General features: G+C 71.6%; 37 protein-coding genes, 6 tRNA genes and 1 riboswitch (1 of these 44 running past the window's edge). Of the genes, 24 read left to right on the top strand and 19 right to left on the bottom strand.

Translation table 11 applies throughout. The features are described 5' to 3' along the window. Both purF and purM read left to right on the top strand, forming a co-directional pair. Positions 1 to 729, top strand: partial view of an amidophosphoribosyltransferase gene (gene purF / locus ACWD0A_RS23055; protein WP_177153798.1) — the end only. It extends 789 nt beyond the left edge of the window; 729 of the gene's 1,518 nt are visible here — the last part of the coding sequence; its start codon lies off the left edge, out of view; it ends in the stop codon at positions 727 to 729. A gap of 42 nt (positions 730 to 771) precedes the next feature. Next, positions 772 to 1,839, top strand: a complete 1,068-nt coding sequence (purM, locus tag ACWD0A_RS23060; protein WP_451300877.1) for a phosphoribosylformylglycinamidine cyclo-ligase — start codon at positions 772 to 774, stop codon at positions 1,837 to 1,839. 54 nt (positions 1,840 to 1,893) lie between these two features. On the opposite strand, the gene ACWD0A_RS23065 is transcribed toward purM, so the two are convergent. Together ACWD0A_RS23065 and ACWD0A_RS23070 are read right to left on the bottom strand one after the other, a co-directional pair. Beyond that, the gene (locus tag ACWD0A_RS23065; protein ID WP_177153145.1) at positions 1,894 to 2,157 is read right to left on the bottom strand and encodes a DUF3073 domain-containing protein; all 264 of its coding nucleotides are present in this window, start codon (positions 2,155 to 2,157) and stop codon (positions 1,894 to 1,896) included. Between the two features lie 282 nt (positions 2,158 to 2,439). Then, positions 2,440 to 3,531: a Leu/Phe/Val dehydrogenase gene (locus ACWD0A_RS23070; protein WP_451300879.1), complete on the bottom strand. Its 1,092-nt coding sequence runs from the start codon at positions 3,529 to 3,531 to the stop codon at positions 2,440 to 2,442. A 155-nt stretch (positions 3,532 to 3,686) separates the two neighbouring features. Between ACWD0A_RS23070 and ACWD0A_RS23075 the strand changes: the two genes are divergently transcribed. Both ACWD0A_RS23075 and bldC read left to right on the top strand, forming a co-directional pair. Further along, positions 3,687 to 4,517, top strand: coding sequence for a hypothetical protein (locus ACWD0A_RS23075; RefSeq protein WP_451300881.1), 831 nt, complete (start codon positions 3,687 to 3,689; stop codon positions 4,515 to 4,517). Between the two features lie 477 nt (positions 4,518 to 4,994). Continuing rightward, positions 4,995 to 5,201, top strand: a complete 207-nt coding sequence (gene bldC / locus ACWD0A_RS23080) for a developmental transcriptional regulator BldC (protein WP_003949541.1) — start codon at positions 4,995 to 4,997, stop codon at positions 5,199 to 5,201. Between the two features lie 357 nt (positions 5,202 to 5,558). On the opposite strand, the gene ACWD0A_RS23085 is transcribed toward bldC, so the two are convergent. The 3 genes from ACWD0A_RS23085 to hrpA form a co-directional block, all read right to left on the bottom strand. Next, entirely contained in the window at positions 5,559 to 5,753 is a 195-nt protein-coding gene (locus ACWD0A_RS23085) for a DUF6274 family protein (protein WP_451300883.1), read from the bottom strand. Positions 5,754 to 6,005: 252 nt separating this feature from the next. Next, positions 6,006 to 6,080: transfer RNA gene (locus ACWD0A_RS23090), tRNA-Asp, on the bottom strand. A 90-nt stretch (positions 6,081 to 6,170) separates the two neighbouring features. Next, positions 6,171 to 10,130 carry an ATP-dependent RNA helicase HrpA gene (hrpA, locus tag ACWD0A_RS23095; protein ID WP_451300885.1) on the bottom strand — a complete coding sequence of 1,320 codons (3,960 nt, stop codon included), beginning with the start codon at positions 10,128 to 10,130 and terminating at the stop codon, positions 6,171 to 6,173. Positions 10,131 to 10,248: 118 nt separating this feature from the next. Here hrpA and ACWD0A_RS23100 point away from each other — a divergent pair, with 118 nt between their 5' ends. The 3 genes from ACWD0A_RS23100 to ACWD0A_RS23110 are packed head-to-tail and all read left to right on the top strand — an operon-like array spanning position 10,249 to position 12,374. Further along, positions 10,249 to 10,722 carry a hypothetical protein gene (locus tag ACWD0A_RS23100; RefSeq protein ID WP_451300887.1) on the top strand — a complete coding sequence of 158 codons (474 nt, stop codon included), beginning with the start codon at positions 10,249 to 10,251 and terminating at the stop codon, positions 10,720 to 10,722. 60 nt (positions 10,723 to 10,782) lie between these two features. After that, a complete protein-coding gene (locus ACWD0A_RS23105; protein ID WP_451300889.1) occupies positions 10,783 to 11,547 on the top strand; it encodes a DsbA family protein in 765 nt (254 codons plus the stop codon). Beyond that, positions 11,544 to 12,374, top strand: coding sequence for a cytochrome c biogenesis CcdA family protein (locus tag ACWD0A_RS23110; protein WP_451300891.1), 831 nt, complete (start codon positions 11,544 to 11,546; stop codon positions 12,372 to 12,374). Before ACWD0A_RS23105 ends, ACWD0A_RS23110 begins: the two co-directional genes overlap by 4 nt. A 104-nt stretch (positions 12,375 to 12,478) precedes the next feature. Here the strand turns inward: ACWD0A_RS23110 and ACWD0A_RS23115 are convergent. The 4 genes from ACWD0A_RS23115 to ACWD0A_RS23130 form a co-directional block, all read right to left on the bottom strand. Further along, positions 12,479 to 12,555: transfer RNA gene (locus ACWD0A_RS23115), tRNA-Phe, on the bottom strand. Positions 12,556 to 12,577: 22 nt separating this feature from the next. Continuing rightward, a tRNA-Asp gene (locus ACWD0A_RS23120) sits at positions 12,578 to 12,652 on the bottom strand. 39 nt (positions 12,653 to 12,691) lie between these two features. Next, a tRNA-Glu gene (locus ACWD0A_RS23125) sits at positions 12,692 to 12,764 on the bottom strand. Between the two features lie 80 nt (positions 12,765 to 12,844). Further along, positions 12,845 to 14,398 (bottom strand): metallophosphoesterase family protein, encoded by a 1,554-nt coding sequence (locus ACWD0A_RS23130; protein WP_451300893.1) that lies wholly within the window; start codon positions 14,396 to 14,398, stop codon positions 12,845 to 12,847. Positions 14,399 to 14,474: 76 nt separating this feature from the next. On the opposite strand from ACWD0A_RS23130, the gene ACWD0A_RS23135 reads away from it, so the two are divergent. From ACWD0A_RS23135 to ACWD0A_RS23165, 7 genes are all read left to right on the top strand, one after another. Continuing rightward, positions 14,475 to 14,825 carry a metallopeptidase family protein gene (locus ACWD0A_RS23135; RefSeq protein ID WP_307714680.1) on the top strand — a complete coding sequence of 117 codons (351 nt, stop codon included), beginning with the start codon at positions 14,475 to 14,477 and terminating at the stop codon, positions 14,823 to 14,825. Beyond that, the gene (crcB, locus tag ACWD0A_RS23140; protein WP_451300895.1) at positions 14,822 to 15,301 is read left to right on the top strand and encodes a fluoride efflux transporter CrcB; all 480 of its coding nucleotides are present in this window, start codon (positions 14,822 to 14,824) and stop codon (positions 15,299 to 15,301) included. The genes ACWD0A_RS23135 and crcB overlap by 4 nt, the downstream gene beginning before the upstream one ends. Beyond that, positions 15,298 to 15,660, top strand: coding sequence for a fluoride efflux transporter FluC (locus ACWD0A_RS23145; protein ID WP_451300897.1), 363 nt, complete (start codon positions 15,298 to 15,300; stop codon positions 15,658 to 15,660). The genes crcB and ACWD0A_RS23145 overlap by 4 nt, the downstream gene beginning before the upstream one ends. An 81-nt stretch (positions 15,661 to 15,741) precedes the next feature. Then, positions 15,742 to 16,338 (top strand): hypothetical protein, encoded by a 597-nt coding sequence (locus tag ACWD0A_RS23150; protein WP_451300899.1) that lies wholly within the window; start codon positions 15,742 to 15,744, stop codon positions 16,336 to 16,338. Between the two features lie 272 nt (positions 16,339 to 16,610). Further along, positions 16,611 to 18,776, top strand: a complete 2,166-nt coding sequence (locus ACWD0A_RS23155; protein WP_451300901.1) for a DEAD/DEAH box helicase — start codon at positions 16,611 to 16,613, stop codon at positions 18,774 to 18,776. A gap of 238 nt (positions 18,777 to 19,014) precedes the next feature. Further along, on the top strand, positions 19,015 to 22,110 hold the full coding sequence (locus ACWD0A_RS23160; protein ID WP_451300903.1) for an FG-GAP-like repeat-containing protein: 3,096 nt from the start codon (positions 19,015 to 19,017) through the stop codon (positions 22,108 to 22,110). Between the two features lie 112 nt (positions 22,111 to 22,222). After that, positions 22,223 to 22,298, top strand: a tRNA-Lys gene (locus ACWD0A_RS23165). Between the two features lie 164 nt (positions 22,299 to 22,462). On the opposite strand, the gene ACWD0A_RS23170 is transcribed toward ACWD0A_RS23165, so the two are convergent. Beyond that, positions 22,463 to 23,353 carry a methyltransferase domain-containing protein gene (locus tag ACWD0A_RS23170; RefSeq protein ID WP_451300905.1) on the bottom strand — a complete coding sequence of 297 codons (891 nt, stop codon included), beginning with the start codon at positions 23,351 to 23,353 and terminating at the stop codon, positions 22,463 to 22,465. A gap of 559 nt (positions 23,354 to 23,912) precedes the next feature. Between ACWD0A_RS23170 and ACWD0A_RS23175 the strand changes: the two genes are divergently transcribed. From ACWD0A_RS23175 to ACWD0A_RS23185, 3 genes are all read left to right on the top strand, one after another. Continuing rightward, a complete protein-coding gene (locus tag ACWD0A_RS23175; protein WP_451300907.1) occupies positions 23,913 to 24,899 on the top strand; it encodes a hypothetical protein in 987 nt (328 codons plus the stop codon). A gap of 10 nt (positions 24,900 to 24,909) precedes the next feature. Then, complete coding sequence (locus tag ACWD0A_RS23180) at positions 24,910 to 25,638, top strand: type 1 glutamine amidotransferase (RefSeq protein WP_451300909.1); 729 nt, start codon at positions 24,910 to 24,912, stop codon at positions 25,636 to 25,638. Positions 25,639 to 25,739: 101 nt separating this feature from the next. Continuing rightward, positions 25,740 to 25,865: a hypothetical protein gene (locus ACWD0A_RS23185; protein WP_451300911.1), complete on the top strand. Its 126-nt coding sequence runs from the start codon at positions 25,740 to 25,742 to the stop codon at positions 25,863 to 25,865. A 127-nt stretch (positions 25,866 to 25,992) separates the two neighbouring features. Here ACWD0A_RS23185 and ACWD0A_RS23190 read toward each other — a convergent pair whose 3' ends face one another. Together ACWD0A_RS23190 and sigJ are read right to left on the bottom strand one after the other, a co-directional pair. Then, on the bottom strand, positions 25,993 to 26,991 hold the full coding sequence (locus tag ACWD0A_RS23190; protein WP_451300913.1) for an N-acetylmuramoyl-L-alanine amidase: 999 nt from the start codon (positions 26,989 to 26,991) through the stop codon (positions 25,993 to 25,995). A gap of 117 nt (positions 26,992 to 27,108) precedes the next feature. Next, complete coding sequence (gene sigJ, locus ACWD0A_RS23195) at positions 27,109 to 27,987, bottom strand: RNA polymerase sigma factor SigJ (protein WP_451300915.1); 879 nt, start codon at positions 27,985 to 27,987, stop codon at positions 27,109 to 27,111. A gap of 229 nt (positions 27,988 to 28,216) precedes the next feature. Between sigJ and ACWD0A_RS23200 the strand changes: the two genes are divergently transcribed. From ACWD0A_RS23200 to ACWD0A_RS23210, 3 genes are all read left to right on the top strand, one after another. After that, positions 28,217 to 28,290, top strand: a tRNA-Met gene (locus tag ACWD0A_RS23200). A gap of 182 nt (positions 28,291 to 28,472) precedes the next feature. After that, the gene (locus ACWD0A_RS23205; RefSeq protein WP_451300917.1) at positions 28,473 to 29,711 is read left to right on the top strand and encodes a PP2C family protein-serine/threonine phosphatase; all 1,239 of its coding nucleotides are present in this window, start codon (positions 28,473 to 28,475) and stop codon (positions 29,709 to 29,711) included. A 296-nt stretch (positions 29,712 to 30,007) separates the two neighbouring features. Continuing rightward, positions 30,008 to 30,164, top strand: a riboswitch (cyclic di-AMP (ydaO/yuaA leader). A gap of 11 nt (positions 30,165 to 30,175) precedes the next feature. Next, positions 30,176 to 31,207, top strand: a complete 1,032-nt coding sequence (locus ACWD0A_RS23210) for a M23 family metallopeptidase (protein ID WP_451300919.1) — start codon at positions 30,176 to 30,178, stop codon at positions 31,205 to 31,207. Between the two features lie 123 nt (positions 31,208 to 31,330). Here ACWD0A_RS23210 and ACWD0A_RS23215 read toward each other — a convergent pair whose 3' ends face one another. The 4 genes from ACWD0A_RS23215 to ACWD0A_RS23230 form a co-directional block, all read right to left on the bottom strand. Continuing rightward, positions 31,331 to 32,683, bottom strand: a complete 1,353-nt coding sequence (locus tag ACWD0A_RS23215) for a PrsW family intramembrane metalloprotease (protein WP_451300921.1) — start codon at positions 32,681 to 32,683, stop codon at positions 31,331 to 31,333. Positions 32,684 to 32,796: 113 nt separating this feature from the next. Next, positions 32,797 to 33,588 carry a tRNA (guanosine(46)-N7)-methyltransferase TrmB gene (gene trmB / locus ACWD0A_RS23220; protein WP_451300923.1) on the bottom strand — a complete coding sequence of 264 codons (792 nt, stop codon included), beginning with the start codon at positions 33,586 to 33,588 and terminating at the stop codon, positions 32,797 to 32,799. 144 nt (positions 33,589 to 33,732) lie between these two features. Beyond that, positions 33,733 to 34,986, bottom strand: a complete 1,254-nt coding sequence (gene lhgO, locus ACWD0A_RS23225) for an L-2-hydroxyglutarate oxidase (protein WP_451300925.1) — start codon at positions 34,984 to 34,986, stop codon at positions 33,733 to 33,735. Between the two features lie 160 nt (positions 34,987 to 35,146). After that, entirely contained in the window at positions 35,147 to 36,631 is a 1,485-nt protein-coding gene (locus ACWD0A_RS23230; RefSeq protein WP_177153113.1) for an MFS transporter, read from the bottom strand. A gap of 670 nt (positions 36,632 to 37,301) precedes the next feature. Between ACWD0A_RS23230 and ACWD0A_RS23235 the strand changes: the two genes are divergently transcribed. Then, a complete protein-coding gene (locus ACWD0A_RS23235; protein ID WP_451300927.1) occupies positions 37,302 to 39,476 on the top strand; it encodes an asparagine synthase-related protein in 2,175 nt (724 codons plus the stop codon). Between the two features lie 83 nt (positions 39,477 to 39,559). On the opposite strand, the gene ACWD0A_RS23240 is transcribed toward ACWD0A_RS23235, so the two are convergent. Together ACWD0A_RS23240 and ACWD0A_RS23245 are read right to left on the bottom strand one after the other, a co-directional pair. After that, entirely contained in the window at positions 39,560 to 41,533 is a 1,974-nt protein-coding gene (locus tag ACWD0A_RS23240) for a sigma-70 family RNA polymerase sigma factor (protein ID WP_451300929.1), read from the bottom strand. A gap of 230 nt (positions 41,534 to 41,763) precedes the next feature. Then, on the bottom strand, positions 41,764 to 42,549 hold the full coding sequence (locus ACWD0A_RS23245) for a TetR/AcrR family transcriptional regulator (RefSeq protein WP_451300943.1): 786 nt from the start codon (positions 42,547 to 42,549) through the stop codon (positions 41,764 to 41,766). Positions 42,550 to 42,875: 326 nt separating this feature from the next. Here ACWD0A_RS23245 and ACWD0A_RS23250 point away from each other — a divergent pair, with 326 nt between their 5' ends. Together ACWD0A_RS23250 and ACWD0A_RS23255 are read left to right on the top strand one after the other, a co-directional pair. Further along, the gene (locus ACWD0A_RS23250) at positions 42,876 to 44,339 is read left to right on the top strand and encodes an NAD(P)/FAD-dependent oxidoreductase (protein WP_451300931.1); all 1,464 of its coding nucleotides are present in this window, start codon (positions 42,876 to 42,878) and stop codon (positions 44,337 to 44,339) included. A gap of 129 nt (positions 44,340 to 44,468) precedes the next feature. Then, positions 44,469 to 46,124, top strand: coding sequence for an ATP-binding SpoIIE family protein phosphatase (locus ACWD0A_RS23255; RefSeq protein ID WP_451300933.1), 1,656 nt, complete (start codon positions 44,469 to 44,471; stop codon positions 46,122 to 46,124). A 2-nt stretch (positions 46,125 to 46,126) separates the two neighbouring features. Here ACWD0A_RS23255 and ACWD0A_RS23260 read toward each other — a convergent pair whose 3' ends face one another. Continuing rightward, positions 46,127 to 47,401, bottom strand: coding sequence for an MFS transporter (locus ACWD0A_RS23260; protein ID WP_451300935.1), 1,275 nt, complete (start codon positions 47,399 to 47,401; stop codon positions 46,127 to 46,129). 158 nt (positions 47,402 to 47,559) lie between these two features. Between ACWD0A_RS23260 and ACWD0A_RS23265 the strand changes: the two genes are divergently transcribed. Further along, complete coding sequence (locus tag ACWD0A_RS23265) at positions 47,560 to 48,126, top strand: MarR family winged helix-turn-helix transcriptional regulator (RefSeq protein WP_451300937.1); 567 nt, start codon at positions 47,560 to 47,562, stop codon at positions 48,124 to 48,126. The last annotated feature ends 476 nt before the right edge of the window (positions 48,127 to 48,602 follow it).

Here is a 48,602-nt window from a genome sequence, read left to right on the forward strand (position 1 = left end):
AAGCCCAAGGGCTGTGTCTTCGAGTACGTCTACCTGGCGCGTCCCGACACCGACATCGCCGGCCGGAACGTCTACCTCTCCCGGGTCGAAATGGGCCGGAAACTGGCCAAGGAAGCCCCCGTCGAGGCCGACCTCGTCATAGCGACGCCGGAGTCCGGTACGCCCGCCGCGATCGGCTACGCCGAGGCCAGCGGCATCCCGTACGGCTCCGGCCTGGTGAAGAACGCCTACGTCGGCCGCACCTTCATCCAGCCCTCGCAGACGATCCGCCAGCTGGGCATCCGCCTGAAGCTGAATCCGCTGAAGGAAGTCATCCGCGGCAAGCGGCTGGTCGTCGTGGACGACTCGATCGTCCGCGGCAACACCCAGCGGGCCCTGGTCAAGATGCTCCGCGAGGCCGGCGCCGCCGAGGTCCACATCCGGATCTCGTCCCCGCCGGTGAAGTGGCCCTGCTTCTTCGGCATCGACTTCGCCACCCGCGCCGAGCTCATCGCCAACGGCATGTCGATCGAGGAGATCGGCAAGTCGCTGGGCGCCGACTCCCTCGCGTACATCTCCATCGACGGCATGATCGAGGCGACCACCATCGCCAAGCCGAACCTCTGCCGCGCCTGCTTCGACGGCGAGTACCCGATGGAGCTGCCCGATCCCGAGCTGCTCGGCAAGCAGCTCCTGGAGACCGAGCTTGCGGGTGGCGCCGACGCCGCCGACGCGCTCCGTCGCCCGTAATCCCCGCTCCAACGCAGTCACGACACGAAAGCTCTCAACCTCATGAGTGAGACCACCGGTGCCAGCTACGCAGCCGCGGGCGTCGACATCGATGCGGGTGACCGCGCTGTCGAGCTGATGAAGGAGTGGGTGAAGAAGACGCAGCGCCCGGAGGTTCTGGGCGGTCTGGGTGGCTTCGCCGGCCTCTTCGACGCCTCGGCCCTGAAGCGTTACGAGCGTCCGCTGCTGGCGTCCGCGACGGACGGTGTGGGCACGAAGGTCGACATCGCCCGGCGGATGGGCGTGTACGACACGATCGGGCACGACCTGGTCGCGATGGTCATGGACGACATCGTGGTGTGCGGCGCGGAGCCGCTGTTCATGACGGACTACATCTGTGTGGGCAAGGTGCACCCGGAGCGGGTGGCCGGGATCGTCAAGGGCATCGCCGAGGGCTGTGTGCTGGCCGGTACGGCGCTGGTCGGCGGTGAGACGGCCGAGCACCCGGGTCTGCTGGGGCCGGACGACTTCGACGTGGCCGGTGCGGGCACGGGTGTGGTGGAGGCGGACCGGCTGCTGGGTGCGGATCGTATCCGGACGGGTGACGTGGTCGTGGCGATGGCGTCGTCGGGGCTTCACTCCAACGGGTACTCGCTGGTGCGGCATGTGCTGTTCGACCGGGCGGGGATGTCGCTGGAGCAGCAGGTCGAGGAGTTCGGCCGGACGCTGGGCGAGGAGCTGCTGGAGCCGACGAAGATCTACTCGCTGGACTGTCTGGCGCTGACCCGGACGACCGAGGTGCACGCGTTCAGCCACATCACCGGCGGCGGGCTCGCGGCGAACCTGGCGCGGGTGATCCCGGACGGTCTGCACGCGGTGGTGGACCGCTCGACGTGGGCCCCGGGCGCGGTGTTCGACCTCGTCGGCCGGGCCGGCGACGTGGAGCGGCTGGAGCTGGAGAAGACCCTGAACATGGGCGTCGGCATGATGGCCGTCGTCCCGGCGGAGTCCGTCGAGGTCGCGCTGACCACCCTCGCCGACCGCGGCGTGGACGCCTGGGTCGCGGGCGAGATCATCGAACGCGGTGACCGTGCCACGGGTGCCGAGCTGACCGGCGAGTACGCAAGCTGAACAGCACAGAACCCGGTCCGGGGCAGGCCCCGGACCGGGTCGGTGAGTACAGCGTCAAGCGCCGCGGCGCTGTGACGACGGGCCGGACTCGTCGTCCTCGTCCTCGTCGTCGTTGTACATGTCCGCGTACCGCGCGTACGGGTCGTCTTCCTCGTCGTCGTCCTCGAACGGCTCGCCGTTCGGCGGCTGGCTCGAAATCGGACTCGAAGTCGATGCGCCCAGCTCGTTGGCCAGACGCGACAGGTCAGTCCCGCCGCTGTTGTACTTCAGCTGGCGGGCGACCTTTGTCTGCTTGGCCTTGGCCCGGCCGCGCCCCATGGCTCGACCCCCTCGGTGACGGGGCTCGACGGCCCCAGAGTCTTGACACGCGTTCATGAGTCGGAACGGGCTCTCCGTGAAGAGCTCGGTCCGTAGGGCTTCAACGGTACCTGCTTCCGCGGCCATACGGTACGCCGCCCGCATGAGGTGCCGCTTCACACGACCCGCGAGGCGCCCCGTCCTCGCTGGTCAACTGCGATTTTAACCTCTTCCTGGCGCCCGACCCGCCGACCGGGGTGAGTCTTGTCTCCCCCGGACGGGCGGGCCGGGCGGGTGCCCGGGTCAGCGACGGCGGGCGTCGGCCATGCGCTGCTCGGCGATCCGGTCGGCCGCGGCGGCCGGCGGAATGCCGTCTTCCTTCGCACGTGCGAATATCGCCAGCGTGGTATCGAAGATCTTCGACGCCTTCGCCTTGCACCGGTCGAAGTCGAAGCCGTGCAGCTCGTCGGCGACCTGGATGACGCCGCCGGCGTTCACCACGTAGTCGGGGGCGTAGAGGATCCCGCGGTCGGCGATGTCCTTCTCCACGCCCGGGTGCGCGAGCTGGTTGTTCGCCGCGCCACAGACGATCTTGGCGGTCAGCGCCGCCACGCTGCCGTCGTTCAGGGCGCCGCCGAGAGCGCAGGGCGCGTAGACGTCCAGGCCCTCGGTGCGGATCAGGGTGTCGGTGTCGGCGACCGCGGTGACCCCGGGGTGCTTGTCGAGAATGCGGCGCACGGACTCCTCGCGCACATCGGTGATCACGACCTCGGCACCGTCGGAGAGCAGGTGCTCGACCAGGTGGTGGCCGACCTTGCCCACGCCGGCGACGCCGACCTTGCGGCCGCGCAGCGTCGGGTCGCCCCACAGGTGCTGGGCCGAGGCGCGCATGCCCTGGAAGACGCCGTACGCGGTGAGCACGGACGAGTCGCCCGCGCCGCCGTTCTCGGGGGAGCGGCCGGTGACCCAGCGGCTCTCGCGCGCGACGACGTCCATGTCGGCCACGTAGGTGCCGACGTCGCAGGCGGTCACGTAACGGCCGCCGAGGGAGTCGACGAACCGGCCGTAGGCCAGCAGCAGCTCCTCGGACTTGATCTGCTCCGGGTCGCCGATGATCACGGCCTTGCCGCCGCCGTGGTCCAGGCCGGCCATGGCGTTCTTGTACGACATGCCCCGGGAGAGGTTCAGCGCGTCGGCGACGGCCTCCTCGTCGGAGGCGTACGGGTAGAAGCGGGTGCCGCCGAGGGCCGGGCCCAGGGCGGTGGAGTGGATGGCGATGACGGCCTTCAGGCCGGAGGCGCGGTCCTGGCACAGCACGACCTGCTCGTGCCCTCCCTGCTCCGATCGGAACAGAGTGTTCAGTACATCGACCGGAGCGCCGGTTACATCGGTCACGGTGGTGACTCCCAAGTACGAAGCGGCGGATGCGGACCCTCCTGCGGGTGGGGAAAGTCCGGTTGGGCAAGAGAGTAAGTCCTCACCCAGCGTAGATCCGACCCGGTGCCGAGGATCACCCTCCGTCGGAGTACGCACATGGAAGGATCTGCGGCATGCCGGCGCTGTCATCGGTCCTTGTCCCGTACGCGGCCTACCTGCGGATCTACGAGCCGCTGGCGGCCTTCCCCGAGCCGGAGCGCAGCCACTGGGCGCGCTACGCGCGCAGGGAGGACACCCCGACCGTCCAGGACGAACTCCGCCGCTCCCTGGCCGACTTGCTGCCGACCCCGCCCGTCGCGGTCCGCGTCCACGAGAGCGCGGACGCCTTCGTGACCGATGTCGACGGCGTGGTGTGCGTCTGCCCGTGGCGCACTCGCCTGCGCGGCTGGCTGGCCCTGGAGGAGCTGCCCGCGCAGCTGCCCGGCGCGCTCCTGGACGCGGCGCTGCCGCCGGTCGTGCGCGAGCAGGCCGCCGCCGACTTCGCACAGTGGCGCGAGGAGAACCCGGACGCCCGCCCGTGGATCAGGACGGCCGTGTGGGGGGTGCCCGTGGGCTGGTTCGTGCTCTTCGCCGACGAGGAGCGCGAGTACACGGCCACCGCGCCCTCGCTGCGCTACCGGACGCCCATGGTCCAGGCCCGTCGGCGGCTGGCCCGCGGGCTGCGGACGCTGCGGGAGGAGATCGACGAGGGGGCGCTGACCGAGAGCCTGGTGGACGTGGGGCGGTGGCTGGAGGAGTTCCACCCGCGATCACTGGTCGAGCTGGACTACGGCGGTCTGGTGCACGCGCTGCCCGGCGAGCTCCTGGCGGCGGACCGGTCGGCGGCGGACGCGGCGGAGGGGATCGCGGCGCTGCGGGCCGGGGACGGCGAGGGCGCGGCCGAGGCGTACGGGCGTCTGACGGAGCGTTGGAGAGCCGTGAGGGATCGTCAATTCGCGAACTGACGGAGGCGGGCAGCGACGGCGGCGGCCGGGAGGGGACGTAGGTCCCGATCCGGGCTATTGCCTCAAGCGTGATGGATTGCACTAACCGCCCCCTTGCGTCCATCGCCCACCCTCGTGTCAAAATAGGACAAGGAGTCCGGGGAGGGTTCCTTCCGTCCAAGTAAGGGCGGATTGCTCAGCATTGCACGCTATGGGGGGTCTGAGGACTCCTGATCGCTCTGTGACTGATCGTCACTGTGACGTGACTGTCCGTTATGGCATGGTCCATCGGCCTTCCGCCGCTGATGGACACCTGAGAGGGCAATTCCATCGGTTTGGCCGACGTGGCTGGACAGATGGTGTAGTTGTAGTGCCGAGGACAAGCCGTTCGTCCTATAACCGACTCGGCCCGCGTCCGCCATTTCGGGCAACGCGGGTCAAGGTGCAGAATTTAGAGGAAAGAACCGAGAAGGTTCGGTTCTCCCGAGGAGGCCGCTCATGACCGCTCGCACCCCTGATGCCGAGCCGCTGCTGACCCCGGCTGAGGTCGCCACGATGTTCCGCGTGGACCCGAAGACGGTCACCCGCTGGGCTAAGGCGGGCAAGCTCACGTCCATCCGCACGCTCGGTGGACACCGCCGTTACCGCGAGGCAGAGGTCCGCGCACTGCTTGCGGGTATCCCGCAGCAGCGCAGCGAGGCCTGAACACCCCGCTTGACCGGGCATTTCCTGGGCCCCCACCCTGGATGAGCCCACCACTGGCTCCACAGACGCGCGTCTGCCCCAACAGGCCTTCGTCTTCGATCGCGCTGGACTCCGCCGGGTCCAGCGCGATCTTTTTTGTGCGCCGGGGCCGGCTGTTGCCGGGGTGACGCATGACATCGGTGTCGACGCCTGGGACCCCTGGGGGAGTGGTGCAATGGCACATATTAAATCGGCCCCTTGTAGGAAGGGGCTAAATACTGCGGTTCAGGAAATCCGTTCGGTGACACCCGTCACAGTGCGCGACTCTTGCCAAAACCCGGAACGCCACCCAATCGGCCGCGCTGTGGCGGGCGTTGGTCACTCCTCGGTGGCTTCCGGAGCGGGGTCGGATGCGGCCGGCCCGGGCTCCGGATCGGGGCGCTCCATGGCCAGGCGCAGGAGCCGATGGCAGACGGGGCAGCTCCTTGTGAGGTGGCGGTAACTCGTGGCGGCCGCCAGATGGGCGCGCAGGAGCGCGCGTGTCTCGTGCCGCCTTGCCGCAGACGCCGCCATGTACGCCACCCCCTGGACCCTGGGTACCGGCGGCGGATGACGCCGTCAAGACGGCACGGGCGTGCGGACGGCAAAGAGGCCCGCGTCGACGCGACGCGGGCCTTCACGCGAACAGGCGCGGTCCCGAGGGGATTCGCCGTGTCCGGCTGCGGCTTCTCCCCTGCCTTCGGCGGGGACACAGTGGAGCGGGCTCCGGCGTCCGGGCATGACGAAGGCCCGCATCGAGGTGATGCGGGCCTTCGGTCAATCGCGCGGTCCTGACGGGATTTGAACCCGCGGCCTCCACCTTGACAGGGTGGCGAGCACTCCAAACTGCTCCACAGGACCAGGTTTCGCGGCCGGACACTCCTTGGCCGCGAGAGAGACTGTACAGCAGGTTCGCTGGTCAGGTCGAACTCACCCAGGGCGAGCGGGCCGTCACGGTGCGGCCGCGTCGATCGCCTTCACGATCCGCTTGTCCGAGACGGGATACGCCGTGCCCAGCGCGTGCGCGAAGTAGCTCACCCGCAGCTCCTCGATCATCCAGCGGATGTCCAGAACCTCCTGGGGCACCGGCCGGCCCTGGGGCAGCTGCTCCAGCAGCCAGGCGTACTCGTCCTGCATCTCGTGGACCTTCTCCATGCGCGTGGTGTCGCGCTGGACGGCCGTCGGCATCTGCTGGAGCCGGCGGTCCACGGCGATCAGGTAGCGCATCAGGTCGGGGAGCCTGCGCAGGCCCGTGCGTGTCACGAAGCCGGCCGGTACGAGGGCCGCCAGCTGCTGGCGCACGTCCTGGACGTTGTTGATCAGGGTCAGGCTGTTCGTGGCCTTCAGGCGCCGCTCACAAGCCTGCCAGGCAGCAAGGATCTGCTGCACCTGGTCGATCGTGCGGACGGTCAGGTCCACGAGGTCGGCGCGGACCTTGTCGAACAGCTTCCGGAACGATTCCTCGTCCCAGGCCGGTCCGCCGTGGTCGGCGATGAGCCGGTCCGCCGCCGCCATGGCGCAGTCGTCGAACAGCGCCTGGATCGAACCGTGCGGATTGCGGGACAGCGCCAGCTTCTGTTGGTTGGTCAGCCTGTCGGAGGCGAACTTCGCCGGGTTCACGGGGATGTTCAGCATGATCAGGCGGCGGGTGCCCTGCCACATCGCCTGCGTCTGCTCGGCCTCGGTGTCGAAGAGCCGTACGGAGACGCTGTCGCCCGAGTCGACGAGCGCCGGGTACGCCTTGACCGGCTGGCCGGCCCGGCGTGTCTCGAACACCTTCGTCAGCGTGCCGATCGTCCAGTCCTTCAGGCCGGTGCGCTCCAGCGACTCGCCCGACGGGCCGGACGAGGCGGCGGCCTTGGACAGGGCCTGGCGGGCCTTGGGCCGCAGCGCCAGCCGCAGCGCCTCCAGGTCCTTGTCCTCGGCGAGCTTCTTGCGGCGCTCGTCGACGATCCGGAACGTGATCTTGAGGTGGTCGGGGATCCGGGAGAGATCGAAGTCGTCCGCCTTGACGGGAACGCCGACCATCCGCTGGAGCTCACGCGCCAGAGTGCCGGGCAGCGGCTCCTGCAGGGGGACGGCCCTCTCCAGGAACGCCTTCGCGTAGTTCGGCGCCGGCACGTAGTGGCGGCGGACCGGCTTGGGCAGAGAGCGGATCAGCTCGGTGACGACCTCTTCGCGCAGGCCAGGGATCTGCCAGTCGAAGCCCTCGTCGGTGACCTGGTTCAGCACCTGGAGCGGGATGTGCACGGTGACGCCGTCGGCGTCCGCGCCCGGCTCGAACTGGTACGTCACACGGAACTTCAGCCGGCCCTGCCGCCACGAGTCCGGGTAGTCGTCCTTGGTGACCGCGCCGGCCTTCTCGTTGATGAGCATCTCGCGCTCGAAGTCGAGCAGGTCCGGCTGCTCGCGGCGCTTGTGCTTCCACCAGGAGTCGAAGTGGGCACCGGACACGACGTGTTCGGGGACCCGCTGGTCGTAGAAGTCGAAGAGCGTCTCGTCGTCCACGAGGATGTCGCGGCGGCGGGCGCGGTGCTCCAACTCCTCGACCTCGGTCAGGAGTTTGCGGTTGTCCGCGAAGAACTTGTGGTGCGTGCGCCAGTCGCCCTCGACGAGAGCGTTGCGGATGAACAGGTCGCGGGAGGTCTCCGGATCGATGCGCCCGTAGTTCACCTTGCGCTGGGCGACGATCGGCACGCCGTAGAGCGTCACCTTCTCGTACGCCATGACGGCCGCTGCGTCCTTCTCCCAGTGCGGCTCGCTGTACGTGCGCTTCAGCAGATGGTGGGCGAGCGGCTCGATCCACTCCGGCTCGATCTTCGCGTTGACACGGGCCCACAGGCGCGAGGTCTCCACGAGCTCGGCGGACATGACGAAACGCGGCGGCTTCCTGAAGAGCGCGGAGCCCGGGAAGATCGCGAACTTGGCGTTCCGCGCACCCAGGTACTCGTTCCTCGCTGCGCTCTTCCCGCCCTCCGCCCCGGCGGTCTTGACGTCCTTCATGCCGACGTGCGAGAGCAGGCCCGAGAGCAGGGACACGTGGACGGACTGCTCCGGGGCGTCCTCCTCGTTGACGTGGATGCCCATCTGCCTGGCGACCGTGCGCAGCTGCGAGTAGATGTCCTGCCACTCGCGGATGCGCAGGAAGTTCAGGTACTCCTGCTTGCACATGCGGCGGAAACTGGAGGAGCCGCGTTCCTTCTGCTGCTCGCGGACGTAGCGCCACAGGTTGAGGAAGGCGAGGAAGTCGCTCGTCTCGTCCTTGAAGCGCGCGTGCTGCTGGTCGGCCTGCGCCTGCTTGTCGGCCGGGCGCTCGCGGGGGTCCTGGATCGACAGCGCGGCCGCGATTACCATGACCTCGCGCACACAGCCGTTCTTGTCGGCCTCGATGACCATCCGGGCGAGCCGGGGGTCGACCGGGAGCTGGGACAGCTTGCGGCCGAGCGGGGTGAGCTTCTTGCGGGGGTCCTTCTCCGCGGGGTCGAAGGCCCCGAGCTCCTGGAGCAGCTGCACGCCGTCGCGGATGTTGCGGTGGTCCGGCGGGTCGATGAACGGGAACTTCTCGATGTCGCCGAGCCCGGCCGCGGTCATCTGGAGGATGACGGACGCGAGGTTGGTGCGCAGGATCTCCGCGTCCGTGAACTCGGGGCGTGAGAGGAAGTCGTCCTCGGAGTACAGGCGGATGCAGATGCCGTCGGAGGTACGGCCGCAGCGGCCCTTGCGCTGGTTGGCGCTGGCCTGGCTGACCGGCTCGATCGGCAGCCGCTGGACCTTCGTGCGGTGGCTGTAGCGCGAGATCCGGGCGGTGCCCGGGTCGATCACGTACTTGATGCCGGGGACCGTCAGCGAGGTCTCGGCCACGTTCGTGGCCAGGACGATGCGGCGGCCGGTGTGCGGCTGGAATACGCGGTGCTGCTCGGCGTGCGAGAGCCGGGCGTACAGCGGCAGGACCTCCGTGAAGCGGTACTGCTTCTTGTTGAGCGCGTCCGCGGTGTCGCGGATCTCGCGCTCGCCGGAGAGGAAGACGAGGATGTCGCCCTTGCCCTCGCCCAACAGCTCCTCGACGGCGTCCGTGATCGCGGTGATCTGGTCGCGGTCGGAGTCGTCCGCTTCCTCGAGGCCGTCCTCCAGGAGGGGGCGGTAGCGGACCTCGACCGGGTACGTCCGGCCGCTGACCTCGACGATCGGGGCGTCGCCGAAGTGGCGGGAGAAGCGCTCCGGGTCGATCGTCGCGGAGGTGATCACGACCTTGAGGTCGGGACGCCTGGGGAGCAGCTGCGCGAGGTAGCCGAGGAGGAAGTCGATGTTCAGCGACCGCTCGTGGGCCTCGTCGATGATGATCGTGTCGTAGGCGCGCAGCTCGCGGTCCGTCTGGATCTCGGCCAGCAGGATGCCGTCCGTCATCAGCTTCACGAAGGTCGAGTCCTGGTTCACCTGGTCGGTGAAGCGGACCTTCCAGCCCACGGCCTCGCCGAGCGGGGTGCGCAGCTCCTCCGCGACACGCTCGGCCACCGTACGGGCGGCGATCCGGCGGGGCTGCGTATGGCCGATCATGCCGCGCACGCCGCGGCCGAGCTCCAGACAGATCTTGGGGATCTGGGTCGTCTTTCCGGACCCGGTCTCGCCCGCGACGATCACGACCTGGTGGTCCCGTATCGCCTGGAGGATCTCGTCCTTCTTCTGGCTGACCGGGAGCTGCTCGGGGTACGTGACCTCGGGCACGCGCTCGGCCCGCCCCGCGGTGCGGGCCGCGGACTTCTCGGCCTCGGCGGCGATCTCGTCCAGCACGGCCTGCCGCGCCTCGGGCTTACGGATGCGGCGGGCGCCCTCGAGACGACGGCCGAGCCGGTGGGCGTCGCGCAGGGACGCCCCGGCCAGCAGGGTCTGGAGGTCTGCGAAGGAAGTAGACATACGGGGTCCAGGATCGCACTCTCCGGAAAGCGCTGGCGAACTCATTTCGTCAGCAAGCTGGTGCAGTATGGAGCGAAACGTTCATCCCTCCCGAGCGTCCCGAAGGGAAAGCGCGCCCATGCTGATCGGCCGCGACCGCCGACGCCGCGTCGCGGTGACCGCGAGCCTGCTGCTCGGTCTGCTCGGCACGCTGCTGGGATGCGTGGCGGCCCTGTCGGCGGAGGGGGAGGCGGCGGCCTCGCATGCGGGCTCGAACCGCGGTGCCGTGACTGCCGGGCCGGACGTCGCCCGCGGTGGTGCAGTCGGCGTGCGGACGGGTGCGGGATCCGCGCCGGGCGAGGCGGTCGTCGCCGGGGCCGCGCAGCCGCCCGGATGCGGGGAGCGCACCGGGGCCGGGGACAGCGGGGCCCACCCGGGTGTGCCTCCGCGCGGCGGCTCCGCGTACGAACTGCTGCCCGCCCTGCCCCAGACACATGGCAGCGGCGGCGTCGCGCTCGTCTGCGACCAGACCGCGCTGGACGTCTCGCCTCTGCGCGGCCCGCCACCGCTCGCGCCGCCCTCCGCGGTCGACCTCTCCGTCCTGCGCGTATAGGCCCGCCGGTCCCTTCACCGGCATCCGTTTCCGTCAGGCCTTTCGTTCAGGAGCTCCACCATGCCTTCCGCGTATTCCGCCACGTCCACCTCCTCACGCAAGCCGCTCGCGATCGGCGCGGGCGTGCTCGTCGCCGCGCTGCTGCTCGGCTTCGCCTCCTACACCGCCACCCGGCCGGAGGCCGCGCCGTCCGGCGGGTCCTCGTCCGTCGGATCCTCCGTCGCCGACGGTTCCACCGAGCCGCAGGCCGGCACACACCCCGAGCTGGAGAAGCTCGCCCGCCGCGACGCGAAGGACCCTCTTGCGGCGGGCCGCGCGGACGCGCCCGTCGTGATGGTCGAGTACGCGGACTTCCAGTGCGGCTACTGCGGAAAGTTCGCCCGCGACACCGAGCCGCAGCTCGTGAAGAAGTACGTCGACGCCGGTGTCCTGCGGATCGAGTGGCGCAACTTCCCGATCTTCGGCGAGGCGTCCGAGGCCGCCGCGCGCGCCGCGTGGGCGGCGGGGCAGCAGGGCCTCTTCTGGCAGTTCCACGCCGCCGCGTACGCGGAGGGCGCCAAGGAGAAGGGCTTCGGCCCGGACCGCCTCACGGCGCTGGCCCGCGAGGCGGGGGTGCGCGACCTCGACCGCTTCACGCGTGACCTGGACAGCGACGCCGCGCGCCGGGCGGTCACGAAGGATCAGGAGGAGGGCTACGGTCTGGGCGCCACGTCCACGCCGTCTTTCCTGGTCAACGGCCGGCCCATCGCGGGAGCGCAGCCGATGGAGACGTTCACCGAGGCGATCGAGGCGGCGGAGCGGACCGCGAAGCAGGGGCCGCGATGAACGACATCGGCTATCTGGCCGCGTTCCTCGGCGGTCTCCTCGCTCTGATCAGCCCGTGCAGCGCCCTGCTGCTGCCCGCGTTCTTCGCGTACTCGGTCGACTCCACGGGCCGGTTGCTGGCACGCACCGGCATCTTCTTCGCGGGCCTCGCGACGACGCTGGTCCCGCTCGGCGCGGCCGGGTCCTTCGCGGGCCGGCTCTTCTACGGCCACCGCGACCTGCTGGTCTCGGTCGGCGGCTGGCTGATCGTCGCGCTCGGGGCCGCGCAGATCCTCGGGATGGGCTTCGCCTCGCGCCGCATCGCCGAGGTGTCGGGCCGGATCCGTCCGACGACGGCCTTGTCCGTCTACGCCCTGGGTCTGGTCTACGGGTTGGCGGGCTTCTGCGCGGGCCCCATTCTCGGGAGCGTGCTGACGGTCGCGGCGCTGAGCGGGAGCCCGGTCTACGGCGGCCTGCTGCTCGCGGTCTACGCCCTGGGCATGGCGGTCCCGCTGTTCCTGCTCGCGCTGCTCTGGGACCGCTTCGACCTGGGCGGCCGCCGGTGGCTTCGCGGCCGGGAACTTCGCGCGGGCCGGTTCCGGCTGCACACGACGTCGCTGGCGTCGGGCCTTTTCTTCGTGCTGCTGGGCACGGTGTTCCTGGCCTTCGACGGCACGACGGCCCTGCCGGGCCTGCTCTCGGTCGACGACTCGTTCGCGGTGGAGGAGTGGGCGTCGGGCATCGGCAGAGCGGTGCCGGACTGGGCGCTGCTGGTGCTGGTGGTCGCGGTGGCGGCGCTGGTCCTGGGCGTGCGCGGCTGGCGCCGCGGCGAGCGGGAGAAGGCGTAGCGCGCCCTGGGCCGGGGGCTCTCGAACCCCCGGCCCAGGGCCCCACGACGTCAGGAGTCCGCGGAAACGGCGAAGGCCCCGATCCGGGGATCGGGGCCTTCGGCTGGTGGCTGGGGCCGGGGTCGAACCGGCGACCTATCGCTTTTCAGGCGATCGCTCGTACCAACTGAGCTACCCAGCCACGAAGCTCTTTCGAGCTCCAGCGGTCCTGACGGGATTTGAACCCGCGGCCTCCACCTTGACAGGGTGGCGAGCACTCCAAACTGCTCCACAGGACCAAACATTGTGCGAGAACAAGTCTCGCACACGGTGATGCGTGCCCCCAACGGGATTCGAACCCGTGCTACCGCCTTGAAAGGGCGGCGTCCTGGGCCACTAGACGATGAGGGCTAAGGGCCCGCCTGGGCGCTTCTCAGCGCGTCGGGGACGTGAGAAGCATATGGGATGCGGGGACCTATCGCCAAAACGGTTTACGGGGAGGGCGACGGGGAGTTCCCCGACGGGCTCGGAGAAGGCTCCTGCGGCTCCGCGACATGGCGGCTGACCTCTGCTGTCGTCAGGCCCAGGCCGCCCAGCGTGATCTCGTCCCACGCCTGCAGCCGCCGGCTCGTCCGGTCGAGGTAGAGCACCGAGGCGCGCACCTTCTCCGGCTGCTTGTCCTCCACCGCGCGCAACCCGCCACCGCCGGTCGATCCCTCGATCCTCAGGCGCGTGCCGTTCGGGAGGATCTCGGTGTGGCGCTTGTGGATGTGCCCCGCCAGGACCAGCGGCACCGTGCCGTCGGTCTCGCGGGCCGCGACCGGGTTGTGGGCGACTGCGATGTCGACGGGGGTGCCCGCGCGCTCCTGGTCGCGCAGGGCGGACGCGAGGCGGATGCCGGTCATGCGTTCCGCCGGGTCGCCCAGGGCCTCGACCGACCGGTCAGGGGTGAACTGCGGGTCGCCGCTGCCCGCGATGCGCAGTCCCCCGACGCTCACGGCCCGCCCCTCGTCGAGGACGTGGACGTTCTTCATCCGGGACAGGTACTCCTGCGTCGTGCGGGAGTCGTGGTTGCCGCGGACCCACACGTAGGGCGCGCCCAGATCGGGGATGGGGTCGAGGAAGCCGTTCTCGGCGGAGGACCCGTGGTCCATCGTGTCGCCGGAGTCGATGATCACGTCGATGCCGTACTGCTCCACGAGGGAGCCGATGATGTGCCAGGCGGCGGGGTTGAGGTGGATGTCGGAGACGTGGAGCACCCGCATCGTGCCCGGGTCCGGCGAGTAGGTCGGGAGCGTCGACGTCGCGTCGTACAGCTTGGTCACGTTGGTGACCAGGCGTGCCAACTCCTTCTGATAGACGTCGAATTCGGTCACGATCGAGCGCGCGTTGCCGACGACGGAAGGTGCGGACGACAGCAGTCCGGAGAACTTCGGCTCCAGGACGGACTTCGGGTTCCAGGTCGCGGCCGCCGAGACGCCGGACGCGGCGAGGAGCGCGAGCGCGAGGCCGCCGGCGGCGAGGGCGCGGCGGGGGCGGCGGTAGACGGCGAGGCCCAGCGCGGTCGCCCCGGAGACGACGGCGACGCAGGAGCGCAGGGCGAGCTCGGTGGTCCCGTCCCGGACGTCGGCGGAGATCTCCTCCTGCAGGCCGGACAGCCGCTCGGGGTGTTCCACCAGGGCCTGGGAGCGGACGGGGTCGAGGCGGTCCACGTCCACGTCGAGGCGGACGGGGGCGACGTGGGAGTCGAGTTCGAGGGCGCCGAGCGGGGAGACGTTGATCTTCGTGCCGCCGCTCAGGGAGGGGCGCAACGTCATGGTGGCGTCCATCGGGCCGACCGGCGTACGGACGTTGCCGACGATCAGCAGGCCGAGCCAGGCGCCGATGAGGACGACGGCCGTCAGTCCGAGGGCGCGGACCCAGGGCCGCTGGACCGTGGCGAGTGCGGTGGTCTGCGAGGACGTGCTGCCGCGGGGGCGCGGCGCGGTACGGAACGGGCGGGTCGGGCGGGTCGGCTGGTTCGGTTCCGGGGCTTCGCGGGCCATTGGTCCCGTATGCCCCACACGACCGGCGACCATGCCGGGGCGGCGCGGTCCGCGTGCCGTGCGTGACAATGGCCGGGTGCTGGAGATGACGCGCGAGGAGTTCGAGGAACTGGTCGCCGAGGCCCTGGACAGGATCCCGCCCGAACTGACGCGGCTGATGGACAACGTCGCCGTGTTCGTCGAGGACGAACCCACCCCGGACGACCCCGAGCTGCTCGGGCTCTACGAGGGGACTCCGCTGACGGACCGCGGCGAGTGGTACGCGGGTGTGCTGCCGGACCGGATCACCATCTACCGGGGCCCGACCCTGCGGATGTGCGAGACCCGTGAGGACGTCGTCGCGGAGACCGAGATCACCGTGGTGCACGAGATCGCCCACCACTTCGGTATCGACGACGAGCGGCTGCACGCTCTGGGGTACGGGTGAGTTCCGGCCCCGGGGGCGCAAGAGAGGCCATCGACCCGGACGTCGATCTGCACGTCCCGGCGCAGCGCGCGGAGCTGGCCGGCTCCCACAAGTGGGCGGTGCTCGCGGCGATCTCGGCCGGTGGCGCGGTGGGCGCGTCGGCGCGGTACGGGGCGACGCGGCTGTGGCCCACTGCGGAGGGGGCGTTCCCCTGGGCCGTCTTCTGGGTGAACGTGCTGGGCTGCGCCCTGATCGGCGTGCTGATGGTCCTCGTGAGTGAAGGCGGCCGGTCCGCGCATCCGCTGGTGCGGCCGTTCCTCGGCGTGGGTGTGCTGGGGGGCTTCACGACGTTCTCGACGTACGCGCTCGACTTCACCGAGCTGCTGGAGCGCGAGGAGGCGGGCACGGCACTGGCGTACGCGGGCGGCACGGTCGCCGGTGCGCTGGCCGCCGTGTGGGCGGCGGCCTCGGTGACGCGGTGGGCGGTCCGGCGGTGAACTGGCTCCTCGTGATCCTGGGCGCGGCGGCCGGCGCCCCCCTGCGCTACCTGACGGACCGCGCGGTGCAGGCGCGGCACGACTCGGTGTTCCCGTGGGGCACGTTCACGGTGAACGCCGCGGGAAGCCTCGTCCTCGGCGCCCTGGCCGGGGCGTCGGTGTCGTCGGGGACGTACGCGCTGCTCGGCACGGGGCTGTGCGGTGCGCTCACGACGTACTCCACGTTCTCCTACGAGACGCTGCGGCTCGCCGAGCGCGGCTGGAGTTTCCTGGCCGTGGCGAATGTGGCCGCTTCGCTGCTGGTGGGGCTCGGATCGGTGTTCCTCGGCGTGGAGTTGGCGCGCGGCATCGCGGGCTGAGGGGGCCGGGAGGCGTGTCCCCCACGGGGTGAGCGGAGTTGGGCAGGGCGACCCGCGATCCCCTGTCCCGGAGGTGCTCCCGTGCGCCAGTTGTCAGCCCCCGGCCGGACGGCCGTCTGGATCGCCGCCTCCTTGGCGGCCATGGCCTCGGCAGGCTGTATGAGCGTGGGCGAGGACGAGGGGCGCAAACCCGCGCCCAGCACCTCGTCGGAGCGGCGCGGGGCGGCGGCGGAGCCGGACGGCGGCCACGGAGCGCCGGGCGGCGCGCAGCGCCCGGTCGGGCACGGCGAGGAGGGCCGGGACGGGAAGGACGCGACGGCGGACGGCGAGGCCGGGAAGGGGCAGGACGCCGAGGGATCGCCGAGCCCGAGCGGTGCGGCGAGCGGTGGGGCGGAGCCGACGCCGGGCGGGAAGAAGCCTGCGAAGCCGGGGACGAAGCCGACGCCGCCGCACGGCGGCGGGACCCCGCCCCCGACCCAGCAGTCCCCGACCCTCCCTCCGCCCCAGTCGCCCACGCCCCCGGCGAGCCCGACGCCGCAGCCGAGCGAGCCGACGGACCCGCCGCCGGCGTCGTCGGCGCCCGAGGTGCACGCGGGGGCGACGCGGTCGGTCGAACACCCGGGCAGCCGCCGGGGCGGCGACGAGCCCACGGCGTCGCCGCAGGACAGACCGGCGTAGATCCCCGGGGGAGGCGGGACTCGGCCCCGCCCCGTCCGGTCGGCGGGTGTCCCCGGCAGCGGGTGTAAGGCGGGTCACTCGCGGGCGGTTTGCCTTTACCGGGGGAGGGTGCGTATGGTGGTAGATCGTTTGATCCCATTGCCCGGCGCCGAAACGGAAGCGCGCCGTGTGGCGCGTATTTCCCTAGCCGTGGCTGACCGCATCGAGGCGGTCGAATTGCGAATCACGGGGTTTGGGCGCGTGCCGAGACTCCGGAAGGTTTCGCATTTCGCATGTCCACTTTCAGTACTGATCACGCCGTCATGCCCGAGAACGACACGCTCGACGAGACGGTCTCCGAGGCCGCCGAGACGGCCGCCGAAGAGCCCCAGGAGCCCCAGATCACGTTCGCGGATCTCGGCCTGCCCGAGGGCGTCGTCCGCAAGCTCGCCCAGAACGGCGTGACCACCCCCTTCCCGATCCAGGCCGCGACCATCCCGGACGCCCTGGCCGGCAAGGACATCCTCGGCCGCGGCCGCACCGGCTCCGGCAAGACCCTCTCCTTCGGTCTGCCGACCCTGGCCACGCTGGCCGGCGGCCACACCGAGAAGAAGAAGCCCCGCGCGATCATCCTCACCCCGACCCGTGAGCTCGCGATGCAGGTCGCGGACGCCCTGCAGCCCTACGGCGACGTGCTCGGCCTCAAGATGAAGGTCGTCTGCGGCGGTACCTCCATGGGCAACCAGATCTACGCCCTCGAGCGCGGTGTCGACGTCCTCGTCGCCACGCCGGGCCGCCTGCGCGACATCATCAACCGCGGCGCCTGCTCCCTGGAGAACGTCCAGGTCGCCGTCCTCGACGAGGCCGACCAGATGTCCGACCTGGGCTTCCTGCCCGAGGTCACCGAGCTGCTCGACCAGATCCCGGCCGGCGGTCAGCGCATGCTCTTCTCCGCCACCATGGAGAACGAGATCAGCACGCTGGTCAAGCGCTACCTGACCGACCCGGTCACGCACGAGGTCGACAGCGCCCAGGGCAACGTCACGACCATGAGCCACCACGTGCTCGTCGTGAAGCCCAAGGACAAGGCGCCGGTCACCGCCGCCATCGCCGCCCGCAAGGGCCGCACGATCATCTTCGTCCGCACCCAGCTGGGCGCCGACCGCATCGCGGAGCAGCTGCGCGACTCCGGTGTGAAGGCCGACGCGCTGCACGGCGGCATGACGCAGGGCGCCCGTACGCGCACGCTGGCCGACTTCAAGGACGGCTACGTCAACGCGCTCGTCGCGACCGACGTCGCCGCCCGCGGCATCCACGTCGACGGCATCGACCTCGTCCTGAACGTGGACCCGGCCGGCGACCACAAGGACTACCTGCACCGCTCCGGCCGCACGGCCCGTGCCGGGAGGTCCGGCGTCGTCGTCTCGCTGTCGCTGCCGCACCAGCGCCGCCAGATCTTCCGCCTCATGGAGGACGCGGGCGTCGAGGCGTCGCGTCACATCGTGGGCGGCGCGGGCGCGTTCGACCCGGAGGTCGCCGAGATCACCGGTGCGCGTTCGCTCACCGAGGTCCAGGCCGACTCCGCGAACAACGCCGCCAAGCAGGCGGAGCGCGAGGTCGTCGAGCTGACCCGCCAGCTGGAGCGCGTGCAGCGCCGCGCGGCCGAGCTCCGCGAGGAGGCCGACCGCCTGGTGGCGCGCGCCGCCCGCGAGCGCGGCGAGGACCCGGAGGCCGCGGTCGCCGAGGTGACCGAGGCCGCCGAGGCCGAGATCGCGGCCGCGCCCGAGGCGCAGCCGGAGCGCGAGTCCCGCGACGAGCGCCGGGACGACCGGGGCAACTTCGAGCGCCGCGGCAACGACCGTGGCGACCGTGGCGACCGTGGCGGCTTCCGCCGTGACGACCGCCGTGACGGTGACCGTGGCGACCGTGGTGGTTTCCGCCGTGACGACCGTCCGTCGGGCGGCTTCCGCTCCGGCGGCAGCGACCGTCCGTTCAACCGTGACCGCCGTGACGACCGTCCGTCGGGCGGCTTCCGCCGGGACAACGACCGTGGCGGGTTCAACCGTGACCGTGACGACCGTGGTGGCCGTTCCTTCGAGCGTCGTGACAACGACCGTGGTGGCTTCCGCCGTGACGACCGTCCGTCGGGCGGCTTCCGCCGGGACAACGACCGTGGCGGGTTCAACCGTGACCGTGACGACCGTGGTGGCCGTTCCTTCGAGCGTCGTGACAACGACCGTGGTGGCTTCCGCCGCGACGACCGTCCGGCCGCCCACCGCGGCAGCGACCGCCCGAACGGCCGCCGCGACGACCGCCCCTCGGGCGGCTTCCGCGCCGGTGGCGAGCGCCACGACCGTCCGTACGGCCGCCGCGACGACCACCGCGGCGCCGGTTCGAACTCCGGCTCGTTCGGTGGCGGCCGCCGTGACGACAAGCCGCGCTGGAAGCGCAACGGCTGACGCTGTGTGACCTGCTGAGACAGGGCCCGTACGACACTTCGGTGGCGTACGGGCCCTGTTGTGTTGAACGGGTTCGAAAGTGCCTTCCGCTGCTGGTGGGGCTGCTGTTACAGTCCTCTCACTTGCATGGGGTGCGGTGTGGCTGGGGGGCCTCTCACACTTCTGTCCGGCGCTCTGGCCGGGCGCAGGGCACCGCTTGAATCCCCGTGCCTCTCTTATGCCTCAGGGGAGGACCCGAGTGCCTCGCAGCGCTCTTGTACGCCATTCCATCGGGGCCGTCGCCGCGGTGACCCTTGCCGCCGGCATCGGTCCGCTCGGGCACACGGCAACAGCCGCCGACGGCGGCTCGGTCGTTTTCCCGGCGGCCACCGCGGCACAGCCGCGCACCGTGGTCCCGCTCTCCGCAGGACCGGGCGGCTACCTGCGCTACGAGCAGGGTCAGGGACAGTTCTGGACCACGTGGGACGGGGAGACGATCCCGGTCCGCAACGACGCGGAGGGCCCGGAGACGGGCGGCGTCTACGGCGCCGGCTCCGACATCGTCGCGGCCCTCGACTTCGACGGGCCCAGCATTTACGGCGATGTCCGGCTGTGGGACGTCACCGCGGGGACGAACCGCTACCTCACCATCCCGGACAGACACCGGTACATCGGTACCTTCGGCGACAAGGTGGTCACGTACACCCGCAGCAGCACGGACGCGTCCAACGAGTGGCACGTGCTCCGACTGGTGAACGGTTCGGTGCAGGACACCTTGGTGACCGGCTGGCCGGAGGGCTCGACCCGGGCAGCCAGGGCGGCGGCGGGCGATGCCGACGGCGCGCTCACCCGGTACACACTGAACGGCGTTTCCCGCCCGGTCTGGATCGACCTGTCCTCGGCCCGGGCGCGGACCGTGCCCACGGATGTGACCGCCAACGGCGTCGGCTTCGTCCACACCCCGACCGACGTCGTGGAGTGGACGGACGACGGCAAGATCCGGTTCTACGCGAAGGGCGCGGCCGGCTCGTCCGGTCCGCTGCCCCTGACCTCCACCACCGACCTCCCCTACGACGACGGTGACGTCCTGCTCGGCGTCGTCGGCACGCGGCTGATCGTCGGGCGGGCCACCGGCCAGGGCGGCTCGGCCCCGTACCGCGTCGTCTCCGTGCCCAGGGCGGGAGGGGAGGAGACCACCCTCTTCGCGTACGGCCGCAATACGGCCTTGGCGGCACCGGACGGCGGTCTGCTGATCGTCGCCGGGTCGTCCGCCGGTGACCTGGGGCTCCAGCGCATCCGCCCGGACGGGGTGGGGACGACGGGTGCCGAGCTTGTGGACGTCACCCCGCTCACCTCCAAGCCCAGGCATTTGAGCTTCAGCCACGGGCAGCTCGAATCGCTGGAGCGCATGCCGGACGAGAGCAACGCCTTCCGCTCGCGGACGGTGTCGGTCACGGGCGCGCTGAGCGCCGGCGCGACGAAGGAACGCGGCGACCTCGGCGTCCCTCTCGCTGGGTGCACGGACGAGTCAGCCTGTCCTAGGCCCTTCGCCACCGGTGACGGACGGACGGTGATCAACCCCGACCCCGGCCCCGGCATGGGCAAAGTGCCGGTGGTGGTCGAGGCAGGGGCGACCACAGGACGGCCGCTGACCACCGAACTCGCTTCGTTCCAGACGACCGACGTCTCCGGCCGCTATGCGGTGGGACTCGCTGCGATCGAGGAGTATGGATCCCCCACCACAACCTCCGTGGACCTCGACACGGGCAAGCGGCTCGCTGATTTCGACGCCTTCGGAGGGCCATGGAACGTCGACCTCTACGGCGACACCCTGTGGGCGGCGGGCAAGGTGAACGGTACGGTCGTCGGCTACGACGTCCGCACCGGCGCAGTCAAGCGCACCGTGGACCTGAAGAGCGGCTGCCGGGCAGAGTCCCTCAAGGTGACGGCGCACTGGCTGAGTTGGAACTGTGCGGGGCTGCCGGTCAAGGGCGGCGTCTTCGACCTCGACACGAACACCAACCGGACGTACACCCAGCCGTTCTCCGAGCTCGGCGACGGATATGTGGTGCACGGCGACGGGTCCGAGGTGACGGTCACGGACATCCGTGGCACCGAGCCCGTGGTCAAGGGGACCCACCGGCTCAGCGAGTTCAACGACGAGACAGGGCCGTACGCCGTCGACACCGCCACCGGCCGTCTCGCCTACCAGGACAACGCCGCCGGTGACGTCCGCGTCGTCGACCTCGGTGTCCCGGCGTCGCCGCCGGCCCGCATCGACGCCGACGTACCGGCCGCGCAGGCGGTGAACGGCGGCGCTGTCTCCTGGAAGCCGCGCTGGTGGCTGTCGAAGCCGGCCGCGTCCTGGACGCTGACGCTGCGGAACAAGACGACCGGTGCCGTCGCACGCACGCTCTCCGGGGACGAGGCGCGCGGTGTGCTGCAGGGCTCCTGGGACGGCAAGGACGCGGCCGGAAAGCTCGTCGCGAACGGTACGTACACCTGGGCGCTGACCGCGAAGCCGGCCGACGGCCAGGGCGCGGACCTGAGCCTGACGGGCTCGGTCGCGATCAGCGGGGCCGCGCCGGTGTTCCGGGACCTCGTCGGGAACGACGGGTTCGGCGAGCTGCTGGTGAAGGACTCGACGGGCCTGGTGTCGCTGTACAAGGGCACGGGCACGGGCGGGGTCTCCTCGCGTGTGGCGGGCAGCGGGAAGTTCGCGGTCGACGCGCATCTCGTCCCCTTCGGAGACGTGAACGGCGACCGCTGCAACGACGTGCTGGTCCGGCAGGCGTCCGAGCTGCGGGTGTACCGGCCGGGCTGCGGCAAGGTGGTCTCCCCGTCGTCGCCCTACACGGTGATCGGATCCGGCTGGAGCCAGTACGATGTGCTGACCTCGCCCGGTGACATCAACGGCGACGGGTACCAGGATGTGATCGCGCGTCAGACGACGACGGGTGACATGTACTTCTACGCGGGGACGGCGGATCACCGGTTCAAGGGCCGGGTGAAGATCGGCACGAACTGGAAGACGTACGCGAAGATCACCGGCGCGGGTGACCTGAACGGCGACGGCCGTGGTGATCTGCTGGGTGTCGACAAGGCGGGGGTCCTCTGGCGGTACTACGGCACGGCGACCGGCGGTGTCACCACCCGCGTGAAGCTGGCGAGCGGCTGGGGGGCGTACACCTCCGTCGTCGGCATCGGGGACGTCACGGGCGACGGGAAGCCGGACGTCGTGGCCCGTACGAGCGACGGGAAGCTGTTCCGCTTCAGCGGCACCGGGAACGGCACGCTCGCGGCCCGGGTGCAGATCGGCAACAGCGGCTGGGCGGCCTTCAAGGGCCTGTACTGACGTGCTCCCGTCGGGGCCCGGTGAGCACCGGGCCCCGACGGGCCGGGACCGCGACGGGATACCCGATCGGTTCCGGGGATCTCTTTGGTTATGCTCAGGGGTGTTGCGCCGAGGGCCGTTAGCTCAATTGGCAGAGCAGCGGACTTTTAATCCGTTGGTTGTGGGTTCGAGTCCCACACGGCCTACCACTCAGCCCCAGGTCAGGAGCCTTCCTACCTGGGGCTGTGGTCGTTCCTGCGGACATTCCGGGCACGTGCTCAGCCAACGCTCAGCCGAAGCGTCAATGATCAAGACACGAAGAAGCCCCGGCCGGCTGCGACGGGGGAACGCAGGCCGGCCGGGGCGGTCAGGGTCAGGCGCGGGCGCGTCCCATCAAGGTGCCGATCTTCCGTGGGCCGGGCGGGGCCGGCAGGACGCTCGCCGCGGGTGACTCGAATCCGTGCTCGCGGAGGATCTCCTCCCAGCGCTCGGGCTCGTGGTCCCAGCGCTTCACGACGAGCGGGTCTTCGTCCTCGGACCGGTTGATGTACGAGGCCTGGCAGCCGTAGCAGCCGTCGACGGCTGGCCGCTGGGAGAACGCGAGCACGCCGCCGGGCTTGAGTCGCTTCCGGATGACGGGCAGCAGCTGCTCGGGGTCGGTGAACCAGACCGCGCCGTACACGGAGTAGATGGCGTCGAAGTGCTCGCCGGTCTCCTCTAGGAACCGGACAGCGTCCGTGCGGTGCAGCACCAGACCGGCGTCGGACCAGCGCGCCTCGGCGGCTTTCAGCTGGGCGAGTGAGACGTCGACTCCCACGGCGCGGGCGCCGAGCGCGGCCACGTGTGCGAGGTTGCCGCCCTTGCCGCAGCCGAGGTCCAGGACGGCGGCTCCGGGCGTGATGCCGAGGAGATCCGCGCCGGGTCCGTGGTCGGGGTAGTGGGTCCAGTTGAACCAGGTGGTCGCTGGGACGGGGTGCACCAGCGCGGACGGGAGTCTGAGGGCCGAAGGGCCTTCGGGCGGGGGCGCGTTGTCGCGCCTGCACACGAGGGCGTCGGGGTCGTTCTTCGCCGGCTGCAGGCTGTACCCATCAGGGCACGTCTGGCCGTCCTTGCCGTCCCGTCCGACTCCGCCGAGCAGAGGCGAGTACGTGTCGGACGTGATCGCGATTCCCGAGTGCCCGAGCCGCTTCGGCACGATGGCCATCGCGACGCCGGCCGCGAGCATGAGCGACGCCTGTCCGTGGCGCAGGTCGTGAAGCAGCACGCGGCGTAGGCGGCGGGGCGTTCGGCGTCCGGCAGGTGTGCGTCGTCCTCGAACCGCACCTCGCCGGCCAAGGCGCAGAACAGCTTGGTCTCCCTGCTCGTGGACCCCCTGGCCCGCGACGGACACGAGACGCCGGGGCAGCCGCCACCGCTCGACGCGAGCGCATCCGCAGGGGGCCGTCGCAGGGTTCGTGGGACCGCTGTGCCTGGTTGTGGGCGAGCTCGGCCGTCCGTACTCGTACTGCGCCTGCGGGGGCACGTGCCAGGAGGGCAGCTTGGCGGCGAGGCTTCAGCCGCCGCCCCGCTCCATGCGGCGGCCACACGCAGCTTCGGCCAGGGCCCTGTGATCACCTTCAGTTGACGCCATCGGGCAGTATGGGCGCATGGCCGTCCCAACTTCCCCGGAAAACCGCCCAGTTGTCTTGTCGGGAGACGCCTGCATCACCTTCACGGCGCCTTTCTACGCGGAAGGAAACCCGCTGGAGCCGAAGGAGGCCTGCACCCTCCCGCCCGGCGACGACCTCGACGGGGCCGGCTTTCTCCTGCGAAGGCCGGTTTCGTTGAGCCCCTTGCTCCAGGGGTCGCTCACCTACGGGCAGCCGACCGTGGACCTGCTCACCACCTTCGTCGGCAGTGACGAGTGGAAGGGCGAACTCCAGCGCCGCCTCAAGGACCTGCTCGCCGCCCGGGCCGGCCAGTCGCTGCTGGACACGGTCGATGTCACAGGCATGGTCTTCCCCGACGGGTACGGCTCCATCGCCGTGACGCTCCACCTTCCCGGGGGGTGGGAACCGCGGCACCGGGAGTCGACACTCGCCGGTCTCGGTCGCGAGGGACGCGAGCCCCTCGCAGCCGAGTTGAGGTCCATGCTGCTGCCGCCCGCACAGCGGCTACTGCGCCGCTGCGGGGCCGGTGAAACGGTCGCCATCCCGTACTTCAACCTCACCTACGCGGGGAGCACCGACCACCCCGAGCCCGGCAGGTCCCGCCTCGCCGACGGCATGCGGACGCTGATCTATCCCGACTCACCCATGCCGCTCGCCTCCCACTCGCCCTGGCGCGACGAATTCCTCTTCGCGGGTTACGCCTACAACCTGCTGGCGACGCCCGACACGAAGGCCGCAGCCGAGAAGTTCACGCTGTTGCTCCTCATCCTGGACGTGTCCTACATCCGGCTGGCCCGCACCGCCACGGCGGCCGACGACGTGTTGCGCAACCCGAGACACAGCGCCGACACACGCTGGCTCTCACAGCTTGAACACCGGCTGCGTTCGGAGTACCAGGCGCTGGTCACACCGACGTTCAGCTACGACCATCATGCGCTGAGGACGCGCGATGCTGTGTTGAGGGCCTGGGAGGCGGGCAACCTCCAGAGTCGGGCCGCAGATCTTCTTTCGACGGTCCGGCAGACGGTTGACTTACGGTTGGCCGAGGACCAGGCGCGCCGGATCCGCAGGGTGAACCTCGTGGTGGCGGTCCTGACCGTCCTGTCAGGGGTGGCGACCGCCCAAGCCGCGGTGTCGCTCTACGACCGCTTCTTCGGGTGAAAGGGCAGTGATGACCGAGGCCGATGCAGTGGTATGGGTGGCCGACGGCCTGGCGGCCGAGGGACTGGACTACGGTGACCGGCTCGTGGAGCGGCTGACCGGGCAGGGCCTGCGCGTCGTGCGCCGTGATCTGACCACCGCCACCACCAACGATGTGCCCAGCGGGCGCCTGCATGTTCTCTCCGGCGGTTCGACGTCTGTGAACGACCGTTCGGGATGGATGCCCGGCGGGCTGGCCGTCACCCGTTCCCTGATCGAAGCCGCACAGCGCGAAGAGCATGCGGTGGTAGGTGTCTGTCTTGGTTCCCAGATGATCGCCGAAGCACTCTGGCCGGAGCGCGGATCAGTCCGGTCCGCCAGGCGGATCGAGGTCGGCCTCACCGAGATCCGCTGGCGGGAGGACGAGCGGAGCAATGACGGCGAACAACTGGTCGTCCCGGCGTTCCATTACGAGGAACTCGACCCCGTACCGCTGCTGGAGGGCAACGCCCAGGTGATCGCGGACAACGGCCACTCACCCGTCCAGGGCTACCGGTACGGCCCCCGTATCCTGGGACTTCAGTTCCATCCCGAGTTCGGGCCCGCCGATGTGCGCCGTATCGTCCTGCACCACCGCCGCACCATCGAGACCTACCACGGCGACTTCCGGGCAGCCCTGGACTCCGTGGACCGTTACGAATCCTCGTGGAGCACCGCTGTGTTCAACCGGCTCGTGCACCGCGTTCTCCAGCACGGCTGACAGCAGTCACGGGCGGTGCCTCACCGCGGCTCCGGCGGGGTGCTGCCTGTTTCCACGTCCACGACGACACCCTGGCCTCCGTCGGGCTCCTCTCGGCCCAGGTGAACATCACGCAGCTGTCCGAGATCACCCTGTACCTGAAGGCTTTCCAGGAGGTGCGAGCGATGGCTGTCTACGGCGCGCAGGCTCGAGCGCCGATCGTGAAAGCCATCGATGCGCTCGCCTGATGGTCGAAACACCGTTCGCTCTCTGGCCTGCGCGCTGTGCTCCTCAGCCATGCAGACCGGTCCCCGGCCGGGAGCCATGCCGTGATTCCAACGTGAGCAGGACCCCCGGCGCGGCGACGGAGACGTGTCACGTCCAGGACAGGCCGCGCACCCAGGTGGACGTGATCGAGGCGGACGCGGAGTCCGTCGCCGAGGCCGGGAAGTAGACGGCCTCGAAGCGGACCTTCTCGTCCGCGGCGACGGAGCCGGCGTGGGGGAAGTCCAGGAAGCTCGAGCCCGCGGTGGTCAGGCGCTCGATGACCGGGCCGGTCCAGCGCGAGCCGCCGGGGCGCAGGTGGTAGAAGCGGCCCTGGACCGTCCCGCCCGCGGGCGCCGTCAGGGTCAGGTGCATGGAGCCGGTGTAGCGCACGGCGGACGTGAGCAGGTCCGCCGATCCCACCGGGACGGTCGTCCAGTCGCCTGGGGGCAGCGTCGTGTCGGTGGCGGAGGCGAGATTCCAGTTGTCGGGCATGTCGTCCTCCTCGGACGGCGGGGCGGATGCGAGACGGTCGGCGATGCGCTCGCGCAGGGACGCCATCATGAACCCGCGCGGATCGACCTTCCCCGGCTGCCACTCGAGGTGGCCGATCACACTGCGGTGGTTCCAGCCGTGGGCGCGGCAGACCGCGGCGGCCGCCTTCTCGATCGCTTCGAGCTGGGCGGCGGGCCACGGGTCCTTGCCGTCACCGAGGTTGATGCACTCGAAGCCGTAGAAGTGGCGGTTGCCATCGGTGTTCGCCTCGTCGTCGGGAGGCAGCGCCCTCTCCTCGATCACGGCGCGCAGGACGTCGTCGTCGCCCAGACCCGCGTGGTTCGCGCGGCCGTTGCCGACCAGGTAGACCGCGCCGTCCTTGGCGATGACGCCGTGGCACAGCGGTCCGGGCAGCTGGGAGTGGCCGTTGTAGCAGAGCTCCACCGAGGACTCGGTGCCGGAGGTGACGGTGTGGTGGATCATCACGCCGTGCACCGGGGCCCACGGGCCCACGTGGTTGCGGTTGTGGGTGCGCCAGTCGCGGTACTCCACCACGCGCAGCCCCTCGTTCCGCAAGGCGGTGAGCAACTGGTCGGCGGACAGCGGTTCGGCCATCGGGTCTCCTCTCCGTGTGCGTCACCGTGTGGTCGCGCAACGATCGGCGAGCAATGCTGGGATACCCGACTGCCGTGCCGCCCACCCTGGTTGGAGCCGCGTAGCCGGGGCGAGCCCTCATGCCTCCGGCACGGTCAGGTCCAGCCCCCTCAGCCGTTCCGGGTCCGTCAGGATGTTGATCTCGACGATCCGGCCGCCGCTCACCGTGAACGCCATCACCGACACCGGCACCCCGTCCGTCGCCGCGACCACGCCCGCCGCTCCGTTGACGAGGCATGGGCGGGCCACCTCGGCGAGGCGGGCGAAGGTGATCGCCTGGCCCGCGACCGCCTCGGCACCGCGGATGAGCGCGCCCGGACGCAGCGCGCCTCCGTCGGAGCGGGCCACCACATCCGGGTCGAGAACCGCGACAAGGGCCTCGAAGTCGCCGCCCCGCGCCGCCGTGAGGAAGGCGTCGACGGCCTCGCGCTGCCGGCCGAGGTCGGCGTCCGGGACCGGGGCCGCCCCCTGCACCCTGCGGCGGGCCCGGCTCGCGAGCTGGCGCGCGGCCGCCGGGGTACGGCCCACGACGGGAGCGATCTCGTCGAACGGCACCGCGAACATGTCGTGCAGCACGAAGGCGAGCCGTTCCGCCGGGGCCAGCGTCTCCAGCACGACCAGCAGCGCCAGGCCGACCGAGTCGGCGAGCAGGACCTCGTGCTCCGGGTCGAGCGCGTCCGCTCCGGTGACGATCGGCTCGGGCAGACGGGTCTCCATCGGCTCCTCGCGCCGTGACGCACGGGTGCGGAGCATGTCCAGGCAGACCCGGCCGACCACGGTGGTCAGCCAGCCGCCCAGGTTCTCGACGCGTTCGGAGTCGGAGCGGCTCAGTCGCAGCCAGGCCTCCTGGACGGCGTCGTCGGCCTCGGTCAGCGAGCCGAGCATCCGGTACGCGACCGCCCGCAGGTGTGAGCGGTGCTCCTCGAAGCGCTGTGCCAGGAAGTCGTGCTCGTTCATCGTCCGCCCCGTATCCGTTGTCGTCCGCCCTGTCACAGCATTGACGGAGCGCACGGTGCGGATGTGACGGAAACCTCGCCACCAGGCCGGATACGCCAGGACGAGGCCGAAAATGCGGCCGCAGAGGCCGAAAATGTGGCCGGAGGGCTGCCTGTGAGGCCGGATCGGCGGGCCGGACCCGTAAATGGAGTGGATCTTGCTCCGGATGGCGTAAGGTGGTGTTCACCGACGCGGGGTGGAGCAGCTCGGTAGCTCGCTGGGCTCATAACCCAGAGGTCGCAGGTTCAAATCCTGTCCCCGCTACTGAAGACGGCGGCCCGGCAATCGATCATCTCGATTGCCGGGCCGGCGTCGTTTCCGGCACCCGTGACCTGGGTTTCTGTGCGGCCGGGCGTGGCAAGTCGCCGCGCGCTCCAGGGGCGCGCAGCATGGGAGGTGCGCGGCACCGGTCCGTGGGCGTGGGCGGAGCGGCAGGGAGAACACCTGTGGGGCGAGAACAGGGCAGCAGGTATGTCGCGCCGTGGTTCGTCCGTCTCCTGCCCGCCGCGATGATCGCCGGCGGCGTCGTCTTCGACCTGCTGACACCGGCCCGTTTCACCGCGGTGCCGCTCTTCGCCGCGGCCCCGCTCATCGCGGCGCCGATCGTCACCTGGGTCGTGACGCTTCTGACCGGTATCGCCGCCGTCCTGGCCACGACAGGCCTGCACGCCTACAACGCCACCATCGACCAGATCACCGCCGTCACCGAGACGAGCACGGTGCTCACCGTGGCGGCCCTCGCGCTGTTGATCAACGGAGTCGTGACGCGCAGCAGCGCGCGGCTCGCCTCGGCGCGAGTGATCGCCGAGGCCGCGCAGCGCGCCGTGCTGCCCACGCCCGCGGACCGGATCGCCGGTCTGCACATCGCGGCGCGGTACGAGGCGGCGCAGGCGGACGCGTTCATCGGCGGCGACCTCTTCGCGGTGCAGGACACCCCGCACGGGGTGCGGCTGATGGTGGGGGACGTGCGCGGCAAGGGGATGGAGGCGGTGGCGGCCGTCGCCGTGCTGATCGGGGCGTTCCGGGAGGCGGCCGAGCAGGAGACCTCGCTCGAGGGCGTGGCGCGGCGGCTGGAGCGGGCGCTGACGCGCGAGGGCATGCGGCGGGAGGGTCTGGACGCCATCGAGGGGTTCACCACCGCCGTCCTCGGCGAGATCCCGCCCGGCGATGGTGCGGGTCACGGGACCGTACGGCTGGTGAACCGCGGGCATCCCGACCCGCTGGTGCTGCACGCCGACGGCGGACTGGACGTGCTGGAGCCCTCCGAGGCCGCGCTGCCCTTGGGCATGGGCGACCTGGGCATGTGGCCGGACCGCGCCGAGGAGTATCCGCTGCCCGTCGGCTCGACGCTGCTGCTGTACACGGACGGCCTGTCCGAGGCGCGTGACGCCCGAGGCGTCTTCTACGACCCGGGTGAACGGCTCCGGGGCAGCGTCTTCCCCGGTCCCGAGGCACTGCTCGACGCGCTGGTCGACGACGTGCGCCGGTACACGGGCGGCGCGTCCACGGACGACATGGCGCTCCTGGCGGTCGGCCGACCGGGGGCGGGGCAGCCGGAACGGCGGCGGACGGTGCCGGTCGTCTCCGCGGACGGCGCGTCCCGGACGCCTGGGCGGCGCGCGGTGCGTGGTGCGGCCGGCGCCCGCCCGGCGCGGGGGCGCGGCACGCCGACGGCGGGCGGCTGAGCCGCGGGCGCGGCCGGCCGGGCTGAGGGGCGCAGCACGCAGGGACGGCGAAGGCGTACGGCGCATCCGTACGGTGCGTAGTCGCAAGATGCCACTGTGCACAACATTTGACGCAACGTCAGAATGTGGGATCGACCTGAAGGGTGATCAAGTCGCCCGATTCCGCCTGCTTCTGTCCTGGTAAGTCCCGGCCGCGGTCGTTAACGATCACTCGGAACAGCTTGGAATCGGGCCTCGGCTTCTATTAACGTTCGATAACGCAGCGCGGTCGTCCCAGTCGTCGCAAGAGACGGCACCGTGCGCACGCGCCGAATCCCGCAAGGGAACCGGGGAACCACCAATTGGGGTGAATCGGGCATCATTTGCCGCTCAGTCCGCGGCCGAGGATGCCCGTAGGAGACCTTCCTGCTCCGAACCCGTCAGCTAACCCGGTAGGCGAGAAGGAAGGAAAGGAGTACGCCTTCGTGGCGTCCAACATGCCTGCCCCCGAGGCCCCGTTCGCGCCCGCTCACTTCGGCGGCGACGCCGCGGAGCGGACGTGGGAGGAATGGAATCCCACCGAGGAATCCGTCCGCCCGGTGCGTGGTCGGCACCGCGTCGTCAAGCAGCGCGGCGGGCTCGCCCGCAGCTCCACCGTCCTCGGCGTCGGCGTCATCGCCGCGGTCGGCGCCGGTGGCATAGCGACCGCCCAGGACAAGCCCGCGGTCTCCATCTCCCTCCCCGACTCGATCGCGGACAGCCTCCCCGACGCCAAGTCCCTTCCGGGCGTGGGCTCCCTCATCTCCGACGACGCCGACTCCGAGGGCTCCGAGGCGAACGCGGCCCCGCTCACCGCGACGACCACCGTCGCCGACAACGGGACGGCCGGCGCGGGCGAGGCCCTGCGCGCCCGCATCCTCCAGCAGGCCGAGCAGCAGCGCGCCGAGGCGGACGCCGAGGCGAAGGCCGCCGCCGAGAAGCTGGCCGCCGAGCAGGCCGCCGCCGCGGCCGCGGAGCAGCAGAGCAAGGCCGAGGCCCAGGCGGCCGAGGAGAAGCGGAAGGCCGAGGAGGCCGCGCGGGCCAAGGAAGAGGCGGAGCGCCTCGCCAAGATCGCCGCGAGCTACGCCCTGCCCACCTCCTCGTACACGATCACTTCCACGTACGGCGAGTCCGGCTCCATGTGGTCCTCCGGTCAGCACACCGGTCTGGACTTCGCCGCTCCCACGGGCACCCCGGTCAAGGCGGTGCACGGCGGCACGATCAAGTCGGCCGGCTGGTCCGGTTCGTACGGCTACCGCATCGTGCTGGAGCTGGAGGACGGCACCGAGGTCTGGTACGCCCACCTGTCGTCGATGACCGCGAGCGCGGGCCAGCAGGTCGCCACCGGCGAGACCATCGGCCGCGTCGGCGCGACCGGCAACGTCACCGGACCGCACCTGCACATGGAGGTGCACACCCCGGGCGGCTCCGGCCTCGACCCGATGGCCTGGCTGCGGGACAAGGGCCTCACGATCTGATCGACGGCAGCGGCCGAAGGCGCGCGGTACGGAGTCTCCGTGCCGCGCGTTCTTGTGTCCGGGCTCTTTGCGTGGCGTGCGTCCTCGGGTCCGCGCGCCGGCGCGGCGACGAGCATCGCGGGGTCAGCGGCGGTACGGGTTGTAGCCGCCGTAGTCGCGGTGCGGTGGCGGCACGGCGACCCGGCCCGTCGCCCGCGCCGCGTACACGAGCGAGGGCGCGGCCACGTCCCTGCGCCGCCACAGGTGGTGCAGCAGCTCCCGCTCGCGCTCCGCGAAGTCCGGGCCCGCCGCGCCGCGCTGGGCCCGGTGGCGGAGAGAGGCGAGCGACGTCGCGAACGCCTCGTACTCCGAGACCGCGTGTCCCGCGGCCGGTCCGTACGTCCGCCGCGCGTAGTCGCGCGCCATGGTGCGGGCGCGCATCGAGGACAGCGCCTGCGGCTCCGCGGCCGCCAGCCAGCCCGCCGCCGCGTACGCCGGCAACTCGGTCGATATCGTGCGCAGCTCGCGCTGCCGGGTCCATATGGTCAGCCAGGTCAGCAGCCCGAAGGCGGGCACCATGAACGCCGCGTACACCCCGTAGAAACCCCACGGGCCGAACAGCGACGCCGAGCCGTTCCACAGGGCGTGCATGCCCATCGCGAGGGCAAGGCCGAGCAGGGGCAGCGCGATGCGCCGTATTCGGTGGCGGCGCGCGGCGAGTGCGGCGAGACCGAAACCGATGCCGGTGAGCACCGTGAAGAACGGGTGCGCGAACGGCGACATCACGACCCGCACGAAGAACGTCGCCGCGGTGACCGACGCCAGGCCCGAGGTGCCGAACGCCTGGTCCTCGCCGTAGGCGTTGCCGAGGTACAGGATGTTCTCGGTGAAGGCGAAGCCGGTCGCCGTCACGCCCGCGACCACGACCCCGTCCACGAGGCCGGTGAAGTCCCGCCTTCGGAAGAGGAAGAGGAGCAGGACCGACGCCGCTTTGGCGCTCTCCTCGACGACCGGCGCTATGACCGTCGCGCCCAGGGTGTCGGCGGAAGCGGGATCGGCGGTGGCGGTGGCGATCCAGCGGGTCGCGAAGGTGTTCGCGAGGATCGCGATCAGGGCGGCGGCGAACGCGCCCCAGGCGAAGGCGAACAGCAGATTCCGCCAGGGGCCCGGCTCGACCCGGTCCAGCCAGCGGAACGCCGCCAGCAGCAGCGGCACCGGCAGCGTCGCGAGGCCGAGGCCGACCAGGAAGCCCTGGGTGCCGGTCTGTTCCCGCACGAGCGCGAGGATCACCAGTCCGCACAGCGCGAGCAGCGTGATAAGAACGCCAGCCCGGACCGCACGGCTGCGCCACAGGCGGGCGGCACGCATCCGGCGGCGCCGCGCGGTGCTCTGCGGCACGCCGCCGACCGGCCCGCCGCCCTGCTCCTGCCGGCATGGGGGCACCACCGGATGCGGCGGGCGGCTCGCCATCGTGTGCTGCGCGGACGACTGGGACACCTGTCGACCCTAACGAGGGGCACTGACAACTGGCGACGGTGAGGCGACGGTGCGCGGTACGTCACCACGTCCACGCCGCATCGGTCACGGCCGGACGGCGAGGGCCCACGCCGTCACGCCTCCGGCAGCACCCGGCGGAACAACAGGTCGTGGACCTTGTGTCCCTTGTCCAGACCCTGGCCCTCGAAGCGGGTCAGCGGACGGAAGGCGGGACGCGGGGCGTAGCCGCCTTCCGGGACGGTGTTCTCGAAGTCCGGGTGCGCGGTCAGGACGTCGAGCATCTGCTCGGCGTACGGCTCCCAGTCGGTCGCGCAGTGCAGGACCGCGCCGGGCCGGAGCCGCTGGGCGGCCAGCGTCAGGAACTCCGGCTGGATCAGCCGCCGCTTGTGGTGGCGCTTCTTGGGCCAGGGGTCCGGGAAGTAGACGCGCAGGCCGTCGAGCGAACGGGGCGGCAGCATCTCGCGCAGCAGGATGATGGCGTCGCCGTTGGCGACCCGCACGTTGGTCAGGCCGTTCCGCTCGGCGAGGCCGAGCAGGTTGCCCTGGCCGGGCGTGTGCACGTCGACGGCGAGGATGCCGGTGTCCGGATCGTCGGCGGCCATCTGCGCGGTGGCCTCGCCCATCCCGAACCCGATCTCCAGGACGACCGGCAGCCCGCCGAACATCTCGTCGAGGTCGAGCATCCGGTGCCCGTCGATGTCGAGCCCCCACACCGGCCACAGCCGTTGCAGTGCGTCGCCCTGCCCGGCGGTCACCCGGCTGCGGCGCGGCTGGAAGCTGCGGATGCGCCGCTCGTGGTGCGACCCGGCCGGATCGGCGGCGGGCCCGCCGGGGAAACGCGGCTCGCCCTTGGCGCGGATCACCGGGCGCGGGGTGTCGGGGGTGGTGTTTCGAGACTCAGACACAATGCCTCGATTCTACGAGGCCGGGCACGGGGCCCTGCCGCGTCGGGGCTCGGAGCTCGGTCCGCCCTGCCGCGTCGGGGCTCGGGAGCCGCCCGGCTCTGCGCTGCCGCGTGGGGCGGGGCTCGCCCGGTCCGCCCTGCCGCGTCAGCGCCCGGGAGCCCGCCCCGGCGCGCCCGTGCGGTGGACCCGGTCCTCCTTCAGGGCCTCGAGCGCCCGGCGGGCCACCTCGCGGCCGATCGGCAGGGACGCCGTAGCCGCCGGGGACGGGGCGTTCAGCACGTGGACCGTCCGCGGCGCCTCGCGGATCAGGAAGTCGTCGGCCAGCGTCCCGTCCCGCAGCACCGCCTGGGCACGGACTCCGGCCGGGGAGGGGCGGAGGTCGTCCTCGGTCACGGCCGGGAGCAGCCGGCGCACCGCTTGCGTGAAGGCGTGCTTGGACAGGGAGCGGTGCAGCTCGCCCGCGCCGTAACGCCAGTGCCGGCGGGCGATCTGCCAGGACCCCGGCCAGCGAAGGGTCTCCGCGAACTCCAGGGGACGCACGGCCGACCAGGTGTAGCCCTCGCGAGCCAGAGCCGGGACCGCGTTGGGACCGACGTGGACGCTGCCGTCGATACCGCGGGTCAGATGCACCCCGAGGAACGGGAACGCCGGGTCCGGCACCGGGTAGACCAGGCCGCGGACGAGGCCGAGGCGGGTCAGCTCGTAGTACTCCCCACGGAAAGGGACGATCCGCATCCCCGGGTCGTCGCCCGCGAGCCTCGCCACCCGGTCGCAGTGCAGCCCCGCGCAGTTCACCAGGGCCCGCGCGCGCACCACCGTCCCCGAAGCCGTGCGCACCGCGACGCCCCACGGCCGGCGGTCGACGGCGGTGACCTCCTCGCCGTACCGCACGTCCGCGTCGGACGCCCGCGCGAGCTGCGCCGCGACCGCGCCGTAGTCGCACACGCCGGTGGTGCCGACGTGGATCGCGGCGAGGCCGCGCACCTCGGGCTCGTATTCGGCGATCTGCGCGGGGCCCAGCTCGCGCACGGGGATGCCGTTCTCCCGGCCGCGCTGGACGAGGGCGTGCAGCCGCGGCAGCTCCTCGCGCTCCGTGGCGACGATCAGCTTCCCCGTGACCTGGTGGTCGATGCCGTACTCCGCGCAGAACTTGACCATCTCGGCCGCGCCGCGCACCGCGAAGCGGGCCTTCAGGGAGCCGGGCCGGTAGTAGATGCCGCTGTGGATCACGCCGCTGTTGCGCCCGGTCTGGTGGCGGGCCGGCCCCTGCTCCTTCTCCAGGACCGTCACCCGGGTCCCGGGCGCCGAACGCGTGAGGGCATACGCCGCCGACAGGCCGACGATCCCGCCGCCCACCACCAGCACGTCGCAGTCGAAGCTCCGCCCGGACGCCGTCACCGCGTCACCTCCCACCCCGATAGTGCACTGGCCCGCCGACAATGCGCTTAAACCAGCGTGGACCGAGGGGCGCGCGTCACCATGCTCACATCCCGTCCCGGCCGGACCGTCCGCAGGCCCGCCCCGTCACGGAGGCTGCCGTCGCCCGAGGGCCGGCCGCCTATGCCGGAGCCGCCAGCAGCGGGCGGGCCCTCTCCCGCAGCTCCATCACCCGGGGCTCGTCGCCGTACGGCTCGAGGCGGTGCAGCAGGTCCCGTACGTACTCAGTGGTGCGCGCCGAGGAGATCCGGCCCGCGACCTCCACCGCGCGCGTGCCCGCCGCGCAGGCCGCGTCCAGGTTCCCCGACTCCAGCTCGGCCACCGCCGAGACGACCAGGCGTAAGCCGTGGGAGCGGACGAACTCCTCCGTCGGCCGCGACAAGGCCTGCTCGGTGAAGCGGCGCACCTGGCGGGGAGCCTTCAGGTCCCGGTAGCACTCGGCGGCGTCGGCGGCGAAGCGGTCGTAGGAGTAGAAGCCGAGCCACGACGGGTCCGCGTCGCCCTCGCGGGAACGTTCCAGCCAGCCCTCGGCGGCCTTCAGCGCCTGGCCGGCCGCCGCGGCGTCGTTCGCCTTGGCGTGCGCACGCGCCTCCACCAGCCGGAAGAAGCTCATCGTCCGGGCTGTGGCGAGGCCGCGATTGCGCTCCAGCGCGGCCTGCGCGAGGTCGACGCCCTCGTCGGCGAAGCCCCGGTAGGTCGCCTGCAGCGACATCGAGGCGAGCACGTAGCCGCCCAGCGGCACGTCGGCCGCGGCCCGGGCGAGCCGGAGCGCCTGGATGTAATAGCGCTGCGCCGCCTCCTGCTGGCCGGTGTCGAACGCCATCCACCCCGCCAGCCGCGTCAGCTCGGCGGTGGCGCCGAACAGGGCGCGGCCCACCTCGTCCGAGTAGGAACCGAGGAGCAGCGGGGCCGCGTCCACGCGCAGGCACTCGGGGACCATCGACGAACGCCAGTCCCCGCCGCCGTACTTGGAGTCCCAGCGGCGCGCGTCCTCCGCCGCCTCGCGCAGCTTGGCCACATCGCTGTGGCCGACGCGCACAGGGGTGTCCGTGCCCTCCGGCGCTTCGGGGGCGGCCGGTGCGGATCCGCCGGCGGGGGCGGCCTGCCCGGCACGCGCGGAGGCGCCGACGAGCCGCTCGACCGACGGGTCCGCGGGGGTTATCAGCCAGCGCGAGGCGGGAGTCGCGTACGCGCTCACCGCGAACGAACCGGCCAGCGACTGCCAGATGCCCCCGCCGCCCGCCCGCCGGCCCGCGAGGTCAAGGCGATACAGCTCGGTGGCCGATTTCACCGCCTCGCCCACGTCCCGCGGGAAGGCCAGACCGACCTCGGGCGCCGGGTCCGCGTCCGCCAGGCCGATCTCGTGCAGCGGCACCGGCCGGCCCAGCTTGGCCCCGATGGCGGCGGCGATGAGATGGGGCGCGGAGCCCTGCGGCACCATGCCCTTGGAGACCCACCGCGCCACCGACGTCTTGTCGTAGCGGAGGGTCAGACCACGCTGCGCCCCCAGGTCGTTGACCCGCCGGGCGAGGCCGGCGTTGCTGATTCCCGCGAGGGCGAGAACGGTGCCGAGCTTTTCGTTCGGCCCGCGTTGCTCCCTGGACATGCGCCACCCCTCGACACACAGACAGCTGCCGCGGCGCCTTCGGCGCACGGCATTCGTGCTGTGTCCTCCCGGTTCACACACCCCCGCGTCCGAGCGGTCCCGGCCGCAAAAGCAGGTGGCCGAGCCCTTCGGAATATGCGCTCCTGCCGAGGACAGCAGTAAACCCAGCGTAGTTCGCCACATCCCTACCGTTAAGAGGTGGTGTGCCGTATGGCGGGATTGTTGTGCGGACGGGAGTACGCCATCGGCCACCGTGCTCCCGCCGTGTGGTCGTGCGCCCGTGCGTGCGCTCTGGCCGAGGATGTTCGGGAGCGCTTCCATGAGTACCGCGTGGGTCGGCTCACTGCGTACTGGAAACCAGTGGGCTGGGGGACACTGCCGCCTCGATTCCCCGCGGGCGGCGGGCCGGTCCGGGAGGCGAACTCCGCCTCCCGGGCTGGAGGTTGGGCCCTGGGCCGCCCACCGAGAATGGCCGAATGCCGTCTGTGCCGTAGGGGCCCCGAAATCACCGGACGACCCCTGGCGACACCTCGGCCGGCCTCCTCGCGGCCGCTGAATCGCCCATGCCACAGGCGAGTTCACTTTTTGCGCGCGCTACCGGAGCCCCATCCCCTGCGCCTCCTTCATGGCAGCATGTTCCCGAACGGCTTCGGGAATCGTGGAGGCGGGGATGCGGTGGCTGGTGGGGTGGAGCAGTATCGCCGCGCACTTCGGCACGGCCGGGGCCGACAGAGCTCTTGACGGCCTTGACGATCTCGACGGCGACGGCCGCACCGTCCACCCCGTCGGAGCCCAACTGCTGTGGGGAGACCCCGATCCGCTGTGGGCGGTCGGTGACTGGCGGCCCGACGAGGTACGCGTCGTCACGGCCGAACCGCCCGCGCGTTCCGTCCCCGGCGGGGGCGCGAACCCGCCCGCGGTCACCCGGCTCGCCGTCCTCGGCTGCTGCGCCGCCAGCGACGAACAACTGCGGGTCGGGCTGTTCGCGGCGCGCGGCGGCGCACTGAGGCATCTGACCGCATGGGCCGGCAGCTACACGGTCGTGGTCCAGGCCGGGCGCCGCATCACCGTCGTGGGTGACCTCGCGGGAGCCCGGCCCGTCTTCTACACCCCCTGGGCCGGCGGCACCGCGTACGCCACCGCCGCGCTCCCGCTCGCCGATCTCATCGAGGCCCAGCTCGACATCGGGCACCTCGCCGCCCTGCTCGCCTGCCCCGAGACTCCGGAGGCGCTGCGGGACTCCACCCCGTACGCGGGGGTCAAGCGCATCCCGCCCGGACACGCGCTGATCCTGCGGGAGGGCTCACGTGAGATCACCGGGTACGAGCCGGTGGCCTCCCTGGCCGTCGCCGGGCCGCAGATGGACCCGGCCAAGGCGGTCGACGGGGTGCGGGACGCGCTGATCGATGCCGTACGGGCGAGGCTCACCGCCCCGCGGCACGCACCGGAGACCCTGCCGCCCGACCCGGGCCCCGTGCCGGGCATGGGCCCCGCCGAACGCCGCGCCGCGCGAGGGGCGCCCGCTCCCGGCATCGGCGCCGACCTGTCCGGGGGCAGCGCCTCCAGCACGCTGGCGCTGCTGGCCGCCGGGCTGCCCGGCGTGCCCGGCACCGTGCTCGGGCACGGGACGGGCGCGGGCGAGCGGCTGCTCGCCGTCACCTTCAACGACCTGGTCACCAGCGGACGCGAGGCTCGCGAACCGGAGCTGGAACGCGCCCGCGTCATCGCCGCCAACCCGCGGCTGCACCACGTCGTCGTCGCGGCCGGGGAGGAGTCCCTCCCCTACGCCGGACTCGACGCGGGGCCGCTCACGGACGAGCCGGCGCCGGCCCTGGTGACGGCCGAACGGCACCGCAGCCGGCTCGCGGCCGGCAGCGCCGACCACTTCACCGGGGCGGGCGCACGGCAGGTGCTGGACGCGCATCCGGCGCGGCTCGCCGATCTGCTGATGGACCGGCGCCGACGCCATCTGCTGCGGCCGGTCACCGCACTGGCCCGGGCCGACGGGGCCTCGCCGCAGTCGCTGTTCGTGCCGCTCACCGTGTACCGGGCGGCGCGGCGCCTGGCCCGTACGCCCTACCGTGCCGGTCTCGAAGCCGCTGCCGACCGGCTGCTCTCGGCGAACCGCACGGGCGCGGTCGGTCTCAACGGCGCGGTGGGCGCCTCGCTCGCCGCCCTGAACTGGGCCCGGCCCGGCCCGGCGGCTCGCTGGCTGACCGGCGAGGCGCTGGCTGAAGTATCGGTTCGCCTGATGGAGGCGGCGACGCGGCCGATGTCCGTGCAGCGGCCAGGCGAGGCCCGGGCCCGGGCGGCGCTCAGCCGCCACGCGGCGGACCAGCGCATCCTGGAACAGGCCGCCGAGATCCGCAGCCAGCGGCTGCACGCCCCCTTCCTCGACAACCAGGTCGTACGCGCCAGCCGCGACCTCCCCGAATCGCTGCGGGTCCAGCCGGGGGCGCGGGCATCGGTGCTGCGCACGGTCCTCGCGGGGGCCGGTATCCACGACCTCCCACCGGGCTGGGGCGCCACGACGCACGCGTCGCACACGGCGACGGCGGCGGCGCGCACCGGTCTGCGGGCCGCGCTCCCGCATCTGATGGCCCTGTTCGACGCCCCGCTGCTCGCGGACGCGGGCCTGGTGGAGGCCCGCGTCGTCCGCAAGGCTCTGCGGGCCGCCTCGGAAGGCGAGCCCGTCCCGCTGGACGGCCTGGCCGACCTGGTGTCCACGGAACTGTGGCTGCGTCGGCTCCTGTCCCGCCGCGGCACCTGCTGGACGGGCACGGCGGCGCCCCGCCGCCGCGCGGTGGCCGGGGGCGTCCCCAAACGCCGGACGCTCCAGGCGTAGAGCCGGGCCACGACGCACGGCTCGAGGGGCATGCGCGTCCCGAGGGCGTGCGGAACCGGCCTGGCGAGCGCGATCCGGCCCTCCTAGCGGCAACTGATCCGGGACTCCGCCCAGTCCGCCAGCGCAGCCGTCCCCGACGGGTCCGCCGACTCAACGACCAGGCGCAGCGTCCTGTGGCCGGCGAGCGGCACGTGGACCGGCACCGCCGCGTCGCCGCGGCCGAGAGCGGCCGAGCGCCAGAGCCGGACGCCGTCCCCGTACACCGAGAAGCGCACCGGGCGCACACCCGGCGTCAGGTCGTCGACGCCGGCGAACGCGTCATAGGCCGTGCACGCGCGGTTGAGGTCGATGGTGACGGACGACTTGCCGTGCACCGTCACCCCGTGCCCGTACTGCTTGCCGCCGATCGACATGTCAGAGCGCTTCCACATCCAGCTGCTCTCGTTGTGCCGCACCTCGGGACCGGTGTGGTCGCCGAAGATGCCGTAGTCCAGGCGGTTGACCTGGTAGACCTCCGCCTTCTGGGGAGGCGGCGTGGGCTTCGGCGTCGGTGTCGGTGAGGGAGTCGGCGTGGGCGTGGGGGTCGGGGTAGGGGTCGGGATGGGCTTCGGCTCGGCGGGTCGTGGCGTCGGCGTGGGAGTGGGGCTCGGCGTCGACTTCGGGCCGGGCTCGGCCGACGGCGGAACGGGCGCGGGCGGCGCCGGCGGCTCCGGCTTCGGCTGGGGCGCGGACGGCTCCGGCGCGACGGGCCGGGAGGCCGGGGGCTTGGCCATGGGCTCCGGTGCGGGCTCGCGGTCGGCCGACATGGCCCATACCAGCCCGGCTGTCGCGGCGACAGCCACGGCCGCCGCCATAGCCTTCGCGGGCGTGCCGAGTCCCTCCGCGGCTGCCCCGCCCGACGCGCCCGACGCGCCCGACGCGCCCGACGCGCCTGACGTGGCGGCCGCGGCGGCACCGGCCCCCGCTGCGCCCACGGCGCCGCCGGCGACGATCCCGGCCGCCTTGAGGGAGTACCCGGCGGCGAACCAGCCGATGACCGCTATCGGCAGCAGCGCAGGAATGCCCGCGTTCACATGGGCGAGCTCACCAGCGGCCAGACGGCACTTGACGCACTCGTCCAGGTGCTTGCTCAGACCCCGCTCCGCCCGCATCCGCAGCCCGCCGCGGGCGTACGCGCCCAGCCGGTCCGCGTACCGGGCGCAGTCGCCGCCCGTGGTAAGCGCCGTGCTCACATGGGCCTGGAGATACGCCTGCTTGAGGCCCTCCCTGGCCCGGCTCGCGAGCACCGCCGTCGCGTTGGCGGTCAGGCCGAAGAGGGGGGCGACGTCGCTCGGCAACTCCTCCTCCACCGTCGTGTGCCACAGCACCGCCTGCCAGCGCTCCGGCAGGGACCGGAAGGCCTGCATGGCGAGCGACTGCTCGGCCTCGTGCATCGCGCGCACGTCCGCCCCGACGTCGAGTGTGTCGTCCGTCGCCGAGTCCGTGCTGCGCGCCGCCTCCGCCGCGAACACCGCGAAGTCGTCGACCAGTTGCTCCCGCTTCGCCGTCTTCGTCCAGGCGGCGGCGACCCGGCGGACGGTGGTGAGCAGGTACGCCCGCACCGCCTGCTCCGGCCCGGCCCCGCCGCGCACCGCCTGCAGGGTCCGCGCGAAGACCTCGGCCGTCAGGTCGTCCGCGGTGTGCGCGTCGCGGCAGCACGTGTGCGCGTACCGCCGGACGGCCTCGCAGTGGCGGCGGAACAGCTCCTCGTAGGCGCCGTCGTCGCCGTCTCGCATGCGCCGGATCAGCTCGGCGTCCGCCGACGCAAGCTCGCGCGGCGGCGGCAGCACCGAACCGGCACTGCGGTCCCGCTGCTGAGGAACGGCGTACTTCGCCGCGTCCACGTCCGCCGGATCCGGGTGAGCCGCACCGGTGTCCGCGCCGTCCGGCCCGTCGACACGCGGGCGCGGCACGCCGGACGAGCCGCTCCGTCCGCCCTGGCTTGGCACCTGCCGTGGTGGTCCGGCTGCCCCGGAGCTCCCACCGCCGAGTGACTCGTCCTGATGGTCACCGCTCATCGCGGAAGCCCCCGTAAGCACTTCGGACCCGAATTACCGGGCAAGCGTGCCACAGGGCGCCTGTACGCCGAACTCTTATGCGCCGCAACCACTCGTCCGGGGCGACTTCCCCGAACTGCGCACCGCCGGTCATCCGAAAGTGGCAGGAACAACCGGGTGAGCGGACAAGGGCGGTTGAGGGCACCGCGCCGCCAGGGACGGGTCACGGAGCAGGAGCGCCCGTGCGGACTTCACGCGGACCGCGGACGCAGACCCTCCAGCAGGATGTCCAACAGCCGGGCCGACGCGGCCTCCTGCTGCGCGGCGTCGGGCAGCGACGGCGCGGCCGTCGCTATCACCAGCAGCACATCGGCCACGGTCACGTCACCGCGCAGCTCACCCGCGGCGCGTGCCCGCTCGACGAGCCGGCCCACGACCTCCAGCAGGTCCGCCGCGCCGGCGTCGTCCTGCTCCTCGGCCGGCACCGGGCGCTGCCCGACCACGCGCAGCCCGGACGGTGCCCCCGCCCGCTGCTGCGGCACCCACATGTCCTCGCGCGCCTCACCCGACAGGTCGTCGGCGCTACCCGCCGCCTCGTCACCGTCCACCCGGACGCGCAGCACCTGCGGCGGGAGCAGCCGCCCGGCACCGGACGCCACCGAGGTACGCAGGAACCGGGAGAGCGCCGACCACGGCTCCTCCTCCTGCCCGAGAGCCGTACGCGCCTGCTCCGTCAGCCGGGAGATCTCCTCCGCGGCTATCCGCCGCACCAGCACGTCCTTGCTCGGGAAACGGCGGTACACCGTGCCCACGCCGACCCGGGCGCGCCGGGCCACGTCCTCCATCGGGGCCCCGTACCCCAGCTCGCCGAACACCTCGCGGGCTGCGCGCAGGACATGCTCGAGATTGCGCTGCGCGTCCACGCGCAGCGGCGCCGAACGGCCCGTCCCGACCGGACCCGTCGGTCCGCTCCCACTGCCGTCCGCGGCCGAAGCCGGCGCGACGGCGGTCTGCCAATGCGAATCCTGGATGTGCATAAGCGTTCCCCCGGTCATGTCGTCTCCCCCCGGAGACATCCCCGCCTTGGTCTGCCGGGCGTGCCTTGACCTGGCACCCCGACAGACAACGAACATAGTTGAGCCGGAGTCAATTCAGAAGGGGGTACTTCGCACGGAGCGCCCCCCGATCGGAGCAAGGACCGGAAGGATCCCTATTCCACCCGCTGCCTCCCGCCACCCCGCCGGGCCTGACCTGCGCGGCTTCCGTTATGCCCCGAGCTGTGCCGCGCCTGGGCCACCGACGGCTTCCGGTCACACAATTCGCCGGGCCTGTGGACAAACGACTGAGGTCGTTGCGTCATGGGATGGTGAAGGCTGCAAACTCCCGGGGCACGACCTCCGGCACCTCGCCGCGCACACGCATTCTGGTCGTCGGCGGCGGCTACGTCGGGATGTACACCGCGCTGCGCCTCCAGCGGAAGCTGAAGCCGGAGCTCGACCGCGGCGACGTCGAGATCGTGGTGGTCGCCCCCGACCCTTATATGACGTATCAGCCGTTCCTGCCGGAGGCCGCGGCCGGTTCCATCTCCCCGCGCCATGTGGTCGTCCCCCTGCGTCGCGTCCTCGGCAGATGCACGATCGTCATCGGTGAGGCCCGCGCCGTCGACCATGCCAAGCGGACGGCGACCGTCACCACGCTCGCCACCCAGGAGGAGGGCGCCGGAGCCGTCGAGATCACCTACGACGAACTCGTCATCGCCCCCGGCTCGGTCTCCCGCACCCTTCCCGTCCCCGGCCTCGCCGACTACGGCATCGGTTTCAAGACGGTCGAGGAGGCCATCGGCCTGCGCAACCACGTCATCGAGCAGATGGACATCGCGTCCTCCACCCGCGATCCGGCGATCCGCGACGCGGCCCTCACCTTCGTCTTCGTCGGCGGCGGTTACGCGGGCGTCGAGGCCCTGGCCGAACTCGAGGACATGGCCCGCTACACCGCGCGCTACTACCACAACGTCAAACCCGAGGACATGAAGTGGATCCTCGTCGAGGCGGCCGGGCGCATCCTGCCCGAGGTCGGCGAGGAGATGGGCCGCTACGCCGTCCGGGAGCTGCGCGCCCGGAACATCGATGTACGGCTGGACACCCGGCTCGAGTCGTGCGAGGACCGGGTCGCCGTCCTCAGCGACGGCTCCCGCTTCCCGACCCGGACCGTCGTCTGGACGGCCGGCGTCAAACCGGCGCCCCTGCTCGCCGCCACCGACCTCCCGCTCAACGAGCGCGGCCGCCTCGCCTGCACCGAACACCTCACCGTCGACGGCGTCGCCCACGCGTGGGCGGCGGGCGACGCGGCGGCCGTCCCGGACGTCACCTCCGACAGGCCCGGCGCCGAGTGCGCGCCCAACGCCCAGCACGCCCTGCGCCAGACCAAGGTCCTGGCCGAGAACATCGCGGCCGCCCTGCGCGGACAGCCCCTGCACCAGTACGCCCACAAGTACGTCGGATCCGTCGCCTCCCTCGGACTCCACAAGGGCGTCGCCCACGTCTACGGCCGCAAGCTCAAGGGCTATCCGGCCTGGCTGATGCACCGCACCTACCACCTCAGCCGGGTGCCGACCTTCAACCGCAAGGCCCGCGTCCTGGCCGAATGGACTCTCGCCGGTCTCTTCAAACGTGAGATCGTCTCCCTCGGCTCGCTGGAGCATCCGCGGGCCGAGTTCGAATTCGCCGCGGGCGCCAGACGCAACGGCGACGGAAAGGACAGCGGCCCGCCGCCCAGTGCAGCGGACGAATCGGCGGACAGTTCCCCGGACGGCCCTTCGGGCACCTGACGCCGCCGACAGGAGCTGGGCGAAAAGGATTGTCCGTCCGGTCGACCACACTGGACGTGTGACCATAGGTGGGCTCACACCTGCACAGAGTGACCCTTGGCGACGACCCCCATTGAGGCTTGAAAGTCAGTGAACTTCACGCGTTGGAGCCCCAGGCTCCCCGGTACGCAGCGTCGCGCCGCAGCACGGAGGACCGACCAGGGGCTCTCGCCGGTGCAGCGGGGCGACGGCTCGGTGCCCGCGGCCCGCGGTGAGTCCGGACAGCCGCTGGAGACCCCTTCGGACGTCCCGGCGCTGGAGGACTTCTCCGTGCCGGAGATCCTCGGCCGCCTCCCCGCCCTGGTCGCCCTCGTCTACGGCCCCGACCACCGCATCGCGTACGTCAACGAGGCATACGCCGCCGCCTTTGGTCACCGCACGCTCGGCACCACGGCCGCCGACAGCTGCCCCGAGCTCGCCGAGCTGGGCCTGCTCCCGCTCATGGACCAGGTGCTGCGCAGCGGCAAGCCCCGTACGGTCAAGTCCCGCAGGACCCGGGGCGGAGGGTCGTACACGGTCACCTGCCTGCCCGCCGAACGGACCGAAGGCGGCAAGGAGCCCGAGGGCGTCCTGGTCTTCGCGGCCGACGTCACCGACCACGCCGAGGCCGCCGAGCGGCTGCGCGCCAGCGAGCGGCGTCACCGCGAGACCGCCGTGACCCTCCAGCGGTCGCTCCTGCCGCAGGAGTTGGAGCAGCCCGACGACCTGCGGTTCGCCGCCACCTACCAGCCCGGTGGCACGGACGCGGCGGTCGGCGGCGACTGGTACGACGTGATCACGCTCGGCGCAGGCCGTACGGCCCTGGTCATCGGTGACGTGATGGGCCGCGGTGTCCGCGCGGCAGCCGTCATGGGTCAGCTGCGCACCGCCGTACGGGCCTACGCCCGCCTGGACCTGCCGCCCCACGAGGTGCTCCAGCTCCTCGACGGGCTCGCCTCCGAGATCGATCCCAGCCAGATCGCCACCTGTGTGTACGCGGTCCACGACCCGAACGAGGGCCGCCTGGTGTACGCGTCGGCCGGGCATCTGCCGATCCTCGTCCGCGACCAGGACGGCACCGTCCGCCGCGCCGACGAGCCCACCGGACCGCCGCTCGGCACCGGCGGCTATCTGCACGCCTCGGGTTCCATCGACCTCCCGCCCGGCGCCACCGCCGTCCTCTACACGGACGGCCTGGTGGAGCGCCGGCGCGAGGACATCGACGAGGGGATGGCCGCGCTGGAGCGCGCGCTGTCCGGGGCGACCGGTACCCCGCAGGTGGTCTGCGACCGGCTGATCCGCTCCATGGGGGTGACCGCCGAGCACGACGACGACGTCGCGCTCCTCGTCCTGCAGCACCCGACCCGCAAAGGCGCGGACGCCGAGCTGTTCCACAACGCCGCGCTGGACCTCCTCGGCGGCATCGAGGCCGCGCCCCGCGCGCGTGCCTTCGCCTCCGGGGTGCTGGCCTCCTGGCGTTTCTCGCCCGAGCTGCACGACCTCGGGGTCCTGGCCGTCAGCGAGCTGGTGGCCAATTCCCTCAAGCACGGTTCCCCGCCCATGCGCCTGCGGCTGCGCCGCACGGACCGGCGGCTGATCGTCGAGGTGACGGACGGGGACGAGCACCTGCCGCGACGACGCCGGGCGGAGTCCGAGGACGAGGCGGGCCGCGGTATCTCGATCATCGCGACGATCGCCTCGTCCTGGGGAAGCCGCCGTACGCCGGGTGGCGGCAAGGCCGTCTGGTGCGAGTTCGCCCTGCCCTGACCTCAGTGGGCGGGGGCGACGGCCTCTTCGGGCTTGTGCACCGTCACCACGCGGGACTTCGCCGCGAGCGACGGCCGGTCCTGCACCGGCGTGAGCCGCTTGCCCAGCCGCAGCGCGAGCACCGTGATACCGAGCGAGAACAGCACGAACGTCACGATGTACGGCCCGTGGAGCGCGGCGCCCATCGGACCGCCGACGGCCGGACCGACCGCCAGCGCGAGCTGCTTGACCAGGGCGAACGCGGAGTTGTACTGCCCGACCATCGACTCCGGCGCCAGGTCGGCGACCAGCGGGGCGACGGTCGGCGACAGCATGGCCTCGCCGAGCCCGAACAGCGCGTACGTCGAGACGAACGCGGCGGTCGCCATGGCCTGGCTGCCGTCGCCGAGGCCCGCGTAGCCCGCGGCCGTCCACGCGACGGCCCAGATCAGGCCGACCGAGGCGATGACCCGGCTGCGGCTGCGGCGCTCGACGAACTTGAGCACCAGGAACTGTGCGGCCACGATCACCGCGGTGTTGGCGGCGAGCGCCGTGCCCAGCGTGGCGGGCTCGATCCCGGCGGCCTCGGTGCCGTACGCGGCGAGTCCGGACTCGAACTGCCCGTAGCAGGCGAAGAAGAGGACGAAGCCCAGCACCAGCAGGTGCACCATCGCCCGGTGTCCCAGCAGCGCGCGCATCCCGCCCCCGGCCCTGGCCTCCGTGTCGGCCGGCCGGGCACTGCGCAGCGACGCGGACTCGGGCAGCCGTACGGTCAGCGCGATGCCGGCGAGGACGAGGAACATCGCGGCCTCGATGCCGAACAGCAGGGTGAAGCCGGCGGGCCGGCTCTCGTCGACGATGTGTCCGCCGATCAGGCCGCCGATGCCGAGACCGAGGTTGTGCAGGAAGAACTGCAGGGCGAAGGCGCGGGTGCGCGTCGTGGTCTCCGAACACCAGACGATCATGGTGGTCAGCGCCGGCTGCATGACGGCGGTCCCCGCGCCGAGCACCACCGCGGCCAGGACGACGGACGGAACGCTCCCCGACAGCCCCATGCCCGCCGCTCCGACGGATGCCAGCACCGCAGCACCGACCAGTACGGGCAGCGGCCCGCGCCGGTCGATGACCCGCCCGGTGAACGGCAGGGCCACGAGTGCGGCCATCGCGAAGACGGCGAGCACCACGCCCGCCGCACTCGCGCCCAGGTCTCGCACCTGCGCCACGTAGATGTAGAGGTACGGAACGGTGAAGCCGAGCCCGAACGCGCTCAGCGCGTTCCCCGCCTGGATCCGGCGCATCGCTGCACCCTTCGCCTTGGTCACACTCACCCACTTCGGTCGAGGTCCTGCAGGACCTGGAGGACTGAAGTCTGAAGACTTCAATAGTAAAGTTCGAACCTGAACAATACACATTGAAGGACTTCAAGGCCAATGAGTGCCGTGCGATACTTCCGCGCATGCCTACTGAGACCCCCGCGGACGCCGTCTCCGGCCCGCAGGAGCCGACCCTCGACGAGCAGATCGCCGCCTACCAGCGCGAGTACGGGGATCTCGACCCCCAGGTCGAGAAGGTGGTCTCCGCACTCGGACGGCTCAACCGCAGGATGAACGTCGCGTACGGCCGCCAGGTCGCGGCCCTCGGTATCAGCAACGCCGAGTGGGAGGTCCTCAAGACCCTGGTCCTCTCGGGCTCCCCCTATCGCCTCGGCCCCGGGGAGCTCGCCAAGCGCCTCGGTCTCACGCCGGCCGCGATGACCCACCGCATCGACCGGATGGCGAGCGAAGGCCTCGTGACCCGCGACCGGGACGAGAACAACCGCGTACGCGTGATCGTCGAGCTGACGGACGAGGGCCGCACGAAGTGGCTCGAGGCGATGCGCATGGCCACCACGTTCGAAGAGGACCTGCTCCAGGACCTCGCCCCGGACGAGCGCGCCCTGCTCGGCGAGCTGCTGATCCGCGTGCTGCGCCGGGTCGAGCACGACCAGCCGGACGCCGGCGGACGCCTGACCGACCTGGACTAGCGACCGGCCTCCGGGTGGCGGCCGGGACAGTTGACACGTTCCCCGTCGATCCGTAAGGTTCTTCGAGTTGTCGCGGAGCCGGAACGGTTCTTCGACAGCCATCCTCGCCGCTGATGCGGCAACCACACTCAGCACGATCTCCCAGTCGGGACGAATTTCGCATGTCGAAATTCATTTCGATGACTCGATTATGAGTCGCCCGGGAAATCCGCTAGAGTTTGGATGTCGGAACGGCCCAGGGGTCGGGAAGTCAATCCCCTCTGACTGGGAATCAGGCCCGAAAGGATCTGGTAGAGTCGGAACCGCCGGAAAGGGAAGCGCGAAAGCGAAGAACTGGAAAGCACCGAGGAAATCGGATCGGAAAGATCTGATAGAGTCGGAAACGCAAGACCGAAGGGAAGCGCCCGGAGGAAAGCCCGAAAGGGTGAGTACGAAGGAAGCGTCCGTTCCTTGAGAACTCAACAGCGTGCCAAAAA

It is taken from the genome of Streptomyces sp. NPDC002867 (assembly GCF_053591895.1).

Coding starts and splice junctions, on each gene's coding strand:
- ACWD0A_RS23065 (WP_177153145.1), bottom strand. CDS start 2,157: ATGGGGCGCGGCCGGGCCAAGGCCAAGCAGACAAAGGTCGCCCGCCAG.
- ACWD0A_RS23105 (WP_451300889.1), top strand. CDS start 10,783: ATGCCTTCCGCGTATTCCGCCACGTCCACCTCCTCACGCAAGCCGCTC.
- ACWD0A_RS23085 (WP_451300883.1), bottom strand. CDS start 5,753: ATGGCGGCGTCTGCGGCAAGGCGGCACGAGACACGCGCGCTCCTGCGC.
- ACWD0A_RS23235 (WP_451300927.1), top strand. CDS start 37,302: ATGCGGTGGCTGGTGGGGTGGAGCAGTATCGCCGCGCACTTCGGCACG.
- sigJ (WP_451300915.1), bottom strand. CDS start 27,987: ATGAACGAGCACGACTTCCTGGCACAGCGCTTCGAGGAGCACCGCTCA.
- ACWD0A_RS23260 (WP_451300935.1), bottom strand. CDS start 47,401: ATGCGCCGGATCCAGGCGGGGAACGCGCTGAGCGCGTTCGGGCTCGGC.
- ACWD0A_RS23130 (WP_451300893.1), bottom strand. CDS start 14,398: ATGGCCCGCGAAGCCCCGGAACCGAACCAGCCGACCCGCCCGACCCGC.
- hrpA (WP_451300885.1), bottom strand. CDS start 10,130: ATGTCTACTTCCTTCGCAGACCTCCAGACCCTGCTGGCCGGGGCGTCC.
- ACWD0A_RS23240 (WP_451300929.1), bottom strand. CDS start 41,533: ATGAGCGGTGACCATCAGGACGAGTCACTCGGCGGTGGGAGCTCCGGG.
- ACWD0A_RS23230 (WP_177153113.1), bottom strand. CDS start 36,631: ATGTCCAGGGAGCAACGCGGGCCGAACGAAAAGCTCGGCACCGTTCTC.
- ACWD0A_RS23075 (WP_451300881.1), top strand. CDS start 3,687: ATGCCGGCGCTGTCATCGGTCCTTGTCCCGTACGCGGCCTACCTGCGG.
- ACWD0A_RS23265 (WP_451300937.1), top strand. CDS start 47,560: ATGCCTACTGAGACCCCCGCGGACGCCGTCTCCGGCCCGCAGGAGCCG.
- ACWD0A_RS23155 (WP_451300901.1), top strand. CDS start 16,611: ATGTCCACTTTCAGTACTGATCACGCCGTCATGCCCGAGAACGACACG.
- ACWD0A_RS23100 (WP_451300887.1), top strand. CDS start 10,249: ATGCTGATCGGCCGCGACCGCCGACGCCGCGTCGCGGTGACCGCGAGC.
- bldC (WP_003949541.1), top strand. CDS start 4,995: ATGACCGCTCGCACCCCTGATGCCGAGCCGCTGCTGACCCCGGCTGAG.
- ACWD0A_RS23110 (WP_451300891.1), top strand. CDS start 11,544: ATGAACGACATCGGCTATCTGGCCGCGTTCCTCGGCGGTCTCCTCGCT.
- purM (WP_451300877.1), top strand. CDS start 772: ATGAGTGAGACCACCGGTGCCAGCTACGCAGCCGCGGGCGTCGACATC.
- ACWD0A_RS23245 (WP_451300943.1), bottom strand. CDS start 42,549: ATGCACATCCAGGATTCGCATTGGCAGACCGCCGTCGCGCCGGCTTCG.
- ACWD0A_RS23190 (WP_451300913.1), bottom strand. CDS start 26,991: ATGGCCGAACCGCTGTCCGCCGACCAGTTGCTCACCGCCTTGCGGAAC.
- ACWD0A_RS23180 (WP_451300909.1), top strand. CDS start 24,910: ATGACCGAGGCCGATGCAGTGGTATGGGTGGCCGACGGCCTGGCGGCC.
- ACWD0A_RS23250 (WP_451300931.1), top strand. CDS start 42,876: ATGGTGAAGGCTGCAAACTCCCGGGGCACGACCTCCGGCACCTCGCCG.